Genomic DNA, 57,671 nt, shown 5'->3' on the forward strand with positions numbered 1-57,671 from the left:
CACCGGCGGAGTGACCGCTGGGAAGGCAGGCCTGGGCGGCATCAGCGGACTGCTACTGGGCGCGGACGGCATCGGCGCCGCGGTGAGCAACAACCCGATCCACGCCCTGCAACAGAATCTGCTCAGCATTGTCAACCAGCCGGTGCAAGCACTGACCGGACGGCCGTTGATCGGCAACGGCGCCAACGGAGTTCCGGGCACCGGTACCGCCGGCGGTGACGGCGGCTGGCTGTTCGGCAATGGCGGCAACGGCGCACACGGCGCGACCAACACCGCCGCCGGCGGCGCCGGCGGAGCCGGTGGGGCCGGCGGGGCCGGTGGCGGGTTGTTCGGTCACGGCGGCGCCGGCGGGTCCGGCGGTATCGCCACCGGCATCAACGGGGTTGGCGGCACCGGCGGGGCCGGCGGCTCAGCGCTGTTGCTTGGCGCCGGCGGCACCGGAGGCTCCGGCGGCCAAGGCCTGGTGACCGGCGGTAAGGGTGGCGCCGGTGGGCAGGGCGGCAACGCGGGCGCGCTATTCGGGGCTGCCGGCACCGGCGGGCACGGCGCCGGACCCGGCGCGACCGGGGTGGGCGGCGCCGGTGGGACCGGGGGGCTGTTCTCCAACGGTGGTGTCGGCGGCACCGGCGGATCCGGCGCCGCCGGCGGAGCGGGCGGCAACGGAATGCTCTTCGGCGACGGCGGCACCGGCGGCGCCGGCGGATCGGCCGCCAATGGCGGCAACGGTGGCAACGGTGGGGCATTCGGCGCCGGTGGCGTCGGCGGTGCGGGCGGATCGGGCGGCAACAACGGCGGGGCCGGCGGGACCGGCGGTAACGCCGGGGCCCTGTCCTTCGGCGGAGGCGGGGCCGGCGGATCCGGTGGGGCCGGTACCTCGACCGGCGGGGCCGGCGGGGCCGGCGGCAATGCCAGCCTCTTGTTCGGCGCCGGCGGCGCGGGCGGCACCGGCGGACACGGTGGCGCCGGCGGTAGCACCACATTCCAAGGCGGTGCGGGAGGTGCCGGTGGCAACGCCGGCTTGCTCACCGGCTCGGGCGGCGCCGGCGGTGCGGGTGGATCCGGCGCCAACGCGAACGGCAACGGGACCGGCGGCGCCGGCGGGACCGGCGGCGATTCCGGGGCATTCGGCAGCGGCGGTGACGGCGGTGCCGGCGGATTCGGGGCGACCACGGCCGGCAAAGGCGGGAACGGCGGTAACGCCGTCCTGATCGGTGATGGCGGCAACGGCGGCAACGCCGGTAAGGCCGGCGGCACAGCGGGCACCGGCGGCACCGGAGGGATCCTGCTCGGCAACGACGGAAACAACGGGAAGGCCTAGCCGGCCCCATTGCGCCGCCACAACACTCGCGCGCACATCGTTCTGGTGAACCGAACGATGTGCGCGCGAGTGCTTACACGTCCAGCGAAGGCCTCAGTCCTCCGGGTTGTACCCCAGGTTGGGCGCAAGCCAGCGCTCGGCTTCCTGCAACGTCCAGCCTTTGCGCCTGGCGTAGTCGGCGACCTGATCCTGGGCCAGCCGGCCAACCACGAAGTACTGCGACTGCGGGTGTGAGAAATACCAGCCACTGACGGCGGCACCGGGCCACATCGCCATCGACTCGGTGAGCTCGATGCCGGTCCGCATCCGGACGTCCATCAAATTCCAAAGCGTCACCTTCTCGGTGTGCTCCGGGCAGGCCGGGTAGCCGGGCGCCGGCCTGATGCCGACGTACTTCTCACCGATGAGCGCATCGTTGTCCAGGTGCTCCTCGGGCTGGTAGCCCCAGAATTCCTTGCGGACCCGTTCGTGCATCCGCTCGGCGAACGCCTCCGCCAGCCGGTCGGCCACCGACTCCAGCAGGATGGCGCTGTAGTCGTCGAGGGCCGCCTTGAACTCCGCGATCTTCTCCTGGCTACCCAACCCCGCGGTGACGGCGAAGGCGCCGACATAGTCGGCCAAGCCAGTGTCCTTGGGCGCGACGAAATCGCCCAGCGACCGGTTCGGGATCCCCTCCCGGTGCTCCCCCTGCTGGCGCAGGTTGTGCAGCGTGGTCAGCACCTCGGTGCGGGTGTCGTCGGTGTACACCTCGATGTCTTCACCCCCCGAACCCACTGCGTTAGCGGGAAAGAAGCCGATCACCCCGTTGGCGGTCAGCCACTTCTCCTTGATCAGCGTGTCAAGCATTTCCTGGGCGTCGTCGTACAGTTTGCGCGCCGCCTCGCCGGAGGCCGGGTTGTTGAGGATGTCGGGGAAACGGCCCTTCATCTCCCAGGCGTTGAAGAACGGCTGCCAGTCGATGTACTCGCGCAGCTCGGCCAGGTCGTACTCGTGAAACTCCCGCACGCCAAGCCCCTGGGCGGGCACCGGCGGGGTGTAGTCGTCCCACTGGATCGGCGTCCGGTTCGCGCGGGCCTTCTCCAGCGTCAGCATCGGCCGCTCGTTCTTCTGGGCGTGCCGTTCGCGTAACGACGCGTAATCCTTCTCGGTCGCCTCCAACAGAGCCGGCCGTTGCTTGTCGTCGAGCAGGGCGGCAGCGACCGGCACCGAGCGGGAAGCGTCCTTGACCCATACCACCGGACCGGAGCGGCGCGGCGAAATCTTCACAGCCGTGTGCGCGCGGGAGGTGGTCGCGCCACCGATCAGTAGCGGGATCTCCAGGCCCTCGCGTTCCATCTCGACCGCGAAGTTGGCCATCTCGTCCAGGGACGGGGTGATCAGGCCGGACAGGCCGATGATGTCGGCGTCGTGCTCCTTGGCCGCGTCCAGGATCTTGTTGGCGGGCACCATGACGCCCAGGTCAATCACTTCGAAGTTGTTGCACTGCAGCACGACTCCGACGATGTTCTTGCCGATGTCGTGGACGTCGCCCTTCACGGTCGCCATCACGATCGTGCCGTTGGTGTCCTTGGACGAGCTCGTGCCGTTCTGCTCCTTCTCGGCCTCGATGAACGGAAGCAGGTAGGCGACAGCCTTTTTCATCACCCGGGCCGACTTCACGACCTGGGGCAGGAACATCTTGCCCGCGCCGAAGAGGTCACCGACGACGTTCATGCCGTCCATCAGCGGGCCTTCGATCACCTCGATCGGACGACCGCCCGCGGCGGCGATCTCGGCCCGCAATTCCTCGGTGTCGGCGTCGACGTGGGCGTCGATGCCTTTGACCAGCGCGTGGGTGATCCGTTCGCGGACCGGCAGACTGCGCCATTCGGCCGCCTGCGGGTCTTCACCCTTTTCTTTGCTGTTGAACCGCTCGGCGATCTCCAGCAGCCGCTCGGCGGCATCCGGGCGACGGTTCAGGACGACGTCCTCGATCCGGTCCCGCAACTCGGGGTCGATCGAGTCATAGGGCACCAGCGCGCCCGCGTTGACGATGCCCATGTCCAGGCCGGCCTTGATGGCATGAAACAGGAACACCGCGTGGATCGCCTCGCGGACGGGGTTGTTGCCCCGGAACGAGAACGACACGTTCGAGATACCGCCGGAGATGTGCACACCGGGCAAATTCTCCTTGATCCAGGCGCAGGCCTCGATGAAGTCAATCCCGTAGGTGGCGTGCTCCTCGATACCGGTCGCCAGCGCGAAGCAGTTGGGGTCGAAGATGATGTCCTCGGGCGGGAAGCCGACCTCTTCGGTCAGGATCCGGTAGGCGCGCCCGCAGATCTCCTTGCGCCGCTCCAGGTTGTCGGCCTGTCCCTGTTCGTCGAACGCCATCACGACGACGGCGGCGCCGTACTTGCGGCACAGCCTCGCCTCGCGGATGAACTTCTCCTCGCCCTCCTTCATGGAGATCGAGTTGACGATCGGCTTGCCCTGCACGTTCTTCAGACCGGCCTCGATGACCTCCCACTTGGAGGAGTCGATCATCACCGGAACCCGGCTGATGTCCGGCTCGGCCGCGATCAGCTTGGTGAACCGGTCCATCGCGGCGACGCCGTCGATCATGCCCTCATCCATGTTGATGTCGATGACCTGCGCACCTACCTCGACCTGCTGAAGGGCGACCGACAGTGCGGTGTCGTAGTCCTCGGCCTTGATCAGGTTGCGGAACCGGGCGGACCCGGTGATGTTGGTGCGCTCACCGATGTTCACGAACAGGGAGTCGTCGGTGATGTTGAGCGGCTCCAGCCCCGACAGCCGGGTGGCCACCGGGATCTCCGGTAGCTCGCGCGGCGTTTTGCCGTCGACGACCTTGGCGATCTCGGCGATGTGCGGCGGCGCCGTTCCGCAGCAGCCGCCGACGAGGTTGACCAGGCCGGCGTCGGCGAAGTCGGCGATGTAGCCGGCCTGGCGCTCCGGGGTTTCGTCGTACTCGCCGAACGCGTTGGGCAGACCGGCGTTCGGGTAGCACGAGACGAAGGTGTCCGCGATCCGCGCCATCTCAGCGATGTAGGGCCGCATTTCGGGGGCGCCCAGGGCGCAGTTGAGGCCGACCGCGATCGGCCTGGCGTGCCTGATCGAGTTCCAGAACGCCTCGGTGACCTGACCGGACAACGTCCGGCCCGACGCATCGGTGATCGTGCCGGAGATGATGAGCGGCCAGCGGCGTCCGCGGTCCTCGAACAGCGTCTCGACGGCGAAAACCGCCGCCTTGGCGTTCAGCGAGTCGAAGATCGTCTCGATGATGAGCAGGTCGGCACCGCCGTCGACCAGGCCGTTGGCGGCTTCCAGGTACGCGGCGACCAACTGGTCGTAGGAGACGTTGCGGGCTCCGGGATCGTTGACGTCCGGTGAGATCGACGCGGTGCGCGTCGTCGGGCCGATGGCGCCGGCGACGTAGCGAGGTTTGTCCGGGGTGCTGAACTCGTCGGCGGCTTTGCGGGCCAGGGCGGCGCCGGCGTAGTTGAGTTCGTAGGCCAGGTCCGCCATGTCGTAGTCGGACAGGGAGATCGCGTTCGCGTTGAACGTGTTGGTCTCCAGGATGTCGGCGCCCGCCTCGAGGTACTCGCGGTGGATCCCCTCGATGATCTGCGGCTGCGTCAGGTTGAGCAGGTCGTTGTTGCCCTGCAGCGCGGTCGGCCACTCGGTGAACCGGTCGCCGCGGTAACCGGCCTCGTCCGGGCGGTCCCGCTGGATGGCCGTGCCCATCGCGCCGTCGATCACGACGATCCGCTCGCGCAGGGCAGCCGTCAGTTCGTCGGTGCAGTCGGGGCGGACGTCCAGCGCGAAGTCGGTGGATTCAGAGGCGTTCACGTACGTTCCTTCCATAGCGGAAGGCGTCCTTGACTCTGCCGAGCGTGGCGGCTCACCGGCCTGGGCCGGATAGCCGTTGCAACGCCTCTCGACCAGAAAAGTCTACGTCGTCACCCGACGTCTGGACGCCCAGCTCAACCACACCCGCTCGCGGATCTCGTCGGCCATGTCGCAGTTGAGTCGTAGTTAACAAGGGTAACCAATTTGCGGCCGAGCGTATTTCGCCTGGACAGTGGCAGGCCCGATGCCCCGGCCTGCAGCTGAATCCCCCGGTCGGCCACGCAATAAGGATAGTCGACCTATGCATATGCATCAGGCGTTGACGGATTCTGGCCGGCTGACCCCACGTGCGCATCGGACCGGATCGGCACGCCGTAGGCTAGCTGGGTGACTTTGCCGGACGGCGGGCCAGGCAACGACGACACATGGCCCCAACTGCAGAACACGGTGGTGGTGGCGGCTTTCGAGGGCTGGAACGACGCCGGTGACGCGGCCAGCGACGCGGTGACCCACCTGGCCGCCACCTGGGATGCCCTGCCGATCGTGGAGATTGACGACGAGGCGTACTACGACTACCAGGTCAACCGGCCGGTCATCCGTCAGGTGGACGGCGTGACCCGGGAGCTGGAATGGCCGGCCATGCGGATTTCGCACTGCCGGCCGCCGGACAGCGACCGCGACGTGGTCTTGATGCACGGCGTCGAGCCCAACATGCGCTGGCGCACGTTCTGCGACGAACTGCTGGCGGTCATCGACAAGCTCAATGTGGACACCGTGGTGATCCTTGGGGCGTTGCTGGCCGACACTCCGCACACCCGGCCGGTGCCGGTGTCGGGGGCGGCCTACTCGTCGGAGTCGGCGCGATTGTTCGGCCTCGAGGAAACCCGCTACGAGGGCCCGACCGGCATCGCCGGCGTCTTCCAATATGCGTGCGTTGCGGCCGGGATCCCGGCGGTGACCTTTTGGGCTGCGGTGCCGCACTATGTCTCGCATCCGCCCAACCCGAAGGCGACCGTGGCGTTGCTGCGGCGCGTCGAGGAGGTGCTCGACGTCGAGGTGCCGCTGGGCGAGCTGCCGATCCAGGCCGAGGCGTGGGAACGGGAGATTACCGAGATGGCCGCCGACGACGAGGAGCTGGCCGAGTACGTGCAATCACTCGAGCAGCACGGCGACGCGGCGATCGACGTCAACGAGGCGATGGGCAACATCGACGGCGACGCGCTGGCCGCGGAGTTCGAGCGCTACCTCAAACGCCGCCGCCCAGGCTTCGGGATCTAACGCGGCCACGGTGCGACGGTTTACTCGCCGGGTTCCGAGGTGCCTCGGCGCAGCATCGCGACCACGGTATTCGGTTCACCGCCCAGGGTTGTCGTGATGAACCGCTTGACCAGTGGGCGCCAGGTGAACCGCAGCGAGACGGGGCGCGACCGCCCGGGCAGCGTCCAGCATCCGACATCGCGACTGATCTGCTGTTTCTCCTCGACCACCCACCGCCACAGCTTTTCGTAGAAGTCCAGCGCCCGCTCGACCGAGGAAGTGGTGCGGAGCTGTTCGGCCAGTACGTAGGCGCCCGCCACCGCCAGCGACGCCGAGTGGGCCGCGAAGGGTGAGACCGCGGCACCGGCATCCCCGATCAGCACCACCCGGTTGTTGCTCCACCGAGGCATCACGACCTGCGTGACGGCCTCGTAGTAGATGTCCTCGGACGGTGGGCATCGGCGCAGTATTTCGGGCACCAGCCAGCCCATGTCGGCGAACCGCTCGCGGATTTCGGCACGAGGGTCTGCGGCCAGCTCCGCGTCGGGTGCGCCGAACATTGCGAATACCGCGGCCCGGCCATCGGGCAGAAAGAACAGGTCGAGGTGCCGATCGATGGTGTCGGTCACGGCGAACTGCTCGCTGTCGGACTCGCGGGCAATGTCGGAAGCGTCAACCACAAATGCCGCGCAGTGGAATCCGAGATATCGAAGATCTGCCGACTCGGTTCCGAACACGAGTTTGCGGACGGCCGACCGGATGCCGTCCGCTCCTACCAGTAGGTCAGCTTCGATGGTCTCGCCACCGTGCAGGGTCACCGTCACCCCGTCCGCACGGCTGTCGACGCCGGTCACCGCCGCGCCGAACCGCAGTTCGACGTCCTCGGGCAGGTTGGCCCGCAAGGTCTTTTCGAGGTCGGGGCGCATGAGACTACACATCCGGCCGTCGAGGGCCTTGGCGATCTGATCGTAGGGTAGGTCGCCCCGTCGGCGACCCTGTTCGTCGACCAGGGTCGCTTCGTCGATGCGATAGGACGCGTCCTTGAGGGACGGCAAGGCACCGATCGCTTCGACGGCTTCGTAACCGGCGCCGTAGAAGTCGATCAGGTGGCCCCGCGCGTCGGGTCCCGGCGCACGTTCCAGCACCACCACCTCGGCCCCCAGGGCCGCCATGCGCTCGGCCACGGCCAGCCCGGCGATCCCGGCGCCGCAGACGGCGACCTTCAGCGTCACGAAGGCGGCGGGTTCTCGAGGCCGTGCGAGTAGGCGCTCATGTGCCGACCGAGTTCGGCGACCTGGGCGTCCATCTTCGGCACCGCTTCGGCTGCGGCCTTGGCGACCACCCGCTCGCCGATCCGGCTGGCCAGCACCGGCTTGAGCCAGCGGAACAACACCACCCAGTCCGGGCAGTACACCTGCGACTTGCGACCCTCGATGCCCTTGACCAGCGCCGTCGCGCACTTGGTGACCGAGGTGGTCGTGTTCAGTGGCCAGGGCAGCTTGTCCAGCAGTTCGCCGAACGCGGGCAGGTCGCCCTTGGTGTCGCGGACCAGTGCCGTGTCGATCCAGGACATGTGCGCCGAGCCGACGCTGACACCCAGATGAGCGACCTCCAGCCGCAGCGCGTTGGCCAGATGCTCGTTGCCGGCCTTGGTCATGTCGTAGGCCGCCATGCCAGGAGCCGCGGCGAAGGCCGCCAGCGACGAGACGACAAGCACGTAGCCGCGGCGCTCGATGATCGAGGGCAGGGCGGCCCGCACGGTGTGGAAGACGCCGAGCAGATTCACATCGAGGACACGCTTGAAGGCCTTCGGGTCGATGTTGAGCACCGAACCGTAGCTGGCGATCCCGGCGTTGGCCACGACGACGTCGATGCCGCCGAACTTCTCAACGGCCAGGTCGGCGGCGGCCTGCATGGCCGACAGATCGCACACGTCGGCGACGGCGGTCAGCACCCGGTGATCGCCGCCGAGTTCGGCGGCGATCGTCTTCAGCTCGCCGTCACCCACATCGGTGAGCACCAGCTTGGCGCCGCGGTTGTGCAGCCGACGCGCGACCTCCGCGCCGATTCCCCGCCCTGCGCCCGTGATCAAAACGACTTTGCCTTGCACCGACGTCATGGCCGAAACGTACCATCGCGCGCTACAGCGCGACGCCCAGCAGCGCGTCGACAGCGGTGGCGACCAGTTTGGGCGCCGTCTCGTCGTGCCCTCCGTACTCGATCGCGTCGGTGATCCAACCGTCAAGCGCGGCAATCGCTTTGGGTGTGTCGAGATCGTCGGCCAGGTAGCGGCGAACCCGGCCGATGACATCGGCCGCATCCGGACCGGCGGGCAGGGTGGTCGCGGTGCGCCAACGCTGCAGGCGCTGCTGGGCTTCGTCGAGCACCTGTTCGCTCCAGAACCGGTCGGCGCGGTAATGTCCGGCGAGCAGGCCCAACCGCACCGCCGCCGGATCGATGCCCTGGCCACGCAGTTGCGACACCAGCACCAGGTTGCCGCGGCTCTTGGACATCTTGTGCCCGTCCCAGCCGATCATCCCGGCGTGCACGTAGTGGCGGGCGAATCTGCGTTCGCCGCTGACACATTCGGCATGCGCCGCGGTGAACTCGTGGTGCGGGAAGATCAGGTCGCTGCCGCCGCCCTGGATGTCGAGGTTGGTGCCGATGCGGCTGAGCGCGATCGCCGCGCATTCGACATGCCAGCCGGGCCGGCCGGGCCCGAACGGGGATGGCCAGCTCGGTTCGCCGGGCCGGTTGACGCGCCACAGCAGCGCGTCGAGCTCGTCGGTTTTGCCGGGCCGGCGCGGGTCCCCGCCGCGCTCTTCGAACAACTGCAGCATGGTGTCGCGGTCGTAGCCGGACTCGTAGCCGAACTGCAGGGTGGCGTCGGCGCGGTAGTACACGTCGGGATACTCACCGACCTCCGGGTCGACCACATAGGCGGCGCCGGAGGCGACCATTTTCTCGACCAGCTCGACCATTTCGGCGACGGCCTCGGTGGCCCCGACGTATTCCTGCGGCGGCAGCACCCGCAGCGCGGTCATGTCCTGACGGAACAGCTCGGTCTGCTCGTCGGCGAGATCGCGCCAGTCGACGCCGTCCCGGTCCGCGCGCTCGAACAGCGGATCATCGACGTCGGTGACGTTCTGCACGTAGTGCACCTCGTGGCCCAGGTCCAGCCACAGCCGGTGGATCAGGTCGAACGTGAGATACGTGGCGGCGTGACCCAGATGCGTTGCGTCATAAGGCGTGATGCCGCAGACGTACATGGTGGCCTTGCCGCCGGGTGCCGTGGCGGCGGCGACCGGGCGCACCTGCCGGTCCGCGGTGTCGTAGAGCCGCAATTGCGGGCCGCGTCCGGGTAACGCCGGGACCGGCGGAGAAGACCACGAACGCATGCGTCGACTTTAGGCGATCAGTTTTTGCCGCTGTCAGTACCAGGACCGCCGGATGGCGTCCAGCAGGATCGGCGCGACGTCGGTTCGGCACATCACGAAGTCGGGCAGGTAGGGGTCCAGCTGGTTGTAGAGCAGCGGCGACCCGTCCAGCCGCGAGGCGTGCATGCCGGCGGCCAGCACCACTCCGGCCGGCGCAGCCGAGTCCCACTCCCACTGCCCGCCCGCGTGCAGGTAGGCGTCGGCGACTCCGTCGATCACCGCCATGGCCTTGGCCCCTGCGGACCCGATGCGCACCAGCTCCATGTCCACGAATTGGCGCATCCGGTACAGGATGGCCGGCGGCCGGGTGGCGCTGACGGCGATCCGGATGACCTCGGGGACACCGACGCGCGCGTTGTCGGCGTTGACGGTGTCGCTGCGGTAAACGATGTTGCCGCGGGCCGGCAGGGACACCGCCGCGTCGGTGATCTGCGGTCTGCCGTTGGCCGACCGCTGCCACAGCGCGATGTGCACCGCCCAGTCGTCGCGACCGGGTATGGAGAACTCCCGGGTGCCGTCCAGGGGGTCGACGATCCAGACCCGGTCGGAGCGCAACCGCATCAGGTCGTCGTGGGCCTCCTCGCTGAGCACGGCGTCGCCCGGCCGTTCGGCGCGCAAGCGGCGCAGGATCAGCGAGTTCGCCCGGCGGTCACCGGCATCGCCGAGTTCCCACGGATAGTCGAAACCGATCTCCTCGCGCACGGCGAGCAACAACTCACCCGCGTCGGCGGCGAGTTCGGCGGCCAGCGCGGCGTCCGTCAGGTCACGCACCGCCGGATTCACCGGTCCAGTATCGCCGACGTGCTGGGGTCACTTAGAACGCCGGCCACGGGATGGGACGGTGCCGATTCGGGCTGGGCATCACCGGATCGTCCAGCAACGCGTGCGCGCGCCGGCTCAGCGCCGCGATCTCGGCGCTGGTGATGCAGCCTTTGAGTTCCTCGGCGAGCGGGCCGCGCAGCGCGTCGATCAACTTCTCTACCGCCTGCAGAGTCTTGGCGTCGATCGGATCACCGGCCCAGCCCCACAGCACGGTGCGCAGCTTGTCCTGCACGTGCAGGCTCACCCCGTGATCGACGCCGAAGACGTTGCCGTCGAGGTCCACGAGGATGTGGCCGCCCTTGCGGTCGGCGTTGTTGACCAGCACGTCGAACACCGCCATGCGCCACAGCCGGATGTCGTCGGCATGCATCAGCAGGACCTCATCACCGGTGTAGTCGTAGGCCTGCAGCACCGGCAGGTAGCCCGGCTGCGGCTTGCGGGCGGGAAACAGGTCGACCAGGTCCGGGCCTTCGCGCGGCTCGGAGTCCACCGCGTCCCCGGGCTGCTGCACCCACAGCTGAAGCATTCCCGGTCCGGCTGGGCCATTGCGAATGATGGTGTACGGCACAATGTTCCAGCCCAAATGCGTCGACACCAGGTAGGCGCCGAGCTCACGGCCGGCCAGCGTCCCGTCCGGAAAATCCCACAGCGGCTGCTCCCCGGCGACCGGCTTGTAGACGCAGTGCACACTCGTCGATCCCAGCGATGCCTCGCACAGGAAAGTGGCGTTGCTCGCCGAGCGGATCCGTCCCAGGACCGTCAGCTCGCCGTCGCGCAACACCTCACGTTCGTCATTCCTCGGCGTCATCGCTAGACCCGAAGAGCGCGTCGCGCCGGTAGCCGTTGGTGCGTGCGCAGATGTGACCTTCCGGGTCCAGGGGCTCGTCGCACAACGGGCACGGCGGCCGGCCGGCCGAGATGACCCGGTTGGACCGGGTGGCGAATTGCCGCGCCGATTCCGGGGTCAGAAACACCCGTACCGCGTCGGGCCCTTCGTCAGTGTCGTCGAGCACGACGGAGGCATCGAACTCCGCGTCGGTGACGGCAAGCAGCTCCACGACAACGGTCTGCGCTTCGGAGTCCCAACCCAAACCCATCGTGCCGACCCGGAATTCGGCGTCCACCGGCATGATCAGCGGGTTGAGGTCGTCGACCTCGGTGGGCTCCGGCGGTACCGGGGTGCCGAACCGGCGATTGACCTCCAGCAGCAACGCGCCGATCCGTTCGGCCAGCACCGCTACCTGCTGCTTTTCCAGAACGACTGAGACCACCCGGGAGTCGTGCACCGCCTGGATGTAGAACGTCCGATTTCCAGGCTGACCGACGGTCCCGGCCACGAAGCGGTCGGGTGTGCGGAATACGTGGATAGCGCGGGCCATGGCAATTCCAAAATACCGTGCAGACGCCGCCGCTGTGCGACTCGCACTCCCCCGAATCCGGCCCGAGGGTGCGCAGTTGCACGCGCACTTCGGCGTGTCGCCGTACCGCAGTGCACGTTCGCGGACAGCGATCAGTCGGTGGAGCCGCCGACCACCGCGTCGTCCGCGGGCACTTCGCCGTCCGGCGAATCCCCCTGCTTCGACTCGGGCTTCGGCTCCTGCTTGGGATCGGCAGGCGGCGGCGCCGCCCGCAGACCCGCGGACAACCGCGCCCCGGTGTGGTTGACGTGCAATACGAATGGCCGCAGCGGGGTGTAACGAATCACACTCACCGACGCCGGGTCGGCGTTGACGCGCTGGAAGCTGTCCAGGTGCATGCCGTACGCGTCGGCGATCAGCGCCTTGATCACGTCGCCGTGCGTGCAGGCGACCCAGAGCACATCCGCGCCGTGCTCTTCGGACAGGCGCCGGTCGTGCTCGCGCACCGCGGCGACGGCGCGCGCCTGCACCTGCGCCAGACCCTCGCCGCCGGGAAAGACCGCAGCGCTGGGGTGCGCCTGCACCACCCGCCACAGCGGCTCGCTGGCGAGCTCGCTGAGCTTGCGGCCCGTCCATTCGCCGTAGTCGACCTCGGCGAGGCGATCGTCGATCTGCGGCTCCAAGCACAGCGCGTCGGTCAGCGGTTCGACGGTGCGACGGCAGCGCAACAGCGGCGAGGACACCACCGCCCGGATCGACAGGTCACCGATGCGGTCGATCAGCCCCGCGGCCTGTTCGCGGCCCTTGTCGTCGAGATCGACGCCCTCGGAGCGTCCGGCCAGCACCCCCGCCGTGTTCGAGGTGGAGCGGCCGTGGCGCAGCAGCAGGACGGTCACGTCGCCGCCACCGTCCCGGTCGCCAGCAGGACCAGCACCGCGCCACCGGCGGCCACTCGGTAACCCACGAACCAATACATGTTGTGCCGCACCAGGAAACGCAGAAACCAGGCTACCGCGGTCAGGCCGATGACGAAGGCGATCACGGTAGATACCAACAGCTGCGGGCCGGTGGCACTCATCCCCTCGGTGACCGGGTGGAACGCGTCGGGCAGCGAGAACAGGCCGGAAGCGAACACCGCCGGTATCGCCAGCAGGAAACCGAAGCGGGCGGCCAGTTCGCGTTCCAGGCCGAGGAACAGCCCAGCGCTGATGGTCGAACCTGACCGCGACACACCCGGCACCAGCGCCAGGCACTGCGCCGCACCCACGACGACGGCGTCACGCCAGTTCAACTGCTCGATGTCGCGGGTCTGCCTCCCCAGGTACTCGGCCAGCGCGATCACCGCCGAGAACACCACCAGTGCCGTCGCCACCACCCACAGGTTGCGGACACCAGACCGGATCACGTCCTTGAACAGCAGCCCCAACACACAGATCGGGATGGTCCCGACGATGACGTACCAGCCCAGCCGGTAGTCGGCGTCGCGCTGCGACTTCACCACCAGGCCGTTGAACCAGGACCGCAGGATGCGCACGATGTCGCGGGCGAAGTAGACCAGCACCGCCGCCTCGGTGCCCAGCTGGCTCACCGCGGTGAAAGAGGCGCCGGCATCACCGCTGAAGAACAGCCGCGACACGATCGCCAGGTGGCCCGACGACGAGACCGGCAGGAACTCGGTCAGGCCCTGGACCACGGACAGAACGACGACCTGGCCCCAGGACATCGGCACAACCGCAGACACGACGACGACCGTACCCGGGTCGGCGGATTCGACAGGTCAGCGGGCGACGGGCACCGCGTGAGCGACGGAGTCGCGCACGGCAGCGGCTACGCTGCGCTCATCGGTGAGGTCGATGTCGCGGATGCCGCGAACGGCACGGGCGACGACGTCTTCGGCCTGGGGAACCGGGCCCGCCAAGCGCGGCCGGTAAATTTCGACGACGAGCGAGCGGTGCTCTACGTGAAAGGAAAAACTGCGCCCATCTCCGACTTGTCCGTATCCGCTGGCATAAATCCCCGCAGTCATGTCTTCCACAGCAAACTCGTGGTCTGCGGTATGCCGGTCAGCGGTGACGGTCATGTCGTGAGAATACCTCCGCCGCACGGGTTTACACGTCCAAGATGCAGAATTGGGCGCGTTAACGTTCCTTAGAGTTTTCTGTGTGCCATCGCAGTACGGGAGATGACGGTTGCTGTTCGCGGTAAGAAAGGCAGTCCATCAGGGCATTGCCGTTTCGATGGTTTTGCTGACCGCGGCAACGGGCTGCTCGTCGAATCCGCTGAATTCCAGCCCCCGCACCATCGAACCCGCCCAGCCGGCGCTCTCGCCGCCCGCGGCGGAACCCGCCGGCGCGGTACGACCACTCGGCGGGCATCCGCGGGCAGCCCTGTTCGACGGCGGCTCGCACCACCTGGTAGTGCTGTCCCCCGGCGCCGACCCGGCCGGCCCAGCCAGCATTGCCGTGTGGGCGGCCGGCCAGGCAGACCCGCCCCGGGTCGTCGAATTGCCGGGACCGGCGACCGCCATGGCCGGCGACGGACGCGGCACCGTCTACCTGGCCGGACGTGGGAGCTACCTGACGCTGGAGCTGAACACCGGCCGGACCACCACCTCGACCATTTCCGACGCCCAGGGCGCCGACTTCACCGCTATCGCGCGCCGCGCCGACGGCGGGTTGATGCTAGGCAGCGCCGACGGCGCCGTCTACACGCTCGGCGGCAACGGCTCAGTGACCAACCGCCTCAAGATATTCGCCAGGGTAGACGCACTCGCGACGCAGGGAAACACCACCGTCGTGCTGGACCGGGGCCAGACGTCGGTGACGGCAATCGGCGCCGACGGGCACGCCGCGCAGGCGCTGCGCGCCGGTGAGGGCGCGACCACGCTGGCCGCCGATCCACAGGGCCGGGTGCTGGTCGCCGACACCCGCGGCGGTCAGCTACTGGTCTACGGGGTCGACCCTTTGATCCTGCGCCAGGCCTTCCCGGTGCGCCAGGCCCCGTATGGCCTGGCGGGGTCGGGCGAGCTGGCCTGGGTGTCCCAAACGGCATCCAACACCGTCATTGGTTACGATCTCAGCACCGGAATACCCGTCGAGAAGGTGCGTTACCAAACCGTGCAGCAACCCAACTCGCTGGCCTATGACGAGTCGGCAGATACCTTGTATGTCGTGTCGGGGTCGGGCGCCGGGGTGCAGATCATCGAGCACGCGGCGGGCAGGCCGTGAGCGCCGCGCCGGCCCCGCGGTGGAGCCGGCTGCCTGCGGGCTGGGAAGCCGACATGTCCGACGAGTACGAGTGGGCGCCGTTGCGGCTACCACCGGACGTCACCCGGCTCAGCGCGTCCACCCGGTTGTCCATCGAGGCGGAGTATCGCGGCTGGGAGTTGACCCGGGTACGCCTCTACACCGACGGCAGCCGGCGAGTGTTGTTGCGTCGCAAGAAATCCCGACTGGACAGCCGGTTGTCCGACCAGCCGGAACCGTGACGGTGACCGAAGACAAGCATCGCCTTTACGGGTTGTTGCGCGGCCTGCTGTTCACAGTGCCCGCCGAACGTGTGCACACGCTGGTGTTCGCCGCGCTGCGCGGTGCCACCGCCGGTGCGCCGGTGCGCCGGGCGCTGCGCCGCCGGCTGGCGCCGACGGACCCGGTGCTGGCCAGCACCGTGTTCGGGGTGCACTTCCCCGGGCCGCTCGGCCTGGCGGCCGGGTTCGATAAGGACGGTCTCGGGCTATCGACTTGGGGCGCTTTGGGTTTCGGGTACGCCGAGATCGGCACGGTCACCGCGCACGCCCAGCCGGGCAACCCGGAACCGCGGCTGTTCCGGCTGCCGGACGACCGGGCCCTGCTCAACCGGATGGGATTCAACAATCACGGCGCCGGTGCGCTGGCGGCGCGGTTGGCGCAGCACGTCCCCGACATCCCGCTCGGCATCAACATCGGCAAGACCAAACAGACCCCCGCCGACGCCGCCGTCGAGGATTACCGGGCCAGTGCCCGACTGCTGGCGCCCCTGGCTTCCTATCTTGTGGTCAACGTCAGCTCGCCTAACACCCCCGGGCTGCGCGATCTGCAGGCGGTGGAGTCGCTGCGCCCCATTTTGGCGGCGGTGCTGGCCGAGGCTGCGACGACGCCGGTCCTGGTGAAGATCGCACCGGACCTGGCCGACGCCGAGATCGACAACATCGCGGACCTGGCGGTGGAACTGGGGCTGGCCGGCATCGTCGCGACCAACACGACGATTTCGCGGGAAGGGCTACGCACCCCCGGGGCGACGGCGCTCGGCGCCGGCGGCATCTCCGGCCCTCCGGTGGCGCGGCGCGCCGTCGAGGTGCTGCGCCGGCTCTACCGCCTCGTCGGCGATCGGCTGGTTCTGATCAGCGTGGGCGGAATCGAGACCCCCGACCAGGCCTGGGAGCGCATCACCGCGGGCGCCTCGCTGTTGCAGGGTTATACCGGCTTCATCTACGGCGGCGGATTGTGGGCCAAGGAGATTCACGACGGCATCGCGCAGCGGTTGCACGCCGGCGGGTTCACCTCGCTGGCCGAAGCCGTCGGCTCGGCGGCGGCCCGTCCGGAGCGTCCGCCCGGTTAGGTCCTCATCCGCCCCTCATACGAGGCACGAATCTGGGATGATCACGTTCTCGGATGGAGCTGGGTAGCTCTTAGGGGAACTGCAGGGGGATGCTGCCATGTCGTTTGTGCTTGCTGCACCGGAAGTGTTCAGTGGCGCCGCCGCAAACCTGTCCGGCATCGGATCGACGCTGACTCAGGCCACCGCGGCCGCGGCCGGCCCGACCACCACCCTGGCCACCGCCGCGGCCGATGAGGTTTCGGCGGCGATCTCGAAGCTGTTCGGAGCGTTCGGTCAGGAATTCCAGGAGGTCAGCGCGCAGGCAACCGCTTTCCACGCCGAATTTCTGCGACTGATCGACGGCAGCGCCGCGGCCTACCTCGGCGCCGAGATCGCCAACGCCCAACAGACCCTGACCGGGTTGAGCGCGACCGGAGTCCCCGCACCGGCTGCGCCGCTGGATCCGATCCTGGGCGGCCTGGGCCCGATCATCATCGGCAATAGCGGCAGCGGTGGCGGCGGCCTGTTCGGCTCGCTGCAGAGCGGGCTGACGTCGGTCATCAGCGGTAGCCCGCTGGGGCCGATCTTCGCCGGAGCCGGCCAGCAACTCGGCAATGTGTTGTCCGGGTTCGCCGCCGGCGATCCCCTGGGGGCTCTGCAACGCCTGTTGCTTCCCGCCGGCCAGCCGGCTCCCCCGGCCGGCAATGCGTACCAACAACTCTTCGCACATACCAGCGCGAACCTGTCGGCGATCGTCGGCGATATGGCAGAACGCCCGTTTCCGGCGCTGAACCAATTCATCGCCAACCAGCAGCGGTACGCCAACATCATTGCCACCGATGTCGCGCTCGTCCTGCAGGACTTCCCGAACGGGCTGGTGCACCAGGCCTCGGTGGGCTTTCAGACCGTGACCACGGCCGACTATCAGGGTGCCCTGCAAAGCTTCCTGGACAAGCAGGCCTATCGCAGCCAGATCACCAACCCGGCCCTGCAGAACTTCGCCACCCACCTCATCGAGCGGCTGCCGGCCTTCACCGACGACCTTGGCAGCATCGGCCACTCGGTGAGCGTCGGCGATTACCACGGCGCGGTGGACGCCATCCCGCGTTCGGTGGTACGGCTGTTGCTCGACGGGGTCAACATCGACAACCTGTCTACCGTCAACGTCCGCGGCCCGGCGGGCGACCTGCTGCCGCTGCTGTCCGCGCCGGGCTCGCTGCAGCAGGACCTGGTGGACCTGTTGCCGCCGGGCACCATCCCCCGCGCGATCGGCCAGCACTTCGTCAACGCGACCGGCACCGCACTGATGCCGGTGGGGTCGGCGCTCATCGGTTGGCCGATCGCGACCCTGGACGGGCTGGCGACCGGCGCGACGGCTTTCGGGTCCGCGCTGCAGGCCGGCAACGCGGTCGGAGCCCTCGGGGCGCTGATCGATATGCCCGCCTACGTTCTGGACGGCTTCCTGAACGGCAACGTGGTCGTCGACATCGCGGTGCCGTTGACGGCGACGGTCACGATTCCGGTGGGGCTGCCGGGCCTGCCACCGATCCTGACCCCCATCCCGATCGGCATCGGCGCACCCGTGGTGCTGCACGTGCCCTTCACCGGGATTCTGACGTCCGCCCAACCGATTTCAGCGACGCTGCAGGTGGACATCCCGGCGACCGGCGCCAACGTGCCGCTGACGATCACCGTCCCGGGCCTGACCCTCGGCGGTGCCGTTCCGGCGCTGCTGGTGGATCTGCCGCGAGCGGTCGCCACCGCCATCTCATCGGAGTAGATCGAGCGATTCCGCGACGAAATCCGCTGTGCGGCGGTGCCATTGGCGCCATTGCCGGATCATGTGGTGACCGACGCCCTCGATGCCCACCCAGTGCGCATCCACCCCACGGCGCCGGGCGCGCCCGGCCTGGACGCGGGAGACCTCTGGGTCGGTGCGGGTGTCGGCGGTACCGTGCAGCACCAGCAGCCGCGTACCCACCGGGATCAGGTCGGCCTTGTCGCCGTACCACCACGGCGCCAGCGCCACCACTGCCGCGATGCCGCCTTCGGATGCGAGGTGCGCCGCGACCCGCCCGCCCATCGAATGGCCCACCAGCACAACCTCTTTGGGCCCGTAACGGGCACGCATTTGTCGCAGTGCGGCGGCGGCGTCTTGGACCGGGTCCTGCCGCGGGCTGTTCCAGCCGCGCAACCGGTACTGCACCCGCACCACCTTCACGTCGCGACCCAGCCGGGGTCGTAATGCGCTGGCCAACAACAGCATTCGCAGGTTAGCGGGCTGCCACCAGCGCGACGGCTCGGTGCTGCGCATCTTGCCGCCCGGCAGGACGAGCACGCCGGCACGCAACGCGCGGTCAGGTCTGTTCGTAGGTCGCGTGGATGACGGCCCGGGCGATCGCGTGCTGGAACAGGTTGAAGCCCAGGTAGGCCGGGGTGGCGTCGGCCGGCAGATCGAGCTTGTCGACGTCGACCGCATGCACGGCGACGTAGTAGCGGTGCGGACCGTGGCCGGGCGGCGGCGCGGCGCCGATGTAGCGGCGCTGTCCGGCGTCGTTGGCCAGTGTCAGCGCGCCACCGGGCAGGTCACTGCCATCGCCGGCGCCGGCCGGCAACTCGGTGACATCGGCGGGCAGGTTGGCCACCGCCCAGTGCCAGAACCCGGATGCCGTCGGGGCGTCGGGGTCGTAGACGGTGACGGCGAAGCTGCGGGTCCCTTCCGGGAAGCCCGACCAGCTGAGCTGCGGGCTGACGTCCTCGCCGCCTGCGCCCATGATTCCGCTGACTTGCGCGTTGTCCAGCGGCTGTCCGTCGTTGATCGACTCCGAGGTCAAGGTGAACGACGGCAGATCCGGCAGCGCGTCGTAGGGATTGGGCACGCTCATAGTCAGTCCTCTCGTGTGATCAGCAGTGAGTGAGGAAGTGCGCCAGCACCTGGGTGCCGAACTTCAGTGCGTCGATGGGTACCCGCTCATCGACGCCATGGAACAGCGACGAGAAATCCAGGTCCGGCGGCAGCCGCAGCGGGCTGAACCCGAAGCAGCGAATTCCCAAGCGCATGAACGACTTTGCGTCGGTTCCGCCGGACAGCATATACGGCACCGTCCGGCCGTCCGGGTCGACCGCCAGCACCGCGGCGTTCATCGCATCGACCAGTTCGCCGTCGAATGACGTCTCATAGGGTGTCAGGTTCCTGATCCATTCCCGGGTGACGTCGGGACCCAGCAATGCGTCCACCTCGGCCTCGAACGCCGCCAGCCGGCCGGGCAGCACGCGGCAGTCGATTATCGCCTCCGCCGTCGCCGGCACCACGTTGGCTTTGTAGCCCGCCTTGAGCATGGTCGGATTCGCGGTGTCGTGCAGCACCGCCTTGAGCATCCGGGCCATCGGGCCGAGTTTGTCGATCACGCCGTCGAGGTCGGGCGAGGTGATATCGAACGTGAGGCCGGTTTCCTCGCTGACGGCGGCCAGAAATTCGGCGACCGTGTCGGTGACCACCAGGGGAAACTGATGACGGCCCAGGCGCGCGACGACTTCGGCGAGGGCGACGACAGCGTTGTTGTCATGCACCATCGACCCATGTCCGGCCCGGCCCCGGGCCGTGAGCCGCATCCACTGGATGCCCTTCTCGGCCGTCTCCACCAGATAGAGACGGCGCTCACCGCCATCGCGGCGCGGCACCGTCAGGGAGAATCCGCCGACCTCGCCGATCGCCTCGGTGACGCCCTCGAACAGGTCGGGCCGGTTGTTGACCAGCCATTGCGCCCCGTAGGTGCCGCCGTGTTCTTCGTCGGCCAAAAACGCGAAGACCAGATCGCGGGGCGGGACGATGCCGGCGCGCTTGAAGTGCCGGGCCAGCACCAGCGTCATGCCGACCATGTCCTTCATGTCGACGGCGCCGCGACCCCAGACGTAGCCATCCTCGATCGCCCCGGAGAACGGGTGCACGCTCCAATCGGCGGGTTCGGCGGGCACCACGTCGAGGTGCCCGTGGATGAGCAGGGCGCCGCGCGAGGGGTCAGCGCCGGGCAGGCGGGCGAACACGTTGCCCCGGCCCGGCGCGCCCGACTCGACGTACTCGGTGTGATAGCCGACCTCGGCGAGTTGTTCGGCGATCCACCGGGCGCACTCGGCCTCGCCCTTGGTCGTCTCGAGGTCGCCGGTGTTGGTGGTGTCGAATTGGATCAGCCGGCTGACCACCCCGGCGACTTGATCGGTCGGATCGGTCGAGCCGCTCGGGTCGCCGGGCGCCGCGCTCGCCCCAATCTCACGGGTCACAGTCACCCTTACTACCACTGGTCTGCAGCTGGTGTCGTCGAGGCCGATTGGGCCGGTGTGATTCGATCCGATAACCTTAGCTGCCAACTCAGTTGGTCTGGTCCGAGTGGCGGAATGGCAGACGCGCTAGCTTGAGGTGCTAGTGCCCTACTAATGGGCGTGGGGGTTCAAGTCCCCCCTCGGACACCCTTGTGGCCCTATCGCGAGCAGACGCAAAAGCACCTCATTTCGGCACGAAATGGGTGCTGTAGCGTCTGCTCGCGGGGGTGTTCGGTCGTAGGCTGGTGTTGCCAGCAGCCGAAAGTACGACCATGAATCCACCCAGTCGCTTCCTGCGGCGCACTGCCACCCGAAGGTTTCGTGACCGCCGGGAGGCCGGTCGCGTGCTTGCCGACGCCCTGGCGCCCTACCGCGGGAAACCTGGCGTGCTGGTGCTGGGCCTGGCTCGCGGTGGTGTGCCCGTCGCGTGGGAGGTGGCCGCGGCGCTGGGCGCCGACCTCGACGTGTTCCTGGTTCGCAAGCTCGGGGTGCCGCACTGGCCGGAGTTGGCGATGGGCGCGCTGGCCAGCGGCGGCCGAGTGGTGATGAACGACGACGTGGTGTCCAGCCTGGGCATCGGCGACGAGCAGATCCGCGCGGTCATCGACAGCGAGTCCGCCGAACTCGAGCGTCGGGAGCAGGCATACCGCGGCGGGCGCCCGGTGGCCGATCCGGCCGATCGCGTGGTGATCCTCGTCGATGACGGCATCGCCACCGGGGCGAGCATGCTGGCCGCGGTGCGAGCGGTGCGGGCCGACCGACCGCAGCAGGTGGTCGTCGCCGTCCCGGTCGGGCCGCTGTCGGCCTGCCGGCAGCTCTCCGCGGAGGCTGACGATGTGGTGTGCGCGACCATGCCCGCCGCGTTCGATGCTGTCGGACAGGTCTATGCGGATTTCCACCAGGTCAGCGACGACGAGGTACGCGAACTGCTGGCCACGCCGACCGGCGGCGCCCCGGCGGGCTGACTACTTGGCGCCCTCGTCGCGCGTTGCCGCGGATTCGGCGTCCGTTTCGGAGCCGTCGGCCTCTTCGGGGTAGTCGACGGCCTCAGACTCGGCTCGCTCGGTTGCGTCGCCGGCGTCGTCACCGGTCTCGTCGTCTTCTTGGTCCTGGCCGTCGGCGTCGCGGTGCTGACGTTCCCGCACCGCGTCGACGATCAACAGGATCACACCGAGCACGCTGGCACCGATACAGACCCACGCCACCAGCTCGTTGCTGGTCACGACCGCGAACACCAGGGCGACGAGCCCGATGAGGGCGAGTACGAGAGCAATGATCAGCATTGGTCACCCTCCGGCCGGTGTAGGTCAATGGCGGCGGGCGTCAGGCCCGCCGCACGCCCAGCCGGCTCCCGGCTAGTTGTTTCCTCGGTTGAATTGGTCGAAGCCGCCGGCGTCGGCGCTGGAGTCGACCGGAGCTGCCGACCCGCGCTGGCCGAGCTCTTCCAGCTGAGACTCGAGGTAGGTCTTGAGCCGCGTGCGGTATTCCCGCTCGAAGGTCCGCAACTGCTCGAGACGACCTTCCAGCACCGTGCGCTGCTGGTTGATGGTCCCCATGATCTCGGAGTGCTTGCGTTCGGCGTCGGCCTGCAGGGCGTCGGCCTTTTCCTGCGCCTGACGCAGCTGCGTCTCGGAGCGGGACTGGGCGTCGGCGAGCATGGCGTCCGCACGCTGGCGCGCCTCGGAGACCGTGGTCTCGGCGGTGTGCCGGGCCTCGCTGAGGATCTGGTCGGCATTGGCGCGGGCGTCGGCGAGCATCTTGTCCGACTCGGCCTTGGCGGTGCTGGTCAGGCGGTCCGCCGTGTCCTGGGCCAGGCTGAGGACGCGGGCGGCCTTGAGCGCCTGTTCCTCGTTGCTGCTGCTGGGCTGGGCCGGGGCTGCGACCGGCGCCGGCTTGACCGGTTCGGGCTCGGGCTCGTAGGACGGGATCGGCTGAGCAACCGTCGGAGCCGCGGCGCCACCCCCGCCGCCAGCGGCCAACTCCTGGTCCAGCTCGGCGATCCGCTGACGCAGATCCGAGTTCTCCTCGATGAGCCGGGTCAGCTCGTTCTCAACCAGGTCAAGGAAGGCGTCGACCTCATCTTCGTTGTACCCGCGTTTGCCGATAGGCGGCTTACTGAACGCCACATTGTGGACGTCGGCAGGTGTAAGCGGCATTCTTTGTCCCCTCAAGTTCCCTGGACGGTCGAACGATCTGGAAAGTCTAGAACGTAACGGTAGCCGTCGTGCAACTGCCGCCCATCCTGTCACACCAGACTCGGCGGTTGCCGATTGGAGTAATAAATAAGGAGCAATTTCAATCTCTAAGCCAATAAATCACGTTTCTTAGATTTGAAAATCACGCGCACCAAACTTGTCTCCGAATCGTGGCCGAACCGTCTCTTTTCTCCGGGTTGGGAAGGCTCGAAAAGTCCGCCGGGATTCAGGCGGCGGCGCTGAACGCAAGCTGCATGCCGATGAACGCGACAAGCAACAGCACCAGGATGGACAGGTCGAGTCGGACGGCGCCGATGGTGATCTGTGGGATGAGCCGACGGAGCAACTTCACCGGCGGATCGGTGATCGACATGATGATCTCGAGGATCACGACCGTGACGCCCGTGGGACGCCAGTCACGACTGAACGAACGGATCCACTCAATGACCACCCGGGCGATGAGCAGCAACCAGAAGGTGAACAGCACAAACCCGAGGATCTGAAAGAACAGCACCAACGAGAGCCCGACCTTATCGATGAGGATGACGAAACACGTGTCGCCGCCAACAATGCCGGCGACCGCCAGCCTACCGACCCCGCGCCGGCGCCCACATCCGACGAGCGGGTCCGGCAAACGTCTCGGCCCGGTCAGTCACCTGTGACCTACCGGGCCGAGCAGCAGTCAGTGGGGTTATTGGTAAGCGTAGAAACCGGTTTCGGCGATCCGCCGGCGCTCCTCCGGGGACACGTCGACGTCCGCGGGCGACAGCAGGAACACCTTGGTCGCGACCTTGTCGAACGAGCCGCGCAGCGCGAAGGCCAGGCCGGCCGCGAAGTCGACCAGCCGCTTGGCATCAGCGTTGTCCATCGACACCAGGTCCATGATCACCGGGGTGCCGTCGCGGAACCGCTCGCCGATCGTGCGCGCCTCGCTGTAGTCCTTGGGCCGCAGCGTGGTGATCTTCGACAGCGGATGCCCTTCTTCGAACATCATCGCCATCCGGCGCGGGTCCATCGCCAGCGCGCCCCGGGTGGAGTTGCGCAACCACGAGCCCAGGCGCGGCCGGCCCATGTCGGGGCGGTCGAACTCGCGAGGCTGGAAGCGCGGCTCGTCGGCGTAGCCGCCGCGGTAGCTGCTGGGCGGCGGGTAATCGACGGGCTCTGCCCGCAGGTCGGGTCGCGGGTCACGACGCGGGTCGTCGTAATCGCGGTCGCGTCCTTCATAACGGCCGTATTCGTCGTCGAATCGGGGTCGCGGATATCCCCGTGACGGGGTGCGGTCGTCGTAATACTCGTCGTCGTAATCCTCCATCGGTGCCATCCCGAAGTAGGCCTTGACCTTGTGCAGTGTGCTCATCGTTGCCCCTTAGTAGCCTGGGATTTTTGTTGTCTGTGATGAAGGTGTGACTACAGTGACTATTCACGGTGACGGTAGCCGCCGTTGACCCAATAGCGCGGTACCGACACGCACACACGTCGAACCGTGTTTGACGGCGATTTCCAAGTCATTCGACATGCCGGCGGACAGACCGACGGCGTGTGGAAAGTGCTCACACACCCGACTGTGCTCCGATTGCAGCTGGTCAAAGGCCCGTTCGGGCTCCCAGTCCAGCGGCGGGATGCCCATCAGTCCGATCAATTCCAGGCTCTCGGCACGGTCCACCTGCGCGCAGATTTCATCCACCGCGCCGGGCGCGGCGTTGTCGACACCGCCCCGCGACACATCCCCGTCCAGGCTGACCTGAACGTAGATGCGCAGCGGCTTGCTGCGGCGGTGTTCGGCCAGCGCGCCTGCGACCGCCCGGTCCAGAGCGGTCACCAGCTGTGGGCTGTCGACGGAATGCGCCGTGTGTGCCCAGCGGGCCAGCGCGCGGGCCTTCTTGCGCTGAATCTGGCCGACCATGTGCCACTGCATTTCCCGCGAGTCGCCGTGCTGCGATCCCGCCAACAAGCGGGTGAGTTCGGTCACCTTGGCCGCGGCTTCCTGTTCTCGGGATTCGCCAACGGCCCGACATCCCAATCGGGACAAAATCGCAACATCGGTTGCTGGGAAGAATTTGGTAATCGGCAGAAGTTCAATTTCGGCAACATTGCGGCCGGCGGCCTCGGCGGCCCGCGCCAGGCGTGAACGGACTGCCGCCAACGCGCGCGTCAATTCCGATTGGCGCTCTGTTTGCGCTGAGTCCTCCACCGCCATCGCGGTCATTCCATCCACACCAGCGACGCCAGCCGGCCCGTCGGCGCAGCGCGCCGGTGGCTGAACAGCGTCGGGTCGGCCACCGTGCAGCGTGGATCGACCTCGATGGATGTCACACCCAAATCACGTAGCTGAGCGGCGATTCCGGCACGCAGGTCCAGCCCGGGGGTGCCCTTCGCGGTGGTGGTGCGGCTGCCCGGCAGCGCCGCCTCCACCTCGGCGGCCATCTGCGCAGGCACTTCGTAGTTGGGGCCGCTGACCGCCGGCCCGAGCAGGGCGGAGATGTCGCCGGTCTGCGCACCCAACCCCAGCATCGCCTCGACCGCCCGGGGCACCACGCCGTGCTGCGCCCCGACGCGACCGGCGTGCACCGCCCCGATGACGCCGGCCCGCGCGTCGGCCAGCAGCACCGGCACACAATCGGCCGTCACCACGGCCAGGGCCAACCGGGGCGTTGCGGTGACCACGCCGTCGGTGTCGGGCAGCGGGTCACCCGGCGGTCTGTCGACCACCTCGATCCGGGTGCCGTGCACCTGGTTCATCCACACCACTCGGTCGGCGGGCAGGCCGGTGGCCGCGATCAGCCGAGATCGGTTGGCCCGCACGGCCTCCGGGTCGTCACCGACGTGATCACCGAGGTTGAAGGTGTCGAACGGCGGTTTCGACACACCGCCCGCGCGGGTGGTGGTCACCCGCCGGATACGAACGCTCACGTGCCCAGTATCCGGAACCCGTTGCCCGCCAGGATGCATCGACGTCAGGCCGCGCTCGGTTTGTCGCGTACTGGCAAGCAAAACGAGACCTCAGCGGCGCATGAAGGGCGGCACGTCGACGTCGTCGTCGTCACCGCCGATGCTCAGCGTCGCGCCGTTGGTGTGAATCGGGACGCTGACGGCGTCGACCGGCTCGAACAACGTGGACGTGAGCTTGCCGGCCTTGGCCGACTCGATGCGATGCGCGCCGCCGGTCTCGGTGCCGGTGACCGGCGTGCGGCCGGGCCCGGCGTCGAAGCCCGCCGCGATCACCGTGACGCGCACCTCGTCGCCGAGCGAGTCGTCGATGACCGTGCCGAAGATGATGTTGGCGTCCTGGTGGGCGGCGTCCTGCACCAGCGAGGCCGCCTCGTTGATCTCGAACAAACCGAGGTCACTGCCGCCGGCAATGGACATCAGCACGCCCTGGGCGCCTTCCATCGAGGCTTCCAGCAACGGCGAGTTGATGGCGATCTCGGCGGCCTTGAGTGAGCGGCCCTCCCCGCGCGCCGAGCCGATACCCATCAGGGCGGTGCCAGCGCCGGACATGATCCCCTTGACGTCGGCGAAGTCGACGTTGATCAGACCCGGCGTGGTGATCAGGTCAGTGATGCCCTGGACACCGTTGAGCAGCACCTCGTCGGCGCTGCGGAAGGCGTCCATCAACGACACCGCGGCGTCGCCCATCTGCAGCAGCCGGTCGTTGGGGATGACGATCAGGGTGTCGCAGCTTTCCCGCAGCGCCGCGATACCATTCTCGGCCTGGTTGCTGCGCCGCTTGCCCTCGAAGGAGAACGGCCGGGTGACCACGCCGACGGTCAACGCCCCGAGTTTGCGGGCGATGCTGGCGACGACGGGCGCGCCGCCGGTGCCGGTGCCGCCGCCCTCGCCCGCCGTCACGAACACCATGTCGGCGCCGCGCAACAGCTCCTCGATCTCCTCCTTGGCGTCCTCGGCGGCCTTCTTGCCGACTTCGGGGTCGGCGCCGGCGCCCAGCCCGCGCGTGGAGTCGCGGCCGACGTCCAGCTTGACGTCGGCGTCGCTCATCAACAAGGCCTGCGCGTCGGTGTTGATCGCGATGAACTCGACGCCCTTGAGGCCTTGCTCGATCATCCGGTTGACGGCGTTGACGCCGCCACCACCAATGCCCACGACCTTGATGACGGCCAGATAGTTATGTGGGGGGGTCATCATTCGTCTTCCTCCCTGATGGGCTTCGTTCCCTAGTCCGCTGCGGTGTGTCTGCTTGCAAAACCCTCAACCTCAACCATAGAGTTAGAGTTATGTCAAGTAGTTCCGCGTAACCAGAACCGTATGGGTACGACGGGCACTAGCCGTGCAGGCGCGCCGACGCGCCACACGTAATTTTTCGTTGCGTTGCTTGCGCGAGCAGACGCGAAAGCCCCTCATTTCGGCACGAAATGGGGGCTTTCGCGTCTGCTCGCGCTACTTAACTGTGGGTAGGTCGGGGCTGGACACGTCATAGGTGCGGCCCGGCTGCGTCAGCAACGCCGACAGCTTCTCGGCCTTCTCGTCGGCCCGGTCGGTGGTTCCCCAGATCACCACCCGCCCGTCGGACAGGGTGAGCGTGATCGACGACACCGACGGGGCCGCGATCCGGCCCACCTGACCGGCGACCTCCGGCCGCAGCGCCATCAGCACCTTCAACGCCGCCAGGGTGGCGGGATCGGTGGGGCCAGGGTTTTCGACCTCGATATAGGGCAGCGCCGGCGGCGGCGGATCGGTCGCGAAATCAACACCGTCGCGATCGAACAAATGCGGGCCGTCCGGAAAGTCCTTCACCACCACCGGGACCCGCTCCACGATGGTGATCCGCAGCGCCGACGGATACTGCCGCTGCACCCGCGCGCTGGCCACCCGCCGGATGGCCGCCACCCGGTCGGCGACCTCATTGGTGTTGATCTGCAGCAGCGGCGTGCCGATCCGCACCCGTGCGGCGTCCAGCACGTCCTCCCGGGTCACCACGCCGGTGCCGGTGACGACGATGCTGCGGGCCGACATCGCCGGCGTGAAATAGAGGATCAGCGCCAGGCCGACGCCGACCACCAGCAGCAGGATCGTCGCCAGCAGCATCTTCAAGCCCCGAACAACCCCGCGCGCAACGGGTTTGGGCTCGGTGTGGACGTGGCCCCGGGCGCGCCGCTTGGCCTCGCGGCGGGCATGTTCGATCGCCATGGCGCGGGCCTGGGCGGCGCGGCGTTCGGCGCGCTCGCGGCGGGCACGCCGGCGCGGACCCTCGAAGTCCTCTTCTTTACCGGGGTCCGAAGCGACCTCGGAGCCCGGCTCGGCCTGTTCCTGGGTCTGCGCGGTGGTGATCGGTTCGGTGGCCGACTCCTCGGCGGCGTTCGCCTCGGCGGCCGGCTCCGCCGGTTCTGCGGCCGGCTCCTGGGCCGGGCCGTTCGCCACCAGGTCGGTCGGCTGACCGTCGGGGGGCTCGGTCACTGCAGGACCCCCGGGCGCCCGGGCGCGCCGCGGTTTGCCCGCAGCCGCAGCTCGGTCACGATCTCAGGCCCCAGCATGGTCACGTCGCCTGCGCCCATGGTGACGACGACGTCGCCGGCACCGGCTGCAGCGGCCACCTGCCGCGCCACCGTGGAGAAGTCCGGCAGGTAATGGACGGGCACGCCGACGTGTTCGGCGACGCTGGCGCCGCTGATGCCGGCCAGCGGCTGCTCGCGCGCACCGTACACGTCGAGCACGAACACCTCGTCCGCACCGTTCAGCGCCGCACCGAACTCCTGAGCGAAAGCCTTTGTGCGCGAATACAAGTGCGGCTGAAACACCACCAGGGACCGGCCGCCGCCGCTCTGCTGGACCAGCGCTCGCACCGCGGCCAGGGTGGCGGCGATCTCGGTCGGATGGTGGGCGTAGTCGTCGAACACCCGCACCCCGTGCGCGGTGCCGACCAGTTCGAAGCGGCGGCGCACGCCTTCGAATGCGGCCAATCCGTCCAGCACGTCCTCGACCGGCGCGCCGATCTCGGTGGCGGCCAGCAGCGCGGCCAGCGCGTTGAGAGCCATGTGCCGACCGGGCACCGACAACCGCATCACCCGCTGTTGGGCCTCGCCGGCGAGCCGAATGTGCGCGACGGCTTCGGTGCCGCGTTGCTCCCAGGACACCAGGGTCGCGGCCTGCGGCTCGGACAAGTTGGACACCGACCCGTAGCGCAGCACCCGGATCCCCAGCTCGGCGGTGCGTTGGGCCAGCGCGGCTGAGCCCGGGTCGTCGGTGCACACCACCAGGGCGCCCCCGGGCGCAAGCCGCTCCACGAACGAGTCGAACACCCCGACGTAGGCGTCGGTGCTGCCGTAGAAGTCCAGGTGGTCGGACTCGATATTGGTGACGACGGCGACGTTCGGGGTGTATTCCAGCAGGGTGCCGTCGCTCTCGTCGGCCTCGGCGACGAAGTAGTCGCCGCTGCCGTGGTGGGCGTTGGTGCCGGCCTCCCCCAGCTCGCCACCGACCGCGAACGACGGGTCGCGCCCGCAGTGCTGCAGCGCGACGATCAGCATCGAGGTCGTGGTCGTCTTGCCGTGCGTGCCGGTGACCATCAGGGTGGTCCGCCCGGCCATGAGCTTGGCCAGCACCGCCGGGCGCAACACCACGGGAATGCCGCGACGACGTGCCTCGACCAGTTCCGGGTTGGTCTTCGGAATGGCGGCGTGGGTGGTGATCACCGCGGTGACGCCGCCGGGCAGTAGATCCAGCGACGACGCGTCGTGACCGATGCGGATCAGCGCGCCGCGCGCCCGCAGCGCGTGGATCCCCCGCGACTCCTTGGCATCCGACCCCGAGACCAGCCCGCCCCGATCCAGCAGGATGCGGGCGACGCCGGACATGCCGGCTCCGCCGATGCCGACCATGTGCACCCGCTGCAGCTCGGCGGGCAACTGCTCGGCGGTCACGGCCGGCCCCCGGCCGACCGGCTCGACGGGGTCCGGCGGGCCAGCTCGAGCGCCGCCTGGGCGACCTGCTGCGCCGCGTCGCGGTGTCCGACCTGCGCCGCGGCGGTGGTCATCGCTGCCAGCCGGGGGGCATCGGTGAGCAGCCCGGCCACTTCCCGCGCCACCAGTTCCGGTGTCAGGTCGGCGTCGGCGACCAGCATGCCGCCGCCGGCGTTGACGACCGGCAGCGCGTTGAGGCGCTGCTCACCGTTGCCGATCGGCAGCGGCACGTAGATGGCCGGCAGCCCGACGGCCGAAACCTCGGCCACCGTCATCGCACCGGATCGGCAGATCGCCAGGTCGGCGGCGGAGTAGGCCAGGTCCATCCGGTCCAGGTAGGGCACCGCGACGTAGGGCGGGTCGCCGGGATCGGGTGTGCGCAGCTCAAGGGTGTTCTTGGGGCCGTGCGCGTGCAGGACGGACACGCCCGCCGCGGCCAGATCGGTGGCGGCCGCCGACACCGCTCGGTTCAGCGACACCGCGCCCTGCGAACCGCCGAACACCAGCAACACCCGCGCGTCGTCGGCGAAGCCGAAGTGAGCGCGGGCCTCGGCCCGCAACGCGGTCCGGTCCAGCGCCGTGATCGTCGCCCGCACCGGTACTCCGACCACCTCGGCGCGCCGCAGCCCCGAATCGGGCACCGCGGACAGGATGCGGTCCGCGCTGCGGGCGCCGACGCGGTTGGCGATCCCGGCTCGCGCATTGGCTTCGTGGATCACCACCGGGATGCGGCGGCGCCGTCCCCCGGGCAATCCGCGGGCGGCCAGGTAGGCGGGCAGCGCCACGTAGCCGCCGAAACCAACGACGACGTCGGCTTGCACGTTGTCCAGCACCGCCCGGGTCTCGCGCACCGCGCGCCAGACCCGCGGTGGCAGCCGGGCCAGGTCGCCGCTGGGTTTGCGCGGCAACGGCACCGGCGTGATCAGCTCGAGGTCATAGCCGCGTTCGGGCACCAGCCGCGTCTCCAGCCCGCGGGCGGTGCCCAGGGCGGTGATCCGGACCCGCGGCTCCAGCGCGGTCAGCGCGTCGGCGACGGCCATCGCGGGCTCCACGTGGCCGGCGGTGCCACCGCCGGCAAGCACCACCGATAACGCGGCACCGGCGGGCAGGGGATGAGCCCCTAGCCCGCCGGCCGATTGCCTGACCTGGTCATTCACCCGTAACGCTGACCTTCCAATGCACGCACGCGCCGGCTGCGGCGCGGGCCGGCGTACTGCTGACCCGCTCCATTTTGCCTTTCCCGCAAATGAGCGGTACCCCCAGATCGGCGGTTGGACCGATCCGCCGAACGCGACACCGCCGGCTGCGGCCGCCCGCCCGCCCGCCGGGTCGCCTCGCGGGGTGCGCGGCGGGCCGGCTGTGGGGCCGGCTTGGGGTGCGGGCGCTTGCGGTCGCGGAACGCCTCGAGACGGCTCGGCGAGTACGGCTCGGGCAGCGGCAACCGCAGCAACCGATTGACCTTGTCGTCGCGCCCAGCCCGCAACGCCGCCACCGCCTCGGGTTCGTGCCGGGCGGCGCTGGCGATGATGCCGATCTGGGTCAGTGTCGCCGCCGTGGACGTCCCACCCGCGGAGATCAGCGGCAGCTGCAGGCCGGTGACCGGCAGCAACCCGATCACATAGCCGATGTTGATGAACGCCTGGCCCAGCACCCACAGGGTGGTGGTCGCGGTCAGCAGGCGCAGGAACGGGTCGGCCGAGCGTCGCGCGATCCGCATGCCGGTGTAGGCGAACAGCCCGAACAGGCCCAGCAGACCGACCGCCCCGATCAGGCCCAGCTCCTCGCCGATGATCGCGAAGATGAAGTCGTTGTGCGCGTTGGGCAGATAGTTCCACTTCGCCACGCCCTGGCCCAGGCCGTCACCGAAGATGCCGCCGTGGGCCAGCGCGTACTTGGCCTGCCGGGCCTGGTAGCCGGAGTCCATCGGGTCGTCTTCGGGGTTGAGCCAGGACCGCACCCGGTCCGACCGGTAGCCGGCCGACACCGCCAGTATTCCGCCGGCGACGAAGACCAGCGCCAAGGAGGCGAGGAACACCTTCAGCGGGAACCCGGCGTACCAGAGCAAACCGAGCAGGATGATGCCCAGCGAGACCGTCTGGCCCAGGTCGGGCTGCAGCACGATCAGCGTCAGCGCCACGATCGCGGCCGGCACCAGCGGGATCAGCATCTCGCGCAACGAGGCCCGCTCCATGCGCCGGGCGGCCAGCAGGTGCGCACCCCAGATCGCGAACGCCATCTTGGTCAACTCGGAGGGCTGCATGGAGAATCCGGCGATCACGAACCAACCGCGGGAGCCGTTGGCCTCCTTGCCGATTCCCGGGACGAGCACCAGAACCAGCAACACGATGGTGAACGCGAAGCTGGAGAACGCAATGCGCCGCATGAACCGCACCGACATCCGCAAGGCGACGTAGCAGCCGATCAGGCCCACAACCGTCCACATCACCTGCTTGCCGAAGATCACCCACGCCGACCCGTCGTCGTCGTAGGACCGCACCCCGGACGCGGACAACACCATGATCAGGCCCAGCGTGGTCAGCAACGCGGCGACAGCGATGATCAGGTGGAACGACGTCATGGGGCGGCCCAGCCAGGCGCCGAAGCGGGTGCGCGGGCCGACACGTTCGGGTTTGGGCGTTTTGTCGGACACCTTTTCGGCCGGTGTCCCGGCGTCCGGGTCGGAGGCTGTCTCGGGAACCGGTTCGGGGTCCCCCACCTCGTCCTGAGCCTCGTCCTGCGCGTCCGCCGACGCGTCCGCCTCGAGCACTTGCTCTGCCTTGTCCCGGCGACGAAGCCGGGAGAATGCCTTAGCCACCCCGCCTACCGAGCCGCGGCGCGTACGGCGGACGCGAAGGCGTCGCCACGTGCGGCGTATCCGCTGAACTGGTCGAACGACGCGCCGGCCGGCGCCAGCAACACCGTGTCGCCGGGTTTGGCCAACTCCCGGGCCGCGGCCACCGCGGCGGTCATCACGCGAGTACCGATGGTCTCAGCACCGTCATTCACTTGTGTCACATTTGTAACAAGAGCCTCAGCAGTCGCATGCATCTCAACATCCTCGCCTGTAACAACCTGTACGACGGGGACATCGGGCGCGTGTCGTGATAACGCCTCGGCAACCTCTGCGCGATCGCGGCCGATGAGCACCGCCCCGACCAGCCGCGACGCGATGCGCGAGACCTCCGCGTCCACGGATGCTCCCTTGAGCAGGCCGCCGGCCAGCCACACCACCCGCGGGTAGGCCAGCACGGACGCTTCGGCGGCGTGCGGGTTGGTGGCCTTGGAATCGTCGACATAGGTGACGCCGTCGACGACGGCCACCACCTCGGAACGATGCCGGCCGAGTTTGAAGGCGACCAGCGCCCGAGCTATCGCCTCGGCGGGCACCCCGACGCTGCGTGCGAGCGCGGCCGCCGCCAGGGCGTCGAGCACACCGACGGGCCCCGGCACGGGCAGCGAAGAAACCGGTAGCAACGGCAATTCGTCGGCGAACGCGCGGTCGACCAGCTGCCCGTCGCGGACGCCGAGCTCCCCCTCCCCCGGTTCGCCCAGCCGGAAGCCGACGCGGATCGGGGCCGGGGCGGTCTCGCGCAGGGCGGCCGCCCGGGCGTCATCCAGCCCGAGAACGGCGACCCGCCCGGTCAGCACCCGCGCCTTGGCCGCGGTGTAGTCGGCCATGGTGTGGTGCCAGTCCAGGTGGTCCTCGGCGATGTTGAGCACCACGCCGGCCTCGGGCCGCAACGAGGGTGCCCAGAACAGCTGGAAGCTGGACAGCTCCACGGCCAGCACATCGGCGGGCTGGTCCAGCACATCGAGCACCGGGTCGCCGATGTTGCCGCACAGCAGGCTGCGCAGCCCGCCGGCCACCAGCATGTCGTGCAGCATCGACGTGGTGGTGGTCTTGCCGTTGGTCCCGGTGACCACCAGCCAGCGCCGCGGCGGCCCGTAGTGCCCGGCGGCGTCGAGCCGCCAGGCCAGCTCGACGTCGCCCCAGATGGGCACGCCCGCCGCGGCGGCGGAGGCCAGCACCGGCGTGGTCGGCTGGAAACCGGGACTGGTCACCACCAGCGCGAATTCGGCGATCCGGTTGGCCGCGGTGGCAGGGTCCAGCGTCGCCACGCCGTTGTCGGCGTGCGGGGCCAGCATCGCGGGATCGTCGTCGCACAGCGTCGGCGCGGCACCGAACCGGGTCAGGGCGGCCAGCAGCGCACGGCCGGTCACCCGCGCCCCGGCGATCAGCACCGGCGCACCGGGCGCCAAGGGGTCCAACACGTCAGGCGCCGATCGTGGAAAGCCACTCACCGTAGAACAGGGCGACCCCCAGCCCGCAGGTGATCGCGGTGAGCAACCAGAACCGGATGATCACCGTGGTTTCGGCCCAGCCGACCAGCTCGAAGTGGTGGTGGAACGGGGCCATCCGGAACACCCGGCGACCGGTGGTGCGGAAGGCCAGGATCTGTAGCACCACCGAGGTGACCTCGGCGACGAACAGCGAACCGAGCACGACGGCGAGCATCTCGGTGCGGCTGGTCACCGACAACCCGGCGATGATGCCGCCGAGCGCCAGCGACCCGGTGTCACCCATGAAGATCTTGGCCGGCGCGGCATTCCACCACAGAAAGCCGATGCAGGCTCCGGCGGTGGCGGCGGCGATCAGCGCCAAGTCCAGCGGGTCGCGCACGTTGTAGCAGGCCAAGCCCGGCGCAGTGACGCAGGCGTTGCGGTACTGCCAGAAGGTGATCAGCACGTAGGCGCCGGTGACCATCGCCATGCAGCCCGCGGCCAAGCCGTCCAGCCCGTCGGTGAAATTGACCGCGTTCGACCAGGCGCTGACCACGACGACGCAGAACAGCACGAACACCGCCGGCGCGAAGGTCACGGTGGCGATCTCGCGCACGTAGGAAAGGTCGGCGCTGGCCGGGGTCAGCCCGGCGTTGTTGGGAAACTGCAGCACCAGCACCGCGAACAGCACGGCCGCGCTGATCTGCCCGATGGTCTTGGCCGTCTTGTTCAGACCCAGGTTGCGCGAGCGGCGGATCTTGATCAGGTCGTCGATGAACCCGACACCGCCCAGCGCGGTCGCCAACAGCAGCACCAGCAGCCCGGAGGCGGACACGCCCTCGCCGTCGAACGCCAGCCCGGCGAGGTGGGCGCCCAGGTAGCCGGCCCAGATGCCGGCCAGGATGGCCACTCCACCCATCGACGGAGTGCCGCGTTTGCTGTGGTGGGTGGGCGGGCCATCCTCGCGGACCTGGTGACCGAACCCCTGTTTGGTGAACAGCCGGATCAGCGCGGGGGTGAGCAGGATGGACACGGTCACCGCGATGGCGACGGCGATCAGGATCTGTCTCACTGGCGGGCCGCCCCCTGGTCGCCGGTCGCGACGAGCGCGTCGGCCAGCGCCCCCAGCCCGGCCGAGTTGGACGCCTTGACCAGCACCACGTCCCCGGGCTGCACCTCGGCGCGCAGCAGCGCCAAGGCGGCGTCGCGGTCCGGCACGCTGACGGCCTCGCTCCCCCAGGAGCCCTCCATCACAGCTCCCTGGTGCATGGCGCTCATCGGCCTCCCGGTTCCCACGACAACGAGTCGAGACACATCTAATCGCACCGCGAGCCGGCCGACGCGATCGTGCTCGGATATCGCGTCGTCCCCGAGTTCGGCCATCTCACCCAGCACCGCCCAGCTGCGGCGGGCCGCCGCGGCGGGGTCCGAGCCGCCGCGCGCGATCCAGGCCAGCGCCTGCAATCCGGCCCGCATTGAGTCCGGGTTGGCGTTGTAGGCGTCGTCGATCACCGTCACCCCGTCGGCGCGGGTGGTGACCTGCATCCGGTGCCGCGACACCGGACCCGCCGCGGCGAGCGCGCTCGCGACCTGATCGATGCCGGCACCGCATTCCAGCGCCACCGCGGCGGCGCACAGCGCGTTGCTGACCTGGTGGTCGCCGTACACCCCGAGCTGGATGTCGGCCTGCTCGTCACCGGCGTGCAGGGTGAACTGCGGCCTGGCCAGTTCGTCCAGCGTCACCGGGCCGGCCCAGATATCACCCCGGGCGCTGCGGCTGACCCGGACCACCCGGGCCGCGGTCACGTCCGCCATCGCCGCCACGGCCGGGTCATCAGCATTGAGAATGACCACCCCGGACGACGGAACGGATTGCGGCAGTTCGGATTTGGTGCGCGCGATGGCTTCGCGGGAGCCGAACTCGCCGAGGTGCGCGGTGCCGACGTTGAGGACCACGCCGATCGACGGCGGCGCGATCTCGGCCAGCGCGGCGATATTACCGGGGTGCCGCGCTGACATCTCCAGAATCAGGTAGTCGGTGTCGCGGGTGGCCCGCAGCACCGTCCAGGGATGACCCAGCTCGTTGTTGAACGATCCGGGCGGGGCCACTACCTCACCCAACGGGGCCAGCACCGTGGCCACCAGGTCCTTGGTAGAGGTCTTGCCCGACGAGCCGGTGATCCCGATGATCGTCAGCCCGCCCGCGACCAGCTCTACGGCCACCTTCCGGGCCAGCCGGGCCAGCGCGGCCAGCACCGCCGCGCCCGATCCGTCGGCGTCGTGCTCGAGCACTCCGGCCCGGTCGTCGGCCGCGGCCCGCGGGGCCACCACGATGGCGGGGACCCCGACCGGACGGGCGGCCAGCACCGCGACGGCGCCCGCCGCCACCGCTGAGGCCGCGTGGTCGTGCCCATCGGCGCGGGCGCCGGGCAGCGCCAGGAACAGACCGCCCGGGCCGACTGCGCGCGAGTCGAACTCGACGGTGCCGGTGACGCGGGTGGCCGCGGCGCGCTCCGGGTCGATGTCGGACAGGGTCCCGCCGACGATGTCGGCGATCTCGGCGATGGTCAGGTCGATCATCGGCGGGCCCCCAGCGCCTGTAGCGCCTGCGCGAGCTCCACCCGGTCGTCGAACGGGCGGGTCTGGTCGCCGACGCGCTGACCGGTCTCATGGCCCTTGCCGGCGATCAGGACGACGTCGCCGGGCCTGGCCCAGGCCACAGCGTGCCGGATGGCTTCGCGGCGGTCACCGATCTCGACTACCGACGGCGCTTTACCGACGCCGGAGCCGGCGGTGGCGCCGGCCAGGATCTCGCGGCGGATGGCGGCGGGATCCTCGCTGCGCGGGTTGTCGTCGGTGACGACGACCAGGTCGGCGAGTTCGGCGGCCACCGCACCCATCGGTGCCCGCTTCCCCGGGTCGCGGTCGCCGCCTGCGCCGAACACCACCGCCAGCCGCCGGCCCGGCCCGGCCAGGGTGGTCAGCACGGCGCGCAGCGCGCCCGGCTTGTGGGCGTAGTCGACCAGCGCCAGGAAATCCTGACCGCGGTCGACCTGTTCGAGCCGTCCCGGGACCCGGGTCTGGCGCAGTCCCGGCGCCGCCTGCTCCGGGGATACCCCGACGGCATCCAGAATGGCCAGCGCGACAAGCGAATTGGCGATGTTGTAATGCCCGGGCAGGTTGATCGCCACACGGTGGTGAACGCCGGCGGGGTCGATCGCGGTGAACTCCTGCCCGGCGGCACCGCTGAGTGCGACGTCGACGGCGCGCCAGTGCGCGGGCTCGTCGGTGACGCTCACGGTGATCGCGTCACCGGCCCGGGCCGCCATGGCGCGCCCGGCCTCGTCGTCGACGCACACCACGACGGTGCGCGCCCGCAACGCCGAGGCCGGATCGAACAGCGCCGCCTTGGCCTCGAAATAGGCTTCCATGCTCGGGTGGAAGTCGAGGTGATCGCGCGACAGGTTGGTGAAGGCGCCCACGGAGAATTCGGTGCCGTCCACCCGGCCGAGGGTCAGCGCGTGACTGGACACCTCCATCACCACGGTGTCCACCCCGCGTTCGGCCATCGCAGCGAACAAGGCTTGCAGCGCGGGGGCCTCCGGGGTGGTCAGCGCGCTGGGGATGTCGACGCCGTCGATGCGGATGCCGATGGTGCCGACCAGGCCGGCGACCCGGCCCGCGGCCCGCAGACCCGCTTCGACCAGATAAGTCGTGGTGGTCTTGCCGGAGGTGCCGGTGATCCCGATGACCGGGACCCGGTCGGACGGGCGGCCGTAGACCGTGGCAGCCAGGCCACCCAGCACGCCGCGTGGTGCGGGGTGCACCAGGACCGGGACGGCGTCGGCGTGCGAACCCATTTCGAGCACCCCGTCGGCGTCGGTCAACACCGCGACGGCGCCGCGTTCGATCGCCGCGCCGGCATGGCGGGCACCGTGGGTGACCGACCCGGGCAGGGCGGCGAACAGGTCGCCGGAGCGCACATCCTGGCCCCGCAGCGTCACGCCGGTGACGGGCACGTCGGCGACGGTGCCGCCGTGCGCGGACACGGCGCCGACCTGGGCGGCCAGCGCGGCCAGCGACACGCCCGCGCCGGAGCTGGGACGCAGATCGGTGGGCACGGCTGCCACTGCGTCATCACCTCCCGTCCGACGCTGAGCGAAACGCCATTATCGGCTTGGATCAGCTTTGACACCCTACCCAGCCGCCATCGGGCCGGTGACCTCCCGCGCCCGAGTCGGCGCTACATCGCCTGCAGGGTCAGCGGTGGTCCCGGGTCCGGTGACAGCGGCACGTTCTCGCGCTGCATCAGCCAGCCCGCGATGTTGTGGAACAGCGGCGCCGCCGAGTGCCCCGGTGTGCCGTCGGCGTTGCGCTGCGGGTTGTCCATCATGATGCCGATGACGTAACGCGGATTGTCGACAGTGGCCATGCCGGCGAAGGTGATCCAGTACACATCGTCGAAGTAGCAGCCGCAGCCCGGGTTGATCTGCTGCGCGGTGCCGGTCTTGCCGGCCATCTGGTAGCCGGGGACCGCGGCGGCCGGGCCGGTGCCCTGCTGGTAGCCCATCGGGTCCTGCTGCACGACCGCGCGCAGCATCTGCCGCACCGTCTGGGCGGTCTGCGCGGAGACCACCCGGACGCCTTCGGGGCGGGCTTCCTCGGTGCGCGTTCCGTCGGCGGCGATGGTGGCCTTGAGGATCCGCGGCGGGATGCGCACGCCGTCGTTGGCGATGGCCTGGTACATGCCCGCCATCTGCAGCAGCGTCATCGAAACACCCTGGCCGATGGGCAGGTTGGAGAAGGTGCTGCCCGACCACTGGTCGATCGGCGGCACCAGGCCCGCGCTCTCGCCGGGCAGCCCAACGCCGGTGCGCTGACCGAGCCCGAACTTGCGGACCATGTCGTAGAAGCGTTCCGGTCCCACCCGCTGCGCCAGCATCAGCGTGCCGACGTTGGACGACTTTCCGAAGACACCGGTGGTGGTGTAGGGCATCACGCCGTGTTCCCACGCGTCGTGCACGGTGACGCCGCCCATCGAGATGGTGCCCGGCACCTGCAGCACCTCGTCGGGGTTGCTCAGCCCGTATTCGATCACCGACGAGGCGGTGATGATCTTGTTCACCGAACCCGGCTCGAACGGCGAGGACACCGGCAGATTGCCCAGTTGCCGGTCGCCCTGGCGCCCGATGTCCTGCGATGGGTCGAACGTGTTGTCGTTGGCCATCGCCAGCACTTCACCCGTCTTGGCGTCCAGCACGACCGCCGACACGGTGTGGGCGCCCGACACGTTCCTGGCCTGCTGCACCTGCTGCTGGACGTAGAACTGGATGTCGTCGTCGAGAGTGAGCTGGACGGTGGAGCCGTGCACGGCCTTGTGTCTGTTGCGGTAGCTGCCGGGGATGACGACGCCGTCGGACCCGCGGTCGTAGGTGACCGATCCGTCGGTGCCGGCCAGCACCGCGTCCAGCGAGTCCTCCAGGCCGAGCAGGCCGTGCCCGTCCCAGTCGATGCCCCCGACGATGTTGGCCGCCAAGGACCCGCCCGGATACTGGCGCAGATCCTGGCGCTCCGAGCCGACCTCGGGGAACTTGGCCGAGATCGCATGTGCGATGGCGGGATCGACGTTGCGGGCCAGGTAGACGAAGGTCTCGTTACTCTGCAGTTTCTTGAGTAGGGCGGCCGCGTCCGGCTTGTTGTTCAGCTTGCCCGCGACTTCCTTGGCGATGTCCTTGAGTCGCTCCTGCGGGTCCGGCGCGTGTGGCGACTTCTTCCTGGCCTCTTCCAGCTGCTGGCGAATTCGCTTGGGCTGGAAGGTAAGGGCGCGCGCTTCGATGGTGAAGGCCAGCCGGTCGTTGTGTCGGTCGACGATGGCGCCGCGGATCGCGCGTTCGACGTCGGTGACCTTAAGCTGGCCAGCGGCTTGGGCGTTGAGCTGCGGCGCGTTGGACACCTGCAGGTAGAACAGCTGAGTGACGGCCACGATCATCAGGATCAAGATGACGGCATTGCCCGCCCGATGCCGGAAGACGAACGACGCGCCACGGCTCGCTACTTCCACCGCCTGACGGGTGCGCCGCTCCCGGGCCGAGTGGGCTGTGCCGGGGGCGCGCGTGGGTTTGTCCTGCTTGGGTTTCCGAGTTCGCTTGGGCTGTTTGACGTCCTGGGCGGCACGCGGTTTGCGGGCGCGGCGCTCCGGGGCCGCCCTGCGGGGGTCGCGGCTCATCGCGGGATCCCGGGCACGGCCGGTGCCGCCGGCGCGACTGGGACTACCTGCTCACCGGCGGCCGGCAGGGGCGCTACCCCGTGTACGTCGGAAGCGGTTGGACCGGTGGGCATTCCGGGCACCGGCGCGGCTACCGGCGGAACGACCTGAGTCGGGACCTGGCCCGGGACCTGCGGCAGCTGGGCCGGGACCGGGGGCAGTTGGACCGGAACCCCGTGCAGCGGGTCCAGCACCACCGGCGCCTGGGCGGGCACACCGGGCACCTGGCCGGGCACACCTGGCACCTGGCCGGGCACACCGGGCACCTGGCCGGGCACACCGGGCACCTGGCCGGGCGGTTGCGTGCTGCCCAGCGTCGAGGATCCGTCGGGTCCGCGCAGCAGCACCTGCGGACCGGTGCGCGCGGGCGGTGCCGGGTCGCCGGGAGCGGGCATCACCCGGACCGCCACCTCCGGCGGCGTCACCGGCGGCTTGGGCGGTGGAGGTGGGCCTTCGTCGGGCAGCTTGTTGTTCAGCGGCGGCGGCGGCACGCCGTCGGCCGGTTTGGGTGTGCCGACCACGACCCAGTTGCCATCGGGCGCCTGAACCAGGTGGGCCGTGTCGCGGGTGGGGATCATGCCCTGTTTGCGGGCCGCTTCGGCCAGCGCCGGCGCAGACTCCGCCTCGCGCACATCACGCTCGAGCGCTTCTTTCTGCTGTTGCAGCATCCGGGTGCGCTCGCGGGCGTGGCTGAGCTGGTAGGACCGTTCGGCGGCGTCGGTGGACAACCACAGCGTCAGGCCCAGACCGATGCCCAGCGACCCGATCACCAGCACGACGAACGGGACCCGGCTCAGCACCGTACGTGGCCGCAGGTCGATCTGCGCCAGCCGGATGGCCAGCCGTTCGGACAGCTTGGGCCGAACGACCCTGGGCGCCTTCGCTTTACGTGCCTTGGCGCGGGCCTTGGCCTGGCTGGCGTTCTTGGGCCGGGCCGGGCGGTCGACGGGCCGGGCCATCGGAGTCGTCTGCGGGCCCGACCTCGGCGCCCGGGCCTCGCGTGCCGGCGCGGTGGACTTGCGGGAGTGGGCGCGACCCCGCCGGGACGACGGGTCGGCGGGGGTACGAACCCCGGTGGCGCCGGCGCGACGAGCGCGACGCTCGCTGTCGCGGCGCTTCGTCGCCTCGCGCTTTGTGCTCATGCCTTCGCCTTCCCGTTCTCCCGCTCGACTCGTTGCAGGGCGCGCAGCCGCACCGGGGCGCTGCGCGGATTGCGTTCCGTCTCGGCCGCGTCAGCCCGTTCCGCTCCGCGCGTCAACGAGGTGAATCGCGGCCCGTGGCCGGGAAGTTCGACCGGGAGACCCGGCGGGGTGCGGGAGGCCGTAGCGTCGGTGAACACCCGCTTGACGATCCGGTCCTCCAGCGACTGGTAGGACAGCACCACGATGCGCCCGCCCACCGCCAGCGCCTCCAGCGCGGCCGGCACGGCGCCGCGCAACGACTCCAGCTCGTCGTTGACCGCGACGCGCAGTGCCTGGAAGGTGCGCTTGGCCGGGTGCCCGCCGGTGCGCCGGGCCGGCGCCGGGATCGCCTCGTAGAGCAGCGCCACCAGCTCGGCGGTCGAGGTGAACGGCGCGCGGGCGCGACGGCGGACAATCTGGGCCGCGATCCGGCGAGCAAATCGCTCCTCGCCGTAGCGGTGCAGGATGTCGGCCAGCTCGGCCTCGGGGTAGGTGTTGACGATGTCGGCGGCGGTCAGCGGCGCCGAAGGGTCCATCCGCATGTCCAGCGGCGCGTCCTTGGCATAGGCAAACCCCCGCTCGGCGCGGTCCAGCTGCATTGAGGACACCCCGAGATCGAACAGCACGCCGTCCACCGATTCGGTTGTGGGATAACCGGATTCGGCAAGCGCCGCCACGATGCCGTCGTAGCGGGTGTGCACCAGGGTGACCCGATCGGCGAAGGTAGCCAACCGGTTTCGGCTGATAGCCAAGGCGCTCGGGTCGCGGTCGAGCCCGATCAGCCGCAGTCCGGGCAGCTCGGTGAGGAATCGCTCGGCGTGCCCACCGGCGCCAAGGGTGGCGTCGACGAGCACCGCGCCGGCACCGTCGGGACTGTGCCGGGTCAGCGCTGGTGCCAGCAATTCGACGCATCGCTGCGCCAGCACCGGCACATGGCCGAAATCACCTGCGCCGGAACGCGGATCGTCGGGGTTAGGCATCCTGACCCCTCCCCGGCCGGTACGGCCTAACTGGCGTCCCGCCCGTGCACCGAGGCCTCTGTCCGAGACGCACCTGGCGTTGGGGAAGTACGCCAGGGTCGGTTCGGGCAGAGACCACGGTGCACAGGCATGCACCTCAGAAGATGTCGCCGAGTGCTTCATCGCTGGCCGCGGAGAAGTTCTCTTCATGGAGTTGCTGATAGTCGTTCCAGGCCTGGGCGTCCCAGATTTCGAGATAGTCGACCGCACCGATGACTACGCAATCCTTGGACAGGCCGGCGTAGCGCCGGTGGTCGGCCGACAGCGTGATGCGCCCCTGCCCGTCGGGGTGCTGCTCGTCGGTGCCGGCAGCGAGGTTACGCAAAAACGCCCGCGCCTCCGGATTGCTGCGCGGCGCCTTGCTGGCCCGCCGCGCCAGCTGCTCGAACTCCGCACGCGGATAGACGGCGAGGCTGTGATCTTGGCTCTTGGTGACCATCAACCCCCCTGCCAATGCGTCGCGAAATTTGGCCGGCAGCGTGAGCCGCCCTTTGTCGTCGAGCTTGGGCGTGTAGGTGCCGAGAAACACTGCGGCACCTCCGACTTGCTTGTCACCCAAACACTTCGGCCACCATACCCCACAGTCCCCCACTTCGCCCCATAACAACCCCCTCCGCGCGTCTCATAGTGCCGTTGCCCCACCACACGTCGCGGGTCGACCCACTTCGGCGAGCCCGGCGCTTTCCGTACCGTGCACAAAACCGCACTTCAGAGCCCTGTTTCAGACCGTGGGGGCGGGGTGGGGCGCGGTGGGGAGCGATGGACACAACTACGCTACGAATGCGCCACGAGTTGGCTAACCGCGGCCCGGCGCGCGTGTTAGGGGCGCTGAGCCTGCAACGCTCATTGCCCGAGCAATCGCCGGCCGGAACTCGCAAAGCAAAACGGGGCAGCCGTTGGGCTACCCCGTTATTGGCGTATCAGAAAGGGTTATTCGTCGAAGCGCCGGCGGAACCGGTCTTCCATGCGGCTGGTGAACGTTCCACCCGAGCCCCTGGACCGGCGCGGGCGCGACGGGCTCGCGGTGGTTCCAGTGTCCGGGCGGCCGGACAGCCGGCGACCGGTGACGGCGTACACCACGCCGCCAAACATCACGACGAAACCGAGCACGCTCAGGATTGGGAAGGTTCCGATCATCGTGGCTTTGAAGGCGACTCCCGAAACCAGCATTGCCAGGCCGACGACGAACAGCGCCGTGCCCTGCAGTCGGCGTCGCGCGGTGGGCGCGCGGAAACCGCCGCCACGTACGCTCGAGGCGAACTTCGGATCCTCGGCATAGAGAGCGCTCTCGATCTGATCGAGCATTCGCTGCTCATGATCGGAGAGTGGCATTCGTCCCTCCTTGCCGAAACACTGTCCCGTAGCCACTGATAGCACGCGGATGCCCGTTGTAGAGCAATTAATACCAATGATACGAGGTCCATCTGCGCCGTACCACTGATTCGCAGGCGATTCTATCGCGGCTGCGTCGGCGAGCAGTGCCGGGCCGCGACACCACCGCCCGTCGCGGCGCGACGGCTACATCCGATACTGGAACATGCCCGAGCCCGCCCGGGCGCCGTTTGCCTACCCGAGGAGGACAGCGCGATTGGCGACCTTCCTCATTGATTTTCCGGCGAACGAGATGCAGCGCCGCCTCGGTGAAGCGCTGGGTGTGTACGTCGACGCCATGCGTTACCCCAAGGGCACCGAGAATCAACGCGCCAGCATGTGGCTCGAACACACCCGGCGGCCGGGCTGGCAGGCGGTCGCCGCCGTCGAAGCGGCGACCGACGATGCCGGCCAGCCGCCGTCGGCCGCGGAGTTGGGCAACGCCCCACTCGTCGGCGTCGCCTATGGCTACCCGGGCGCACCCGGCCAGTGGTGGCAGCAGCAAGTAGTCCTGGGCCTGCAGCGCAGCGGTTTCCCGCAGCACGCGATCGACCGGCTGATGACGAGCTACTTCGAACTCACCGAGCTGCACATCCATCCGCGGGCGCAGGGCCGTGGGCTCGGCGAGGGCCTGGCCCGGCGCCTGCTCGCGGACCGCCGGGAAGACAATGTGCTGCTGTCCACCCCGGAGAACAACGGCGAGGCCAACCGGGCGTGGCGACTGTACCGCCGGCTGGGCTTTAACGACGTGATCCGCGGCTACTACTTCGCCGGCGACCCGCGGGCTTTCGCGATTCTGGGCCGCGCGTTGCCGCTGTGACCGGGCGGCCCACCGGATCCGCGCGCCGGGTCTGGCACGATGACCTGGTGCGCGCCAGCTCTCCCCCGCAATCAGCCCGGACGGTTTCCGCGCGACGGAGCCGCCGGGTCCTGGCGATCCTGATGCTTTTGTTGGTGGTACCGCTGGCCAGCGGGTGCCTGCGGGTGCGGGCCTCGCTGACCATCTCGCCCGACGACCTGGTGTCCGGCGAGATCATCGCAGCGGCGAAACCCAAGAGCAATCGGGACACCGGGCCGCAGCTCGACACGAACCTGCCGTTCAGCCAGAAGGTCGCGGTGTCGAACTACGACAGCGACGGTTATGTGGGTTCACAGGCCGTCTTCTCCGATCTGACCTTCGCCGAGCTGCCGCAGCTGGCGCACATGAATCCCGATGCGTCCGGGGTCAGTCTCTCGCTGCGCCGCAGCGGCAACATGGTGATTCTGGAAGGTCGCGCCGACCTGACCTCGCTCACCGACCCCGAAGCCGAGATCGAGCTGACCATCGCGTTCCCGGGCACGGTCACCTCCACGAACGGGGACCGCATCGAGCCCGAGGTCGTGCAGTGGAAGCTGAAGCCGGGCGTGGTGAGCACCATGACCGCACAGGCTCGCTACACCGATCCCAACACCCGGTCGTTCACCGGTGCGGGCATCTGGCTGGGCATCGCGTCGTTCGCCGCCGCCGGCGTGGTGGCGATGCTGGCCTGGGCGAGCCGGGACCGTTCGCCGCGGTTCACCGCGCCGACCGACCAGTCGTCCGGCTAGGCCAGCTGGTCGGGCGCCCAGTAGGCGAGCATCTCGGCGAAGGTCTCGAACGCCGGCCCGGAGACGCCGTAGGTCGCCTCGAAATGAATGCTCAACGGGAATCCCAGCTCGGCCACCCCGTCCACCACGCGCTGGTACAGGTCGACCAGCATCCGCCGCTTCTCGGGCGGCTCGCTGGCCGCCAGCTTCCTGACGAACTCTTGTTCTTCGGCGACCACCGCATTGCCCGGGTCCTGGATCAGCCAGTTGATCAGACCGACCCGGGCCTCCATCTTCGGGACGAAGCCGAACGAAAGCAGGATCTCGGGCCGGTGATCGGTGTTCTTGGCGAAGTCGGCGAGAAAGCCCACGATGGCGTCGGAGTACAGCAACTGCGTCATGCCGTAGGTGGCGCCCTGGCTGCACTTGAAGTCGAACCGGCCCGGTTCACCTTCGCGGGTCGGGATGAGGATCACACCACGGTTGGCCACCGCGTCGCGGTAGATGGACAACGCGTCGGTGGGTGCGACACCGGAGCCCTCGCCGTCGTTCATGGTGCGCGGCACCCCGACGAAGACCACGCCCTCCATCCCGGCTGCGGTCAGTTTGGCCAGCCGCTCCCCCAAAGTGGGTTCGTCCATGAAGGCGGTGACCTGGGTGCACAAGCCGTTGATCCCGGGCAGTTGCGGACGGATGATCGACCAGAAGTCCAGCACGTCCAGCTTGGGCTGCATCGTGATCGGGCGATCGTCGTCCTCGGCGATCATGCCCGGGATCATCACGTGCCGGATGCGCCCGTCCAGGCCGAACTCCGCGGCGTACCGCACCACTTTGGCCGCGTCGTCGGCTGCTTTCTCGAAACCCCCGGCCACGTTTGGTGGCACCAGCTCCAGCGCGATGGTGTTGAGCGTCACCCAGTTCCTCTTCCCTGCCGGCCTGCATTCTGACGCGCCACGCCGCGCAAATCCCCCCGTGCTGAGCCCGGCCGACCGTCGACGCGGGCCACCACGACAGCATAGGGGCGGCAGGTCAGGGCGCGGCATACACTGTCGGGCCAGAGACCTGCCCAGGGAGAAAGGGGCGCCGCGCTGAGCCTGCAAGCATCGGCACCATCGACCGACGAGGTGGCCGGCGCCGTCACCGATCAACTGCGACGGTACCTGCGCGACCGCCGCGGCGAGTCGGCGTATCTGGGTAGCGAATACGAGGCGTTGACCGCCTGGCTGGAGGATTTCGTGCTCAGCGGCGGTAAGCGGCTGCGGCCGGTTTTCGCCTACTGGGGATGGGACGCCGTCGCCCCGCAGCCGCCCGAACCCGATTCGCTGCTGCTGTTCGGCGCGCTGGAACTGCTGCACGCCTTCGCCCTGGTCCACGACGACGTCATCGACGCCTCGGCGACCCGCCGTGGCCGGCCGACGGCGCACGTGCACTTCGCGGCCCTGCACGCCGAACGCGGTTGGCGCGGCGCCTCGGACCAGTTCGGCATGTCGGCCGCGATCCTGCTAGGCGACATCGCGCACGCCTGGGCCAACGACATCATCGCCCGCGTCCGGATGTCCGCCGATGCCCGCGAGCGGGTGGAGCCGGTGTGGTCAGACATCCGCACCGAGGTGCTGGGCGGTCAGTATCTGGACATCCTGGCCGAGGTCTCGGTGCCCGCCTCGGCAGCGGAGTCGGTCGCGTCGGCGATGACCGTCGCCACCTACAAGACCGCCTGCTACACCGTGTTGCGGCCACTGCAGCTGGGTGTCGCCGCCGCGGCCGACCGGCCCGACGTGCTGTCGATCTTCGGACAGTTCGGGACCGATCTCGGGGTGGCGTTCCAGCTGCGCGACGACGTCCTGGGCGTGTTCGGGGACCCGGCGGTCACGGGCAAGCCGTCCGGCGACGACCTGCGGTCCGGCAAGCGCACCGTGCTGCTGGCCGAGGCCATCCAACTGGCCGAGGAGTCAGACCCCTTGGCGGCCAACCTGTTACGGACCTCGGTCGGGACCGATCTCACCGAGGAGCAGGTACGCGAACTGCGCGACGTGATCGAAGGAGTGGGTGCGCTGTCGGCGGCGGAGAACCGGATCACCGAACTCACCGAGCGGGCGCTGGCCATTCTGGCTTCCGCACCGGTCAGCGCGACGGCCAAGACCGGCCTGTCAGACCTGGCCCGCCTGGCCACCGACCGGTCCGCCTGAGCCGATGACGACCCTTCTGACGCAAGGCGTTTCGCGGTTGCGGACGTTCATCACCACGCCTGAGGCGGCACCGGCGCGGCAGGGTTTCCTCGGTTCGGTGCTGATCACCGCCGGCGGCCTGGGTGCGGGCAGCACCCGCCTGCACGATCCGTTGCTGGAGTCGATCCACATGTCCTGGCTGCGGTTCGGCCACGGCCTGGTGTTGTCGTCGATCCTGCTGTGGCTGGGCGTGGTCTTGGTGATCGTCGCGTGGCTGCGACTGGGTCGGCGCGCGCTGGCGGGACAGACCACCGAATTCACCATGCGGGCCACCACCGCGTTCTGGCTGGCGCCGTTGCTGCTGTCGGTGCCGGTGTTCAGCCGCGACACCTATTCCTATCTCGCCCAGGGCGCGCTGCTGCGCGACGGCCTGGACCCTTACGCGGTGGGGCCGGTCGGTAACCCGAATCCGTTGCTGGACGACGTCAGCCCGATCTGGACGATCACCACCGCGCCGTACGGGCCGGCGTTCATCCTGGTGGCCAAGCTGGTCACGATGCTGGTCGGCAACAACGTCGTGGCGGGAACCATGCTGTTGCGGCTGTGCATGCTGCCCGGGCTGGTGCTGCTGATCTGGGCCGCACCCCGGCTGGCGCATCACGTCGGCAGCCACGGCGCCAAGGCGCTGTGGATCTGCGTGCTCAACCCGCTGGTGCTGATCCACCTGATGGGTGGGGTGCACAACGAAATGCTGATGGTCGGCCTGATGGCCGCCGGCATCGCGCTGACCCTGCAACGCCGCCATGTCCTCGGCATCACGTTGCTCACCGTCGGGATCGCGGTCAAAGCCACCGCCGGGCTGGCGTTGCCGTTCATGTTCTGGGTGTGGATGCGTCACCTGCGCGAGGACCGGAACTGGCATCCGGTGCGGGCTTTCCTGGTGGCAGCGCTGTCTTCGCTGGCGATCTGTGTCGCGGGCTTCGCGGTGCTGTCCCTGATCGCGGGTGTGGGCCTGGGCTGGATGACCGCGCTGGCGGGCTCGGTGAAGATCATCAACTGGCTGACCGTGCCGACGGCGGTGGCAAATCTGGTGCACTTCTTCGGCAGCGGGTTGTTCGCCGTCCAGTTCTACGCCGTGCTGCGGATCGCCCGACTGATCGGGATTTTGATCATCGCGGTATCGCTGCCGGTGTTGTGGTGGCGTTTCCGCCGCGACGACCGGGACTCGCTGACCGGCATCGCCGGCGTGATGCTGATCGTGGTGCTCTTCGTGCCCGCGGCGCTGCCCTGGTACTACTCGTGGCCGCTGGCCGTGCTCGCCCCGCTGGCGCAGTCACGCCGGGCGATGGCCGCCGTCGCCGGAATCTCGACCTGGATCATGGTGATCTTCAAGCCCGACGGGTCGCACGGCATGTATTCCTGGCTGCACGTGGGATTGGCGACCGCGTTCGCGGTGCTGGCCTGGTATTCGCTGTACCGCCAGGACGAGCCGGTGGTGCGGGCCGAGGAGCAGCCGGCTAATACGCCATAGCCTGGGCGCGCCGCACCACCTCGCGAGCCTGGTGGGCATGCAGGGCGTCGACCGGGCGCGCGTTGCTCAGGGCGTCACGGGAGCCGTCGCGGGTGACGGTGAGCGACGGGTCCGGGGTGAACAGCCAGCGCACGATCTCGGTGTCGTGGTAGCCACCGTCGTGCAGGATCGTCAACAGCCCCGGCAGGCTTTTCACGACCTGGCCGGAGTTGGTGAAGAAGACCTGCGGCACCACCACCCCGCCGTTGCGGCGCACCGCAACCAGGTGGCCTTCGCGCAACTGCTGCTGCACCTTGCTCACCGGTATGCCGAGCAGTTCGGCGACCCGGGTCAGGTCGTAGGTTGGCTCGTCGGGATCCAGAACATCGTCGCCGGCCGGAATGCTGCCCACGGCGTTCAGTCTAGAACTTGCCGGGCGGCGAAGTCTGCGCGTTTTGGCGACGTTTCCCCATGAAATTGCGGCGCACACCTACGATGGCCTCCGTGGTTGAGACGGGAGACCTGCGCGCCAGCACGCTGCTGGACGGCCGCTATCTCGTCCAGGCCAAGATCGCCAGCGGCGGCACCTCGACCGTCTACCGCGGGCTGGACACCCGGCTGGACCGCCCGGTCGCCCTGAAGGTGATGGACGCGCGCTATGCGGGCGACCAGCAGTTCCTGACCCGGTTTCAGCTCGAGGCGCGCGCGGTGGCGCGGCTGAAGAATCCGAACGTGGTGGCGGTGTACGACCAGGGTCACGACGGCCGGCACCCGTTTCTGGTGATGGAGCTCGTCGAGGGCGGCACCCTGCGCGAGCTGCTGATCGAGCGGGGGCCGATGCCGCCGCATGCGGTGGCTGCGGTGCTGCGGCCCGTGCTGGGCGGATTGGCGGAGGCGCATCGGGCCGGGCTGGTGCACCGCGACGTCAAACCCGAGAACGTGCTGATCTCCGACGACGGCGAGGTCAAGATCGCCGATTTCGGGTTGGTCCGGGCGGTCGCCGGGGCCGGAATCACTTCTGCCAGCGTCATTTTGGGCACTGCTGCCTATCTCTCGCCCGAGCAGGTCCGCGACGGCAACGCCGGGCCCCGCAGCGACGTGTACTCGGCCGGGATACTGACCTACGAGCTGCTGACCGGCCAGACCCCGTTCACCGGTGACTCGGCGTTGTCGATCGCCTATCAGCGGCTGGATAGCGATGTGCCCCCGCCCAGTGCGGTAATCGACGGCGTACCAACGCAATTCGACGATTTCGTGGCGTGCGCGACGGCGCGGGACCCCGCCGAACGGTATGCCGACGCGATCGAGATGGCCGCCGACGTGGTGGCGATCGTCGAGGAGTTGGGGCTGCCGGACTTTCGGGTGCCGGCACCGCGCAACTCGGCACAGCACCGGTCCGCGGCGCTGCAACGCAGCCGCGTGGCCGAGCGGCCGAACCCGGGCCCGCCGCCGGTGCATCGCCCGACCCGGCAGTTCACCCGCGAACCGGGCGACTGGCCGCAGCAGGAGCCGCCGGTTGAACCAGATTATGAAGCCGACTACGAATCCGACTCTGAATTCGATTCTGTCGCAGACGAATACGTCGGCGACTCAGAGGAGTTCGCCGGCATCCCGATCGAGGACTTCAGGTGGGAGCGACAGCACCGCCGGCGCATGATGCTGGTGTGGATGGCGGTGGTGCTGACCCTGACCGGACTCGTCGCGACGGCCGGGTGGACCGTGGGCGTGCACCTGAGCACCCTGTTACGTTAATTGCGCGAGCAGACGTAAAAGCACCCGACACGCCGAGCGTGCGGGTGCTTTTACGTCTGCTCGCCACCCCTCCGCAGCGCGCCAACCCTCAGTCGCGCAGCATCTCCGCGACCAGGAAGGCCAGCTCCAGCGACTGCTGGGTATTCAGCCGCGGGTCGCAGGCCGTCTCGTACCGGCCGGACAGGTCGGTGTCGGAGATGTCCTGCGCTCCGCCGAGGCACTCGGTGACGTTCTCACCGGTGATCTCGACGTGGATGCCGCCCGGGTGGGTGCCCAGGGCGCGGTGCACCTCGAAGAAGCCCTGCACCTCGTCGACAATCCGGTCGAAGTGCCGCGTCTTGTAGCCCGTCGAGGACTCGTGGGTGTTGCCGTGCATCGGGTCGCACTGCCAGATCACCTGATGACCGGCGGCCTGAACCTTCTCGATGATCGGCGGCAGCACGTCGCGCACCTTGTTGTTGCCCAGCCTGCTCACCAGCGTCAGCCGGCCCGGCTTGTTGTGCGGGTCGAGCCGCTCGACGTACTCCACGGCCAGTTCGGGGGTCATCGTCGGGCCGATCTTGACACCGATCGGGTTGGCGATCACCTCGGCGAACGCAACGTGGGCACCGTCGAGTTGGCGGGTGCGCTCGCCGATCCACACCGTGTGCGCCGACAGGTCGTAGAGCTGCGGCTCGCCGTTCTCGACCTCGGACAACCGCAGCATGGCCCGCTCGTAGTCGAGCACCAAAGCTTCGTGGCTGGCGTAGATCTCGGCGGTCTGCAGGTTGCGGTCGGCCACCCCGCAGGCGCTCATGAACCGCAGCGCGCGGTCAATCTCGGAAGCCAGCGCCTCATACCGGGCTCCGGCGGGTGAGGTACGGACGAACTCGCGGTTCCAGTCGTGCGCAAGATGCAGCGAGGAGAAGCCCGACGAGGTGAGCGCGCGCACCAGGTTCATCGCCGCGCTGGCATTGGCGTAGGCACGCACCAGCCGCGACGGGTCGTGTTCCCGTGCCGCCGAGTCGGGGGCGAAGCCGTTGATCATGTCGCCGCGGTAGGACTTCAGGCCGAGCGCGTCGATATCCGACGACCGCGGCTTGGCGTACTGCCCGGCGATGCGGGCGACCTTGACCACCGGCATGCTGGCGCCGTAGGTGAGCACCACCGCCATTTGCAGCAGGGTGCGGATGTTCCCCCGGATGTGCGGTTCGGTGTTGTCGGTGAAGGTCTCGGCGCAGTCGCCGCCCTGCAGCAGGAAAGCCTCGCCGCGCGCGACCTCGGCCAGCTGTTCCTGCAGCCGGACGATCTCGGAGGGCACGGTCACCGGCGGCACACTTTCCAGCACGGTGCGCATCGCCGTCGCCTGGTCTTCGGGCCAGCTGGGCTGCTGGACGGCCGGCTTGGCCAGCGCGGCGTCCAGTCGTGCGCGCAGATCAGCCGGCAACGGCGGCAGCGGCGGCAGCTGGTCGATCGGGATGTCGACGGTCCAGTTCATCGGTCCATGGTAACTGTGCTGGATCGTCGGCTGATCAGGGAGAACGGGGTGCGGACGCGTCCTGGCCGGTGATGATCCGAAAGCGGTTGAGCTGATCGCGCGCATCGACGAGCGCGTCGTGCACGTCCCGTGACCGCGGCGGCAGCCGCGGGGATCCGCGCTCCTCCCACAACTGCCGCAACTCCCTGGTGAACCGGGGTATAGCCCTGGGCAGGTCAGGCATGGTCCCCCACAGTTGGCACAACGCCACGTGGTCGTAAGCCCCGACCCAGGCCCACAGCTCGATCGGCTCGGAGCCTGCTACGCCCAGGAACTCTTCCAGGTCGTCGCGGATGCGACGGCGGGATCGCCAGAGTTGGGAGGCCGGCGGCGGCAGCTTGGGCAGCACATTGGCGCGAACCCAGTTGCCGGCGCGCTCCGGGTCGAATTCGGTGGACACGGCGTAGTACTCGCGACCGTCCTCCGCGACCACGCCGATGGAGATGAGTTCGATGGTGCGGCCGTCCTCGATGAACTCGGTGTCGTAGAAAAACCGCACCGTCGCAGCCTAATGCGGCCCGGTGCGGCCGGGCGCCGCCCCGCGCCGAGCCGTCCCCCGCAAGCGGGCGGTACCCCCAGCCAAGCCCCCGCACGCCGTACCGTGCCGGGGCTTTTACGTCTGCTCACCCGGCGATCGGAATCGGCTCGGTGCCCTCGGGCGGCGGCGCGGGGTGCACATCGAGATCTAGCTGGGCCGCGACCGCGCGCTCGTCGGGCAGCCCGGGCGTTCCGGCGATCGCGCCCTGCAACCACAGCTTCGCCTGCACCACCGGGCGCCGCCACCGGCGTTCACGCTGCAGGGCACGCCGCATCTTGGCCGGTCGGGTGGTGTAGCGCCAGCGCGCCCACGGTGCGTGCGGCCGGGACAACCGGATCGCCCCGATCACCAGCAGCACCACGATGAACATGCCCAGCAGACCCGTCCAGACCTTACCCTTGAGCAGCACCACCACGGCCAACGGCAGGGTCAGCACCAGCGCGCCTGCCAGCGTGCTCTGCAACGTCACCCAATTGCCGTCGTGGCGGATCGGCAGGATGAACATCAGCGGATGCAGCCCGAGCATCAACAGCCCGGCCACGGCCACCGCGGCGAACACCGCGTCCACCGAGCTGCGGCCGTCCTCCTCCCAGTACACATCGGACAGATGCAGGATCAGGGCGTACTCGTCCAGCACCAGGGCCGCACCGATTCCGAAAAGGGTTGCCGCGACGGTCAACTCGGGCCCATCACCGTTGACCGCCAAGGTGACCATGGTCAACCCGGACACCATCACAAGCAGCACACCGAAAGTCACGTGGTGAATGTGCACCGCCCCGATGTGAATGTTGCGGGGCTGCCACCACCTCGCCGGCTTGCCCCGGTCGCCGCGATGGCGGATGAACCGCACGCAGGACCGGGTGACGAAGAAGGTCAGGATGAAGGCGATCAGGCAGCACAGCAGCGGCAGCCTGCCGCGATCGACGATGTCATGCTCCAGCCAATGGCGCACCACAAAAAAACTACGCCCGCCGACGCGCCCGCGCCGGAAGCCGCGCTGCGCGGGCAAGACTACGCAAGATAACGATTAGGCTGTCTGCGACATGAGTAGATGGCAGTCGCCCGTGCTGGGCAGGCGATCCGGGCGGGTGTGGTTGTGGTGCCTGCTCTGGCTACTGGCCGCGCTGGCGCTGGCCAACACGTGCTGGCAGCTCTTCGGGCACATTCCCTACCGCATCGACATCGACGTCTATCAGATGGGCGGCCGCGCCTGGCTGGACGGTCGGCCGTTGTACAGCGGGAACGTGATGTTCCACACACCGATTGTGGACCTGCCGTTCACCTATCCCCCGTTGGCCGCGGTGATCTTCAGCCCGTTCGCCTGGATGGGGATGCCGGTCGCCAGCGTCGCGATCACGGCGCTGACGCTCGCGGTGCTGCTGGTGTCGACGGCAATCGTGCTGACCCGCCTCGACGTGTGGGCCGACTCGGATCGGCTGGCCGGCCCGGCCTGGCTGCGCCGCTGGTGGTTGGCCGTGGTCATCGTCGCGCCCGCGTCGATCTGGCTGGAACCGATCAGCTCGAACTTCGCCTTCGGCCAGATCAACGCCGTGCTGATGACGCTGGTGCTCGCCGATTGCCTCCCCCGTCGCACGCCCTGGCCGCGGGGAGTGCTGCTGGGCTTGGGAATCGCGCTCAAGCTCACCCCGGCGGTGTTCCTGCTGTATTTCCTGCTTCGGCGGGACACCCGCGCCACGATCACCTCGATTGTGACCTTCGTGGCCGCGACGCTGGTCGGCTTTGCGCTGGCCTGGCGTGATTCCTGGGAGTACTGGACCCGCACGCTGCACCACACCGACCGCATCGGCGAGGCGGCGCTGAACACCGATCAGAACATCGCGGGAGCCCTGGCCCGGTTGGGGCTCGAGCAGCAAGAACGGTTCCCATGGTGGGTGCTGGCCAGTCTGCTGGTGCTGGGCGCGACCATCTGGGCGATGCGGCGGGTGCTGCGGGCGGACGAAGCACCCCTGGCCGTCATCTGTGTGGCCCTGTTCGGGTTGGTGGTCTCGCCGGTGTCATGGTCGCACCACTGGGTGTGGATGCTGCCGGCCGTGCTGGTGACCGGGGTGCTGGCCTGGCGGCGCCGCAACGTCGCGCTCGGCGTCGTCACCTTGCTGGGGCTGGCCTTGATGCGGTGGACGCCCATCGACCTGCTGCCCAAGCACCACGAGACGACGGCGGCCTGGTGGCGGCAACTGCTCGGGATGTCCTACGTGTGGTGGGCGCTGGCGGTGATCGTGGTCGCCGGTGTGACCGTCACCGCGCAGGTGGCGCCGGCGCGGTTGGCGGCGCGGGAACGCACCCCGGTAGCGGCCGCGGGCTGATAGGCCCGCCGATCAACCGGCCTGTGTTTCCGGAATCCGGTCGGCCGTGGCGGAATCCGGTTTGGACCCGTCCGCATCGCCGTCCCCCGCGCTGCCGTCCTTCACGCTGGCGGCGTAGATGTCGACGTATTCCTGACCGGACAACCCCATCAGCTCGTACATCACCTCGTCGATGACGGCGCGCTCGATGAAGTGGTTGCCGGCCAGCCCGTCGAAGCGCGAGAAGTCCATCGGCTTGCCGAACCGCACGGTGACGCGACCGAACCGCAGCATCGACGTGCCGGGCGGGTTGACCTTGTTGGTGCCGATCATCGCCACCGGGATCACCGGAACGCCCGTCTGCAACGCCAGTCGCGCCAGCCCGGTCTTGCCCTTGTACAGGCGGCCGTCCGGCGAGCGGGTGCCTTCGGGATACATCCCCAGCAGCTTGCCCTGAGCCAGTACTTGCTTGGCGGTCTCCAGCGCGGCCTGGGCGGCCTCGGAGTCGGTCCGGTCGATCGGCACCTGCCCGACGGCGGTGTAGAACCAGCGGTTGAACCAGCCCTTCAGTCCCGTGCCGGTGAAGTATTCGCTCTTGGCCAGGAAGGTGATGCGCCTGCGCACCACCAGCGGCAGGAAGAAACTGTCCATGACCGCCAGGTGGTTACTGGCTAGGATCACCGGGCCGGAACTCGGAACGTGGTGCAGCCCTTCGACTTTCGGGCGACCCAGCAAGGACAGGAGCGGGCCGAGGAGAACGTACTTGAATAGGTAGTACCACATAACTCCCTCTCGGCTGCACCGGATGGTGTCTGCGCCAACTGTACCGACCCGCGAAGGCGCGGACCACCTCGCGAACTAGGACCGCTCGCGCCGGCTCACTCCTGCAGGGTAACCGGGATGGCCTGATAACCGGTCCTAACAGCGCCGTTGCCGTTAGTGCTGCCCGGGGCGGGTTCGGTGGGCAAACCGCCGTCCGGAGGGTCGTCCTCGGGCGCGGGAGCGGCAGCGTCGTGCATGTCGTCGACGATGGACTGGATGACTTCCAGCAACGCGACGCTATGGTTGGCGATGACCGTCACCAACGGGTGCTGCTCACCATTGACCACCGCCGCCAGCGCGCACACCGGGCACCACACCTGCTGGCATTTGCCGGTCCCGCCGCTGGCCGCCAGGGTCGCCGCGGCACGCACAGCGGGGTCGATCCCGTCCACGATGGCCTGCGCCAATTTGCGCAACTCCGGACCGATATCGGTATGACCCGTAGTCACTTTGGCCATACCTCCGGATCCGGTCGAAATCGAACGGTCAACTCACCGCCGCGCAACTGTGCGTCCAGCACGGTACACCGCCGTAGCACCGAGGCTAACCGAATTCGCCGGCGCACCCCGCCCGCGCTGATGATCAGATCATCGTCCGAGCGGCCCAGCGCCAGCGTTGCGGGGTCGAGCTGGGGCAAGGCCAACCGCAGCCGGTACACCGAATCCAGGCCGGAGCCGGACTCCAAGTCGACGATCGGACGCACCGGCGCCGGCGGCTCGGCGCCGCGCCGTCGCCGGGCGCTGTCCAGCAACTCGGCCAGCGCCTTGGTCCCGATCGGTTCCCCGGCCTGGTGGGCGACCAGGATCAGCGCCACATCGCCGATGGTGGCGTCCAGTTCTTCCAGCACGGCGCGCTGCTCGGAGATGCGTTCGGCGTACCAGTAGAACGCGGGATGGTCGGGCAGACTGCGGTATTCGTAGGTCTCGTCTCGGACCAGCACCTGATTGACGAGCAGTTCCTCGACCCGGACACCCATCAACGACAGCGACCCCAGGGTGCGCGCCGCCTCGGCGGCCACCACCCGCTCGGGCGTGAGGACCAGGTGCGCACCGACCAGATCTCCGTCGGTCAGCAACGAACTCAGCCGTTCCACGCCGGCGCTGGTCCGTTCCAGCAGTTCGACCACAGCGGCCGAGCGGCCGTCGTCGCTGCCGATGCTGAGCCGACGATGCCGCGGCCAGGCCCGTTCGACGTACAGCGCGAAAGTGGCGGGCAGGGTCAGCATGCGCAGCGCGTCCGCGGTCGAGGCGCAGTCCACCACGATGCGATCCCAGCGGCCCGACATCGCGAGCTGGCCGACGGCATGCAGGCCGAGTACTTCCTGGATGCCGGGCAGC

The 57,671-nt window shown here is 69.0% G+C and carries 52 protein-coding genes, 1 tRNA gene and 2 pseudogenes (1 of these 55 running past the window's edge); 14 read left to right on the forward strand and 41 right to left on the reverse strand.

The genetic code is table 11. From position 1 onward, the window contains the following. Positions 1-1,318 (forward strand): annotated as a pseudogene (locus A5645_RS28260) (PE family protein); the annotation flags it as partial. Positions 1,319-1,411: 93 nt separating this feature from the next. Here A5645_RS28260 and metH read toward each other — a convergent pair. Then, entirely contained in the window at positions 1,412-5,185 is a 3,774-nt protein-coding gene (gene metH, locus A5645_RS24860) for a methionine synthase (RefSeq protein WP_065131416.1), read from the reverse strand. Positions 5,186-5,563: 378 nt separating this feature from the next. On the opposite strand from metH, the gene A5645_RS24865 reads away from it, so the two are divergent. After that, on the forward strand, positions 5,564-6,448 hold the full coding sequence (locus A5645_RS24865) for a PAC2 family protein (RefSeq protein ID WP_155768165.1): 885 nt from the start codon (positions 5,564-5,566) through the stop codon (positions 6,446-6,448). 20 nt (positions 6,449-6,468) lie between these two features. On the opposite strand, the gene A5645_RS24870 is transcribed toward A5645_RS24865, so the two are convergent. From A5645_RS24870 to A5645_RS24910, 9 genes are all read right to left on the reverse strand, one after another. Continuing rightward, a complete protein-coding gene (locus A5645_RS24870; RefSeq protein WP_253867135.1) occupies positions 6,469-7,659 on the reverse strand; it encodes an FAD-dependent monooxygenase in 1,191 nt (396 codons plus the stop codon). Then, entirely contained in the window at positions 7,656-8,546 is an 891-nt protein-coding gene (locus A5645_RS24875; protein WP_065033904.1) for an SDR family oxidoreductase, read from the reverse strand. The genes A5645_RS24870 and A5645_RS24875 overlap by 4 nt, the downstream gene beginning before the upstream one ends. 22 nt (positions 8,547-8,568) lie before the next feature. After that, a complete protein-coding gene (mshC, locus tag A5645_RS24880) occupies positions 8,569-9,825 on the reverse strand; it encodes a cysteine--1-D-myo-inosityl 2-amino-2-deoxy-alpha-D-glucopyranoside ligase (protein ID WP_065033905.1) in 1,257 nt (418 codons plus the stop codon). Positions 9,826-9,858: 33 nt separating this feature from the next. Next, positions 9,859-10,647 (reverse strand): 3'(2'),5'-bisphosphate nucleotidase CysQ, encoded by a 789-nt coding sequence (locus A5645_RS24885; RefSeq protein WP_065131417.1) that lies wholly within the window; start codon positions 10,645-10,647, stop codon positions 9,859-9,861. Positions 10,648-10,678: 31 nt separating this feature from the next. After that, positions 10,679-11,494, reverse strand: coding sequence for an SCO1664 family protein (locus tag A5645_RS24890; protein ID WP_065033907.1), 816 nt, complete (start codon positions 11,492-11,494; stop codon positions 10,679-10,681). Beyond that, the gene (locus A5645_RS24895; RefSeq protein ID WP_036359530.1) at positions 11,478-12,065 is read right to left on the reverse strand and encodes a DUF3090 domain-containing protein; all 588 of its coding nucleotides are present in this window, start codon (positions 12,063-12,065) and stop codon (positions 11,478-11,480) included. Before A5645_RS24895 ends, A5645_RS24890 begins: the two co-directional genes overlap by 17 nt. A gap of 131 nt (positions 12,066-12,196) precedes the next feature. Next, complete coding sequence (locus A5645_RS24900) at positions 12,197-12,940, reverse strand: histidine phosphatase family protein (RefSeq protein WP_065131418.1); 744 nt, start codon at positions 12,938-12,940, stop codon at positions 12,197-12,199. Then, positions 12,937-13,767, reverse strand: a complete 831-nt coding sequence (locus tag A5645_RS24905; RefSeq protein ID WP_065131419.1) for an undecaprenyl-diphosphate phosphatase — start codon at positions 13,765-13,767, stop codon at positions 12,937-12,939. Before A5645_RS24905 ends, A5645_RS24900 begins: the two co-directional genes overlap by 4 nt. A 54-nt stretch (positions 13,768-13,821) precedes the next feature. Beyond that, positions 13,822-14,124 (reverse strand): hypothetical protein, encoded by a 303-nt coding sequence (locus tag A5645_RS24910; RefSeq protein ID WP_036359521.1) that lies wholly within the window; start codon positions 14,122-14,124, stop codon positions 13,822-13,824. 109 nt (positions 14,125-14,233) lie between these two features. On the opposite strand from A5645_RS24910, the gene A5645_RS24915 reads away from it, so the two are divergent. From A5645_RS24915 to A5645_RS24930, 4 genes are all read left to right on the forward strand, one after another. Further along, a complete protein-coding gene (locus A5645_RS24915; protein WP_436405525.1) occupies positions 14,234-15,271 on the forward strand; it encodes a YncE family protein in 1,038 nt (345 codons plus the stop codon). 53 nt (positions 15,272-15,324) lie between these two features. Next, a complete protein-coding gene (locus tag A5645_RS24920) occupies positions 15,325-15,531 on the forward strand; it encodes a DUF5703 family protein (protein ID WP_065033919.1) in 207 nt (68 codons plus the stop codon). Positions 15,532-15,533: 2 nt separating this feature from the next. Continuing rightward, positions 15,534-16,640 carry a quinone-dependent dihydroorotate dehydrogenase gene (locus A5645_RS24925; protein ID WP_253867149.1) on the forward strand — a complete coding sequence of 369 codons (1,107 nt, stop codon included), beginning with the start codon at positions 15,534-15,536 and terminating at the stop codon, positions 16,638-16,640. Positions 16,641-16,737: 97 nt separating this feature from the next. Continuing rightward, positions 16,738-18,399, forward strand: coding sequence for a PE family protein (locus tag A5645_RS24930; protein WP_065131421.1), 1,662 nt, complete (start codon positions 16,738-16,740; stop codon positions 18,397-18,399). Here the strand turns inward: A5645_RS24930 and A5645_RS24935 are convergent. Genes A5645_RS24935 through A5645_RS24945 form a run of 3 tightly spaced genes read right to left on the reverse strand, consistent with a single transcriptional unit; the run spans position 18,388 to position 20,885 of the window. Beyond that, on the reverse strand, positions 18,388-18,957 hold the full coding sequence (locus tag A5645_RS24935) for an alpha/beta hydrolase family protein (protein ID WP_253867138.1): 570 nt from the start codon (positions 18,955-18,957) through the stop codon (positions 18,388-18,390). The two genes, A5645_RS24930 and A5645_RS24935, sit on opposite strands and share 12 nt — an antisense overlap. 19 nt (positions 18,958-18,976) lie before the next feature. Beyond that, positions 18,977-19,504, reverse strand: coding sequence for a YbhB/YbcL family Raf kinase inhibitor-like protein (locus A5645_RS24940; protein WP_065131423.1), 528 nt, complete (start codon positions 19,502-19,504; stop codon positions 18,977-18,979). A 19-nt stretch (positions 19,505-19,523) separates the two neighbouring features. Further along, the gene (locus tag A5645_RS24945; protein ID WP_155768166.1) at positions 19,524-20,885 is read right to left on the reverse strand and encodes a M20/M25/M40 family metallo-hydrolase; all 1,362 of its coding nucleotides are present in this window, start codon (positions 20,883-20,885) and stop codon (positions 19,524-19,526) included. A 112-nt stretch (positions 20,886-20,997) separates the two neighbouring features. On the opposite strand from A5645_RS24945, the gene A5645_RS24950 reads away from it, so the two are divergent. Then, positions 20,998-21,083, forward strand: a tRNA-Leu gene (locus tag A5645_RS24950). A gap of 84 nt (positions 21,084-21,167) precedes the next feature. Then, positions 21,168-21,901 (forward strand): annotated as a pseudogene (locus A5645_RS24955) (phosphoribosyltransferase); the annotation flags it as partial. Here A5645_RS24955 and A5645_RS24960 read toward each other — a convergent pair. The 20 genes from A5645_RS24960 to A5645_RS25055 all read right to left on the reverse strand — a co-directional run bounded on the left by A5645_RS24960 (position 21,902) and on the right by A5645_RS25055 (position 44,123). Next, entirely contained in the window at positions 21,902-22,219 is a 318-nt protein-coding gene (locus tag A5645_RS24960; protein WP_065033915.1) for an SUR7/PalI family protein, read from the reverse strand. 72 nt (positions 22,220-22,291) lie between these two features. After that, a complete protein-coding gene (wag31, locus tag A5645_RS24965; RefSeq protein ID WP_065033916.1) occupies positions 22,292-23,092 on the reverse strand; it encodes a DivIVA-like cell division protein Wag31 in 801 nt (266 codons plus the stop codon). Between the two features lie 265 nt (positions 23,093-23,357). Continuing rightward, positions 23,358-23,648, reverse strand: coding sequence for a YggT family protein (locus A5645_RS24970; protein ID WP_036361001.1), 291 nt, complete (start codon positions 23,646-23,648; stop codon positions 23,358-23,360). Positions 23,649-23,822: 174 nt separating this feature from the next. After that, a complete protein-coding gene (locus A5645_RS24975) occupies positions 23,823-24,488 on the reverse strand; it encodes a cell division protein SepF (RefSeq protein ID WP_065033917.1) in 666 nt (221 codons plus the stop codon). A 63-nt stretch (positions 24,489-24,551) separates the two neighbouring features. After that, positions 24,552-25,328: a YggS family pyridoxal phosphate-dependent enzyme gene (locus tag A5645_RS24980; RefSeq protein ID WP_065131514.1), complete on the reverse strand. Its 777-nt coding sequence runs from the start codon at positions 25,326-25,328 to the stop codon at positions 24,552-24,554. 5 nt (positions 25,329-25,333) lie between these two features. Further along, positions 25,334-26,041, reverse strand: a complete 708-nt coding sequence (gene pgeF / locus A5645_RS24985; protein WP_081288554.1) for a peptidoglycan editing factor PgeF — start codon at positions 26,039-26,041, stop codon at positions 25,334-25,336. Between the two features lie 90 nt (positions 26,042-26,131). Next, positions 26,132-27,271 (reverse strand): cell division protein FtsZ, encoded by a 1,140-nt coding sequence (gene ftsZ / locus A5645_RS24990; protein ID WP_065131513.1) that lies wholly within the window; start codon positions 27,269-27,271, stop codon positions 26,132-26,134. Positions 27,272-27,526: 255 nt separating this feature from the next. Then, a complete protein-coding gene (locus tag A5645_RS24995) occupies positions 27,527-28,543 on the reverse strand; it encodes a cell division protein FtsQ/DivIB (protein WP_436405526.1) in 1,017 nt (338 codons plus the stop codon). After that, complete coding sequence (murC, locus tag A5645_RS25000) at positions 28,540-30,006, reverse strand: UDP-N-acetylmuramate--L-alanine ligase (RefSeq protein ID WP_065033594.1); 1,467 nt, start codon at positions 30,004-30,006, stop codon at positions 28,540-28,542. Before murC ends, A5645_RS24995 begins: the two co-directional genes overlap by 4 nt. Further along, complete coding sequence (gene murG / locus A5645_RS25005; protein WP_065131426.1) at positions 30,003-31,202, reverse strand: undecaprenyldiphospho-muramoylpentapeptide beta-N-acetylglucosaminyltransferase; 1,200 nt, start codon at positions 31,200-31,202, stop codon at positions 30,003-30,005. Before murG ends, murC begins: the two co-directional genes overlap by 4 nt. After that, positions 31,199-32,860: a putative lipid II flippase FtsW gene (gene ftsW / locus A5645_RS25010; RefSeq protein WP_065131427.1), complete on the reverse strand. Its 1,662-nt coding sequence runs from the start codon at positions 32,858-32,860 to the stop codon at positions 31,199-31,201. The genes murG and ftsW overlap by 4 nt, the downstream gene beginning before the upstream one ends. 5 nt (positions 32,861-32,865) lie before the next feature. Then, complete coding sequence (gene murD / locus A5645_RS25015; protein WP_065131428.1) at positions 32,866-34,317, reverse strand: UDP-N-acetylmuramoyl-L-alanine--D-glutamate ligase; 1,452 nt, start codon at positions 34,315-34,317, stop codon at positions 32,866-32,868. Between the two features lies 1 nt (position 34,318). Continuing rightward, on the reverse strand, positions 34,319-35,398 hold the full coding sequence (mraY, locus tag A5645_RS25020) for a phospho-N-acetylmuramoyl-pentapeptide-transferase (protein ID WP_065131429.1): 1,080 nt from the start codon (positions 35,396-35,398) through the stop codon (positions 34,319-34,321). Then, entirely contained in the window at positions 35,395-36,906 is a 1,512-nt protein-coding gene (locus A5645_RS25025) for a UDP-N-acetylmuramoyl-tripeptide--D-alanyl-D-alanine ligase (protein ID WP_065131430.1), read from the reverse strand. The genes mraY and A5645_RS25025 overlap by 4 nt, the downstream gene beginning before the upstream one ends. Continuing rightward, on the reverse strand, positions 36,903-38,456 hold the full coding sequence (locus A5645_RS25030) for a UDP-N-acetylmuramoyl-L-alanyl-D-glutamate--2,6-diaminopimelate ligase (protein WP_065131431.1): 1,554 nt from the start codon (positions 38,454-38,456) through the stop codon (positions 36,903-36,905). Before A5645_RS25030 ends, A5645_RS25025 begins: the two co-directional genes overlap by 4 nt. A gap of 113 nt (positions 38,457-38,569) precedes the next feature. After that, positions 38,570-40,552 carry a peptidoglycan D,D-transpeptidase FtsI family protein gene (locus A5645_RS25035; RefSeq protein ID WP_065131432.1) on the reverse strand — a complete coding sequence of 661 codons (1,983 nt, stop codon included), beginning with the start codon at positions 40,550-40,552 and terminating at the stop codon, positions 38,570-38,572. Further along, a complete protein-coding gene (gene ftsL / locus A5645_RS25040; protein ID WP_065131433.1) occupies positions 40,549-41,733 on the reverse strand; it encodes a cell division protein FtsL in 1,185 nt (394 codons plus the stop codon). The genes A5645_RS25035 and ftsL overlap by 4 nt, the downstream gene beginning before the upstream one ends. Next, positions 41,730-42,914: a 16S rRNA (cytosine(1402)-N(4))-methyltransferase RsmH gene (gene rsmH, locus A5645_RS25045; protein ID WP_436405530.1), complete on the reverse strand. Its 1,185-nt coding sequence runs from the start codon at positions 42,912-42,914 to the stop codon at positions 41,730-41,732. The genes ftsL and rsmH overlap by 4 nt, the downstream gene beginning before the upstream one ends. Continuing rightward, the gene (mraZ, locus tag A5645_RS25050; RefSeq protein WP_036359475.1) at positions 42,889-43,320 is read right to left on the reverse strand and encodes a division/cell wall cluster transcriptional repressor MraZ; all 432 of its coding nucleotides are present in this window, start codon (positions 43,318-43,320) and stop codon (positions 42,889-42,891) included. Before mraZ ends, rsmH begins: the two co-directional genes overlap by 26 nt. A 401-nt stretch (positions 43,321-43,721) precedes the next feature. After that, complete coding sequence (locus tag A5645_RS25055; RefSeq protein ID WP_065037475.1) at positions 43,722-44,123, reverse strand: SCO2097 family morphological protein; 402 nt, start codon at positions 44,121-44,123, stop codon at positions 43,722-43,724. Between the two features lie 256 nt (positions 44,124-44,379). On the opposite strand from A5645_RS25055, the gene A5645_RS25060 reads away from it, so the two are divergent. Then, positions 44,380-44,982 (forward strand): GNAT family N-acetyltransferase, encoded by a 603-nt coding sequence (locus tag A5645_RS25060; protein WP_065131435.1) that lies wholly within the window; start codon positions 44,380-44,382, stop codon positions 44,980-44,982. A 122-nt stretch (positions 44,983-45,104) separates the two neighbouring features. Further along, positions 45,105-45,749, forward strand: a complete 645-nt coding sequence (gene lppM / locus A5645_RS25065; protein WP_065037484.1) for a lipoprotein LppM — start codon at positions 45,105-45,107, stop codon at positions 45,747-45,749. Here lppM and A5645_RS25070 read toward each other — a convergent pair. Further along, positions 45,746-46,642 (reverse strand): mycobacterial-type methylenetetrahydrofolate reductase, encoded by an 897-nt coding sequence (locus A5645_RS25070; protein WP_065131436.1) that lies wholly within the window; start codon positions 46,640-46,642, stop codon positions 45,746-45,748. The genes lppM and A5645_RS25070 overlap by 4 nt on opposite strands. A gap of 210 nt (positions 46,643-46,852) precedes the next feature. Between A5645_RS25070 and idsA2 the strand changes: the two genes are divergently transcribed. After that, on the forward strand, positions 46,853-47,914 hold the full coding sequence (idsA2, locus tag A5645_RS25075) for a bifunctional (2E,6E)-farnesyl/geranyl diphosphate synthase (protein WP_065131437.1): 1,062 nt from the start codon (positions 46,853-46,855) through the stop codon (positions 47,912-47,914). A 4-nt stretch (positions 47,915-47,918) separates the two neighbouring features. Beyond that, positions 47,919-49,424, forward strand: coding sequence for an alpha-(1->6)-mannopyranosyltransferase A (locus A5645_RS25080; protein WP_065131438.1), 1,506 nt, complete (start codon positions 47,919-47,921; stop codon positions 49,422-49,424). Here A5645_RS25080 and A5645_RS25085 read toward each other — a convergent pair. Continuing rightward, positions 49,411-49,815: an Rv2175c family DNA-binding protein gene (locus A5645_RS25085; RefSeq protein WP_065037469.1), complete on the reverse strand. Its 405-nt coding sequence runs from the start codon at positions 49,813-49,815 to the stop codon at positions 49,411-49,413. The genes A5645_RS25080 and A5645_RS25085 overlap by 14 nt on opposite strands. Positions 49,816-49,907: 92 nt before the next feature. Here A5645_RS25085 and A5645_RS25090 point away from each other — a divergent pair, with 92 nt between their 5' ends. Then, positions 49,908-51,155, forward strand: a complete 1,248-nt coding sequence (locus tag A5645_RS25090; RefSeq protein WP_253867139.1) for a protein kinase domain-containing protein — start codon at positions 49,908-49,910, stop codon at positions 51,153-51,155. A gap of 88 nt (positions 51,156-51,243) precedes the next feature. Here the strand turns inward: A5645_RS25090 and A5645_RS25095 are convergent, their stop codons facing one another. The 3 genes from A5645_RS25095 to A5645_RS25105 all read right to left on the reverse strand — a co-directional run bounded on the left by A5645_RS25095 (position 51,244) and on the right by A5645_RS25105 (position 54,161). Continuing rightward, a complete protein-coding gene (locus A5645_RS25095; protein ID WP_065119318.1) occupies positions 51,244-52,632 on the reverse strand; it encodes a class II 3-deoxy-7-phosphoheptulonate synthase in 1,389 nt (462 codons plus the stop codon). A gap of 34 nt (positions 52,633-52,666) precedes the next feature. Further along, the gene (locus A5645_RS25100; protein ID WP_065131439.1) at positions 52,667-53,170 is read right to left on the reverse strand and encodes a polyadenylate-specific 3'-exoribonuclease AS; all 504 of its coding nucleotides are present in this window, start codon (positions 53,168-53,170) and stop codon (positions 52,667-52,669) included. Between the two features lie 124 nt (positions 53,171-53,294). Continuing rightward, positions 53,295-54,161 carry a hypothetical protein gene (locus tag A5645_RS25105; protein ID WP_065131517.1) on the reverse strand — a complete coding sequence of 289 codons (867 nt, stop codon included), beginning with the start codon at positions 54,159-54,161 and terminating at the stop codon, positions 53,295-53,297. A 91-nt stretch (positions 54,162-54,252) separates the two neighbouring features. Here A5645_RS25105 and A5645_RS25110 point away from each other — a divergent pair, with 91 nt between their 5' ends. After that, a complete protein-coding gene (locus tag A5645_RS25110; protein ID WP_065131440.1) occupies positions 54,253-55,533 on the forward strand; it encodes a glycosyltransferase 87 family protein in 1,281 nt (426 codons plus the stop codon). Positions 55,534-55,545: 12 nt separating this feature from the next. Here the strand turns inward: A5645_RS25110 and A5645_RS25115 are convergent, their stop codons facing one another. The 3 genes from A5645_RS25115 to A5645_RS25125 form a co-directional block, all read right to left on the reverse strand. Further along, on the reverse strand, positions 55,546-56,295 hold the full coding sequence (locus tag A5645_RS25115) for a lysophospholipid acyltransferase family protein (RefSeq protein ID WP_065131441.1): 750 nt from the start codon (positions 56,293-56,295) through the stop codon (positions 55,546-55,548). Between the two features lie 95 nt (positions 56,296-56,390). Continuing rightward, positions 56,391-56,783, reverse strand: coding sequence for a hypothetical protein (locus A5645_RS25120; protein WP_065038000.1), 393 nt, complete (start codon positions 56,781-56,783; stop codon positions 56,391-56,393). Next, positions 56,780-57,671, reverse strand: partial view of an ArsA family ATPase gene (locus A5645_RS25125; RefSeq protein ID WP_081288566.1) — the 3' portion only. The gene runs 371 nt beyond the window's last position; 892 of the gene's 1,263 nt are visible here — the last part of the coding sequence; its start codon lies off the right edge, out of view — the gene reads right to left on this strand; the stop codon is at positions 56,780-56,782. Before A5645_RS25125 ends, A5645_RS25120 begins: the two co-directional genes overlap by 4 nt.

Origin of the sequence: Mycobacterium asiaticum (assembly GCF_001673635.1) — a bacterium.
Classification (GTDB): Bacteria; Actinomycetota; Actinomycetes; order Mycobacteriales; family Mycobacteriaceae; genus Mycobacterium; species Mycobacterium asiaticum_C.

Bases quoted from the DNA above. Each gene is read 5' to 3' on its own strand.
- ftsL (WP_065131433.1), bottom strand. From the start codon at position 41,733: ATGAGCACAAAGCGCGAGGCGACGAAGCGCCGCGACAGCGAGCGTCGC.
- mshC (WP_065033905.1), bottom strand. From the start codon at position 9,825: ATGCGTTCGTGGTCTTCTCCGCCGGTCCCGGCGTTACCCGGACGCGGC.
- A5645_RS24905 (WP_065131419.1), bottom strand. From the start codon at position 13,767: ATGTCCTGGGGCCAGGTCGTCGTTCTGTCCGTGGTCCAGGGCCTGACC.
- A5645_RS25080 (WP_065131438.1), top strand. From the start codon at position 47,919: ATGACGACCCTTCTGACGCAAGGCGTTTCGCGGTTGCGGACGTTCATC.
- A5645_RS24895 (WP_036359530.1), bottom strand. From the start codon at position 12,065: ATGGCCCGCGCTATCCACGTATTCCGCACACCCGACCGCTTCGTGGCC.
- A5645_RS25095 (WP_065119318.1), bottom strand. From the start codon at position 52,632: ATGAACTGGACCGTCGACATCCCGATCGACCAGCTGCCGCCGCTGCCG.
- A5645_RS24875 (WP_065033904.1), bottom strand. From the start codon at position 8,546: ATGACGTCGGTGCAAGGCAAAGTCGTTTTGATCACGGGCGCAGGGCGG.
- wag31 (WP_065033916.1), bottom strand. From the start codon at position 23,092: ATGCCGCTTACACCTGCCGACGTCCACAATGTGGCGTTCAGTAAGCCG.
- A5645_RS25110 (WP_065131440.1), top strand. From the start codon at position 54,253: ATGAGTAGATGGCAGTCGCCCGTGCTGGGCAGGCGATCCGGGCGGGTG.
- A5645_RS24890 (WP_065033907.1), bottom strand. From the start codon at position 11,494: ATGACGCCGAGGAATGACGAACGTGAGGTGTTGCGCGACGGCGAGCTG.
- A5645_RS25115 (WP_065131441.1), bottom strand. From the start codon at position 56,295: ATGTGGTACTACCTATTCAAGTACGTTCTCCTCGGCCCGCTCCTGTCC.
- rsmH (WP_436405530.1), bottom strand. From the start codon at position 42,914: ATGAAGCACTCGGCGACATCTTCTGAGGTGCATGCCTGTGCACCGTGG.
- metH (WP_065131416.1), bottom strand. From the start codon at position 5,185: ATGGAAGGAACGTACGTGAACGCCTCTGAATCCACCGACTTCGCGCTG.
- ftsZ (WP_065131513.1), bottom strand. From the start codon at position 27,271: ATGACCCCCCCACATAACTATCTGGCCGTCATCAAGGTCGTGGGCATT.
- A5645_RS24930 (WP_065131421.1), top strand. From the start codon at position 16,738: ATGTCGTTTGTGCTTGCTGCACCGGAAGTGTTCAGTGGCGCCGCCGCA.
- A5645_RS24960 (WP_065033915.1), bottom strand. From the start codon at position 22,219: ATGCTGATCATTGCTCTCGTACTCGCCCTCATCGGGCTCGTCGCCCTG.
- A5645_RS24910 (WP_036359521.1), bottom strand. From the start codon at position 14,124: ATGACCGTCACCGCTGACCGGCATACCGCAGACCACGAGTTTGCTGTG.
- A5645_RS25035 (WP_065131432.1), bottom strand. From the start codon at position 40,552: ATGAGCCGCGACCCCCGCAGGGCGGCCCCGGAGCGCCGCGCCCGCAAA.
- A5645_RS24940 (WP_065131423.1), bottom strand. From the start codon at position 19,504: ATGAGCGTGCCCAATCCCTACGACGCGCTGCCGGATCTGCCGTCGTTC.
- A5645_RS25025 (WP_065131430.1), bottom strand. From the start codon at position 36,906: ATGATCGACCTGACCATCGCCGAGATCGCCGACATCGTCGGCGGGACC.
- lppM (WP_065037484.1), top strand. From the start codon at position 45,105: ATGCTTTTGTTGGTGGTACCGCTGGCCAGCGGGTGCCTGCGGGTGCGG.
- A5645_RS24980 (WP_065131514.1), bottom strand. From the start codon at position 25,328: ATGGCGGTGGAGGACTCAGCGCAAACAGAGCGCCAATCGGAATTGACG.
- A5645_RS24920 (WP_065033919.1), top strand. From the start codon at position 15,325: ATGTCCGACGAGTACGAGTGGGCGCCGTTGCGGCTACCACCGGACGTC.
- A5645_RS25055 (WP_065037475.1), bottom strand. From the start codon at position 44,123: ATGCCACTCTCCGATCATGAGCAGCGAATGCTCGATCAGATCGAGAGC.
- A5645_RS24975 (WP_065033917.1), bottom strand. From the start codon at position 24,488: ATGAGCACACTGCACAAGGTCAAGGCCTACTTCGGGATGGCACCGATG.